Source organism: Cupriavidus sp. FW216-B1, from assembly GCF_058789195.1.
In genome coordinates this window covers 1-56025 of sequence record NZ_JBYTEL010000006.1, presented here as the reverse complement: position 1 = coordinate 56025, position 56025 = coordinate 1, and the positions used below count along the sequence as shown (strand labels likewise).

Below are 56025 nucleotides of genomic sequence, written 5' to 3'. Positions count from 1 at the left end.
GCGGCGGCGGCACCGGCGTGACCACCTACGCCGAGAACATGGGCGTGATGGCGGTGACGCGGATCTACTCCACGCTGATCTTCGTGGTGGCCGCGGTGGTGGCGCTCATCCTGGGCTTCTCGCCCAAGTTCGGCGCGCTGATCCTGACCATCCCGGGGCCGGTGATCGGCGGCCTGACCATCGTCGTGTTCGGCCTGATCTCGGCCACCGCGGGGCGCATCTGGGTCGAGAACAAGGTGGACTTCTCCAGTTCGCGCAACCTCATCACGGTAGGCGCCACGCTGACCGTGGCCGCCGGCGACCTGACCCTCAAGCTCGGCGGCATGACGCTGGGCGGCATCGGCACCGCCACCTTCGGCGCCATCCTGCTGTACCACCTGCTGGGCGAGCGCAAGGGCGGCGAGGCCGAGGCCTGACGCTTGCTGTCCCGCCGGCCTTGCCATGAGGCGGGCTGTCGCAGCCGCGGCGGCCCGGCGCGCCTGCCGGCGCGAGTATTACGGCTGGATTACAATGTCCGCCGACATTCGGAATCCCGCTCATCATGGCCTACAAGACGATCGAAGACACCATCGGCAATACGCCGCTGGTGCAACTGCAGCGCATCCCCGGCGCCGCCGGCGCCCCGCGTGGCAACGTAATTCTCGGCAAGCTCGAGGGCAACAACCCGGCGGGCTCGGTCAAGGACCGGCCGGCGGTGTCGATGATCGCCCGTGCCGAGGCGCGCGGCCGCATCAAGCCGGGCGACACGCTGATCGAGGCCACCTCGGGCAACACCGGCATCGCGCTGGCGATGGCCGCCGCCATCCGCGGCTACAAGATGGTGCTGATCATGCCCGAGGACCTGAGCATGGAGCGCCGCCAGAGCATGGCCGCGTATGGCGCCGAGATCATCCTCACGCCGGTCAAGGGCGGCATGGAGTACGCGCGCGACCTCGCCGACTCGATGGAGCGCGACGGCCGCGGCGTGATCCTCGACCAGTTCGCCAACCCGGACAACCCGCTGGCCCACTACGAGACCACCGGCCCCGAGATCTGGCGCGAGACCGAAGGGCGCATCACTCACTTCGTCTCGGCGATGGGCACCACCGGCACCATCACCGGCGTGTCGCGCTACCTCAAGGAGCAGAGTGCCGCGGTGCAGGTGGTCGGCGCGCAGCCGGCCGAAGGCTCGCGCATTCCCGGCATCCGCAAGTGGCCGGAGGCGTACATGCCGAAGATCTACGATCCTAAGTACATCGACCGCACCGAGCTGGTCAGCCAGGGCGACGCCGAGCACATGGCGCGCCGCATGGCGCGCGAGGAAGGCATCTTCTGCGGCATCTCCGCCGCCGGCGCGCTATGCGTGGCGCTGCGCATCGCCGAGGAAGTGGAGAACGCCACCATCGTCTTCGTGGTGTGCGACCGCGGCGACCGCTATCTGTCCACCGGGGTGTTCCCGGCCTGAGGCCCTCGCCACAGGCATCGCGCGCATCGCGCGCGCCAGCAAAAAGCCCCGCTCATGGCAGCGGGGCTTTTTGTTTGCCGGCGGCGGCGACTGGCGTCAGGCCATCGCCGCCTTGACCGCTTCGCCGAGCTGGTACACCGCCAGCGCGTAGAAGAAGCTGCGGTTGTAGCGCGTGAGCACGTAGAAATTGCGCAGGCCCAGCATGTAGTCGGTGGTCTCGCCCGGCGTGGGCAGGTCCACCACCAGCACGCCGGTCTCGCCTTCGCGCGCGAGGTCGATCGGCTCGTCCACGCGCAGGCCGGCCTTGAGCAACTGGCTCAGCGTGCGGGTCGGCCAGGGCTCGCCGTCGGCCGCGGCCGTGGCAATGCCGCGGCTGCCTTCGTCGGGCGCGATGCGCCACGCCACCGGGCGGCCCTGTTCCCAGCCGTGCAGCTGCAGGAAGCGGCCCACGCTGCCGATGGCGTCGGTGGGGCTGTTGCGCAGGTCGATGTGGCCGTCGCCGTCGTAGTCGATGGCGTACTCGCGCAGGCTGGTGGGCATGAACTGCGGGATGCCGATCGCGCCGGCGTAGGAGCCCAGCACCGAGAACACGTCGGTGCCGGTGTCGCGGCACCACAGCAGGTAGTCGGAGAGCTGGTTGCGGAACAGCGTGGTGCGGGCCTCGCGGTTGGGCGTGTCGGGGTAGTCGAAGGCCAGCGTGGAGAGCGAGTCGATCACGCGGAACGTGCCCATGTCGCGCCCGTAGATGGTCTCCACGCCGATGATGCCGACGATCACCGAGGCCGGCACGCCGAACTCGGCCTCGGCGCGGCGCAGCGTGTCGCGGTTCTGCTGCCAGAAGCGCACGCCGGCGTTGATGCGGATCGGCTCGATGAAGCGCGAGCGGTAGGCGCGCCAGCTTTTGCGCCCCGGCGTGGCCGGCGGCATGATCAGGCGCGCCACCGTGGACGAATAGACGGTCTGGCCGAACCAGTCTTCGAGCGTGGCGCGCGGGAAGCCGTGGCGCGCCACCATGTCGTCGATGAACGCGCGGCTCCTGGGATTGTCGCGGTAGCGGCCCGGCTCGATCTCTTCTTCGCGCACGCTCACGCGGCGCTTGCCGGCCGCAAGCAGGGCGGGGGAGACGCCGCACAAGCTCAATGCGGCAGCGGAAAGCGCGGCGCCCAGCAAGGGGCGGCGCAAGGAGCGCTGGATGTCGGTCATGGTGTCCTTTGCAAGTCGCTGCGAGTATAGCGGATGGTGCGCGCGCGGCGCCCCGCTGGGTGGCCGCGCCGGCATGTGCTAACGTAGCGATTGGAGACAACCATAAAGCAAGAAGACATGCCGACAGGCTTCTACACGCATCCCGAATTCCTGCTGCATGAGATGGGGCATTTTCATCCGGAATGCCCGGAGCGCCTGCAGGCCATCGAGGACCAGTTGATCTCGCACGGCATGGATGGCCTGCTGGACCGGCGCGAAGCCCCGCCCGCTACGGCCGAGCAGATCGGGCGCGTGCACCGGCCGGAATACGTCGCCAGCCTGGCCGCCGCCAGCCCCGCCAGCGGCTATCACCCGATCGACCCCGACACGCTGATGAACAGTCACACGCTGGCCGCCGCCGGGCTGGCCGCCGGCGCCGCCGTGGCCGCCACCGACGCGGTGATCGCCGGCGAGATCGAGAACGCCTTCTGCTGTGTGCGCCCGCCCGGCCACCACGCCGAGCCGGACCGCGCGATGGGCTTCTGCTTCTACAACAACGTGGCGGTGGCGGCGCGCCACGCGCTGGCCGCGCACGGGCTGGAGCGGGTGGCCATCGTCGATTTCGACGTGCACCACGGCAACGGCACCGAGGCGGCGTTCCGCTGCGACCAGCGGGTGCTGATGTGCAGCTTCTTCCAGCACCCGTTCTATCCCTACAGCGGCACCGAGCACATCGCCGCCAACATGTCGAACATCCCGCTGCCGGCCTATACCAACGGGCTGGCGGTGCGCGAGGTGGTGGAGACGATCTGGCTGCCGCGCCTGCACGACTTCAAGCCGCAGATGCTGTTCATCTCGGCGGGCTTCGACGCCCACCGCGAGGACGACCTCGGGCAGATGGGCCTGGTCGAGCAGGACTACGCCTGGATCACCGCGCAACTGATGGAAGTGGCCCGCGCCCACGCCAGCGGGCGCATCGTCAGTTGCCTGGAGGGCGGCTACAACCTCAGCGCGCTCGGGCGCAGCGTGCTGGCGCACCTCAAGGTGCTGCTCGAACAATAGGAAACAGCAAATACAGGAGACCGCCGGCATGGCAGAAACCGACAACCGCGCGGCCACGCCGCTGCTGGCCGAGAGCCTGGACGCCGCGGGCGTGCTGCGGCTGACCATGAACCGCCCCGAGGCCTTCAACGCCTTGTCCGAGGGCCTGCTCGACGCGCTCGCCGCCGCGTTCTCCCGCATCGCCGCCGATCCCGCCGTGCGCGTGGTGGTGCTGGCCGGGGCCGGGCGCGCCTTCTGCGCCGGCCACGACCTGCGCGAGATGCGCGCCAGCCCGTCGCATGCCTACTACCGCGCGCTGTTCGACCGCTGCACGCGCATGATGATGGCGATCCACAAGATGCCGCAGCCGGTGATCGCGCGCGTGCAGGGCATCGCCACCGCCGCCGGCTGCCAGCTGGTGGCGATGTGCGACCTGGCGGTGGCGGCCGACGACGCCCGCTTCGCGGTGTCCGGCGTCAACCTCGGCCTGTTCTGCTCGACGCCGGGCGTGGCGCTGTCGCGCGACGTCTCGCGCAAGCAGGCGCTGGAGATGCTGCTGACCGGCGACATGATCGATGCGGCACAGGCGCGCGAGCGCGGCCTGGTCAACCGCGTGGTGCCGGCCGACGCGCTCGACGCCGAGGTCGCGCGCCTGGCCGCCAGCATCTGCGCCAAGCCGGCCGCGGCGGTGGCCGCCGGCAAGGGGCTGTTCTACCGCCAGCTGGAGATGGGCATCGAGGCGGCCTACCAGCTGGCCGGCCAGACGATGGCCTGCAACATGATGGACGACGCGGCACTGGAAGGCGTGCAGGCCTTCCTGGACAAGCGGCCCCCTTCGTGGCGGGGCGCCTAAGCAGCTTTTTGCCGTTCTATATGCCGTGAACATATAAAGACATCGGCAAAAAGTCGTTTCTGGTATGAAGCGGATCGCTTAAAATGCGAGCTTCGCCAAAAAAACAAGATGCGGCAACAGCGCTTGAGACATTTCTCGCCTGTTGCCGTTTTCATTTCACATGATCGAACTGCAAGGTCTATCGCAGCGCTTTCCCGGCGGGTCGGGCGAAGTGCATGCATTGCGGGATGTCAGCCTGTCCATCGCCCCCGGCGAGGTCTTCGGCATCATCGGCCGCAGCGGCGCCGGCAAGAGCACGCTGGTGCGCGCCATCAACCTGCTCAACCGGCCCAGCGCCGGCCGCGTGATCGTCGCCGGCCAGGACCTGACCGCGCTCGGCAGCGGCGCGCTGCGCCAGGCCCGCCGCGACATCGGCATGATCTTCCAGCATTTCAACCTGCTGTCGTCGCGCACCGTGTACGACAACGTGGCGCTGCCGCTGGAGCTGGCCGGCAAGTCCCGGAGCGAGATCTCCGCGACGGTGCTGCCGCTGCTGGATCTGGTCGGCCTGTCGGCGCTGAAGGACCGCTATCCCGCCCAGATCAGCGGCGGGCAGAAGCAGCGCGTGGGCATCGCCCGCGCGCTGGCGAGCAAGCCCAAGGTGCTGCTGTCCGACGAGGCCACCTCGGCGCTCGATCCGGAAACCACGCGCGCCATCCTGGAGCTGCTGCGCCAGATCAACCGCGACCTGGGCCTGACCATCGTCATGATCACGCACCAGATGGAAGTGATCAAACAGGTGTGCGACCGCGTGGCCGTGCTCGAAGCCGGGCAGGTGGTGGAAAGCGGCCGCGTGATCGACGTCTTCCTGCGCCCGCAGCACGAGGTCACGCGCGCCATGATCGGCGACGTGATCGCGCAGGAGCTGCCGGCGAGCGTGCTCAAGCGCGTGGAAAGCCGGCTCGGCAACGGCCGCGACCACGTCTACCGCCTCGCCTTCACCGGCGCCGGCGTGGACCAGCCGGTGCTGGCCCAGGCCATCCGCCGCCACGGGCTGGACTTCAACATCCTGCACGGGCACATCGACGAGATCCAGGGGCAGGCCTTCGGCTCGCTGGCCATCATGGCCACCGGCGAGCCGGCCGACGTCAAGGCCGCGATGGCCTTCCTGCAGGAGCAAGGCGTGGTAGTGGAGGAGATCGAGCATGTGGTCTGAAATGTTTGACCTGTTCCTGACCTCGTTCAACGAGACCCTGCTGATGGTGGGCATCTCGGGCGTGGTCGGGGCGCTGTTCGGCGTGCCGCTGGGCGTGCTGCTGCACCTGACCAACCGCGGCGGCGTGCTGTCGCACCCGCTGTTCAACCGCACCATCGGCGTGGTGGTCAACGCGGTGCGCTCGATTCCGTTCATCATCCTGCTGGTGGTGGTGATCCCGTTTACGCGCTTCATCGTCGGCTCGTCGATCGGCACCACGGCGGCCGTGGTGCCGCTGACCATCGCCGCGATCCCGTTCATCGCGCGGCTGGTGGAAAGCGCGCTGCGCGAGGTCGACAAGGGCCTGGTGGAAGCGGCCCAGTCGATGGGCGCGACCACCGGCCAGATCGTCATGAAGGTGCTGCTGCCCGAGGCCATGCCCGGCATCGTGGCGGGCCTGACCATCACCTTCGTCAGCCTGGTGGGCTACTCGGCGATGGCCGGCGCCATCGGCGGCGGCGGGCTGGGCGACCTCGGCATCCGCTACGGCTACCAGCGCTACATCACCGAGGTGATGGTGGCGGTGGTGCTGATCCTGATCGTCTTCGTGCAGGCGGTGCAGAGCTTCGGCGACTGGCTGGTGCGGCGCATCAGCCATAAATAAGTAAGCGATAGGCAAGCGATAAGTCAGCGCCGGGACATGCGGAAGAAAACCGGCAATCAGAGCATTCGGGAAACAAGGAAGCCAGTCATGCAACGTCGCAACGTGCTGCAATGGATCGCCGGCGCCGCCATCGGCGCCGCCTTCGCCACCGGCGCCATCGCGCAGGAAAAGCCGATCAAGGTCGGCGTCACGGGCGGCCCGCACGCCCAGATCATGGAGCAGGTGAAGAAGGTCGCGGCCAGGGACGGCCTCAACATCCAGCTGGTGGAGTTCAGCGACTACATCCAGCCCAACGCCGCGCTGGCCGCGGGCGACCTCGACGCCAACAGCTACCAGCACCTGCCGTACCTGGAAGCGCAGATCAAGGACCGCGGCTACAAGTTCACCCACGTCGGCTTCACCGTGACCTTCCCGATGGGCGTGTACTCGAAGAAGCTCAAGTCGCTCGACCAGCTCAAGGACGGCGCGCGCGTGGGCGTGCCCAACGACCCCACCAACGGCGGCCGCGGCCTGCTGCTGCTGCAGAGCAAGGGCATCATCAAGCTGCGCCCGGATGCCGGCCTGAAGGCCACGCCGCTGGACATCGTGTCCAACCCGAAGAAGATCAGGATCGTGGAACTGGACGCGGCGCAGTTGCCGCGCTCGCTGGACGACCTCGACGCCGCCGCCATCAACGGCAACTATGCCGAGTCCGCCGGCCTGTCGCCGACCAAGGACGCGATCGCGATGGAAGGCCCGAAGGGCCCCTACGCCAACCTGATCGCCATCCGCGAGGCCGACCGGAACAAGCCGTGGGTGGCCAAGCTGGTGAAGGCCTACCACTCGCCCGAGGTCAAGCAGTACGTGCTGAGCACGTACAAGGATTCGGTGATTACCGCCTGGTAAGTTGGAGAAAAACCCGCAGACCGGCGTGCCGCTGGGCAGTCCGCGGCACAATGGCGCGAGGTTTTCACGCTGCCGGGCTATGCCCGGCAATTCTTTGCCGATAAAATAGTACGACCGTTCGAAAAACAAGAAGGCCGCCGACCCGGTGGTTATAATGGCGGGCGAACCAAATTTCTGACTATCGACTATCAGTGGAGTGAGCGCATGAAAGTACTCGTCGCAGTCAAGCGCGTGGTGGATTACAACGTCAAGGTCCGGGTCAAGTCGGACGGCACGGGCGTGGATCTGGCCAACGTCAAGATGAGCATGAATCCGTTTGACGAAATCGCCGTGGAAGAAGCGGTGCGCCTGAAGGAAGCCGGCGTGGCGACCGAGGTGATCGCCGTGTCGTGCGGCGTGGCGCAATGCCAGGAAACCCTGCGCACCGCGATGGCGATCGGCGCCGACCGCGGCATCCTGGTCGAGTCGAACGAAGACCTGCAGCCGCTGGCCGTGGCCAAGCTGCTCAAGGCACTGGTCGAGAAGGAACAGCCGCAGCTGGTGATCCTGGGCAAGCAGGCCATCGACGACGACTCCAACCAGACCGGCCAGATGCTGGCCGCGCTGGCGGGCCTGCCGCAAGCCACCTTCGCCTCCAAGGTGACGGTCGCCGATGGCCGGGCCTCGGTGACGCGCGAAGTGGACGGCGGCCTGGAAACGCTGTCGCTCAAGCTGCCGGCGGTGGTCACCACCGACCTGCGCCTGAACGAGCCGCGCTACGTCACGCTGCCCAACATCATGAAGGCCAAGAAGAAGCCGCTCGAGACCGTCAAGCCCGAGGACCTCGGCGTCGACGTCGCGCCGCGCCTGAAGACCGTCAAGGTCGTCGAGCCGCCCAAGCGCAGCGCGGGTGTGATGGTGCCGGACGTCGCGACGCTGGTGCAGAAGCTGAAGAACGAAGCCAAGGTCATCTGAGCGCCAGGAGATAAAACATGACTGCACTCGTCATTGCTGAACACGACAACCAATCCATCAAGTCGGCCACGCTGAACACCGTGACCGCGGCCGTCCAGTGCGGCGGCGACGTCCACGTGCTGGTTGCCGGCGCCAATGCCAAGGCCGCCGCCGAGGCCGCCGCCAAGATCGCCGGCGTGGCCAAGGTGCTGCTGGCCGACGCGCCGTACTTCGGCGACGGCCTGGCCGAGAACATCGCCGAGCAGGTGCTGGCCATCGCCAGCGACTACAGCCACATCCTGGCGCCCGCCACCGCCTACGGCAAGAACATCCTGCCGCGCGTGGCCGCCAAGCTGGACGTGGCCCAACTGTCGGACATCACCAAGGTCGACGGCCCGGACACCTTCGAGCGCCCGATCTACGCCGGCAACGCGATCTCGATCGTGCAGTCGTCGGACAAGGTCAAGGTCATCACCGTGCGCGGCACCGGCTTCGACGCCGCCGCCGCCGAAGGCGGCTCGGTCGCCGTGGAGAACCTGCCGGCCGTGGCCGACACGGGCATCTCGCAATTCGTCTCGCGCGAAGTCACCAAGAGCGACCGCCCGGAACTGACCGCCGCCAAGATCATCGTGTCCGGCGGCCGCGGCGTGGGCTCGGGCGAGAACTACACCAAGGTGCTGACGCCGCTGGCCGACAAGCTGAACGCCGCGATGGGCGCCTCGCGCGCCGCGGTGGACGCCGGCTTCGTGCCGAACGACTACCAGGTCGGGCAGACCGGCAAGATCGTCGCGCCGCAGTTGTACATCGCCGTCGGCATCTCGGGCGCGATCCAGCATCTGGCCGGCATGAAGGACTCCAAGGTGATCGTGGCGATCAACAAGGACGCCGAGGCGCCGATCTTCTCGGTGGCCGACTACGGCCTGGTCGGCGACCTGAACACCGTCGTGCCGGAACTGGTGGCGGCGCTGGGCTGATCGCGCGGGCCCGCAGGGCCCGGCCAGAAAGTGCAAGCCGTTCCGGGTCCGCCCGCGAACGGCTTTTTCATACATACCCGGAGACATCGATGACCTATCGTGCCCCGCTCAAGGACATGCTGTTCGTGATGAACGAACTGGCTGGCCTCGACGCAGTCAGCAAGCTGCCCGGTTTCGAGGACGCCACGCCGGAGACGGCGCAGGCGGTGCTCGACGAGGCGGCCAAGTTCAACGAGCAGGTGGTGGCGCCGCTCAACCGCATCGGCGACACCGCCCCCAGCAGCTGGAAGGACGGCGTGGTGACGACCACGGCCGGCTTCAAGGAAGCCTTCCGCCAGTTCGCCGAAGGCGGCTGGCAGGGCGTGCTGCATTCGCCGGACTTCGGCGGCCAGGGCCTGCCCAAGCTGATCGCCACCGCCTGCAACGAGATGCTCAACAGCGCCAACCTGTCGTTCGCGCTGTGCCCGCTGCTGACCGACGGCGCCATCGAGGCGCTGCTCACCGCCGGCAGCGACGCGCAGAAGGCCGTCTTCCTGCCCAGGCTGATCTCGGGCGAGTGGACCGGTACCATGAACCTGACCGAGCCGCAGGCCGGCTCGGACCTGGCCGCGGTGCGCACGCGCGCCGAGCCGCAGGGCGACGGCACCTACAAGGTGTTCGGCACCAAGATCTTCATCACCTACGGCGAGCACGACATGGCACAGAACATCGTCCATCTCGTGCTGGCGCGCACGCCCGATGCGCCCGAGGGCGTGAAGGGCATCTCGCTGTTCATCGTGCCCAAGTTCCTGGTCAACGAAGACGGCTCCACCGGCGCGCGCAACGACGTGCACTGCGTGTCGATCGAGCACAAGCTCGGCATCAAGGCCAGCCCCACCGCCGTGCTGCAGTTCGGCGACCACGGCGGCGCCATCGGCACGCTGGTGGGCGAGGAGAACCGCGGCCTCGAGTACATGTTCATCATGATGAACTCGGCGCGCTTCTCGGTCGGCATGCAGGGCGTGGCGGTGTCCGAGCGCGCCTACCAGCAGGCCGTGGCCTTTGCCCGCGAGCGCGTGCAGAGCCGCCCGGTCGACGGCTCCGCGCGCGAGGCGGTCACCATCATCCACCACCCCGACGTCAAGCGCATGCTGATGACCATGCGCGCGCTGACCGAAGGCGCGCGCGCGGTGGCCTACGTGGCCGCGGGCGCGTGCGACACCGCGCACCGGCACCCGGACGAGGCCGTGCGCCGGCAGTCCCAGGCCTTCTACGAGTTCCTGGTGCCCGTCGTCAAGGGCTGGAGCACCGAGCTGTCGATCGAAGTCACCAGCCTCGGCGTGCAGGTGCACGGCGGCATGGGCTTCATCGAGGAGACCGGCGCCGCGCAGCACTACCGCGACGCGCGCATCCTGCCGATCTACGAAGGCACCACCGCCATCCAGGCCAACGACCTGGTCGGGCGCAAGACCGCGCGCGACGGCGGCGCGACCGCGCGCGCGATCTGCGCGCAGATCGCCGAGACCGAGGCCGCGCTGGGTAAGCAGGGCGGCGCGGCCTTCGTGGCGGTGCAGGCGCAACTGGCGCGGGGCCGCGCGGCGCTCGAAGCCGCAGTGGCGTTCGTGGCCGGCCATGCCAAGACGGACCCCAACGCGGTGTTCGCCGGCAGCGTGCCTTACCTGAAGCTGTGCGGCATCGTGTTCTCGGGCTGGCAGCTCGCCCGCGCGATGCTGGCCGCGCAGGCGAAGCACGGCGAGGACGCGGCGTTCCACGGCGCCAAGATCGCCACGGCGCATTTCTTCGCCGAGCACATCCTGTCGCAGGCATCGGGTTTGCGCGATGCCATCGTGGCCGGCGCGGCACCGGTCAATGCCTTGAGCGAAGCGCAGTTCTGACGGTAGTGAAGCAGAGGCAAGAAGGGCGGCCCCGAAAGGGTCGCCCTTTTTGCTGATAAAGCGCCGTTTAACGCGCCGCGTGCCGAGGGGTTGCTCCCCTTTCCCGCATGCGGCGTGCAGACCGGAGAAGGAAGACCGCAAGCCGGTCTGGCCGGCCGCTCAGGCCACCGCGGGGCGGTGCGCGGCGCGCGCGCCCGGCTGCTTGAGGTAGCGCGTCACCGACAGGTCGTCGGCGCGGATGGCCGGCGAGGTGCCGGACACCAGGTCCGACAGCAGCTTGCCCGAGCCGCAGGCCATGGTCCAGCCCAGCGTGCCGTGGCCGGTATTGAGCCACAGGCCCTTGAGCGGCGTGGGGCCGACGATGGGCGTGCCGTCCGGCGTCATCGGGCGCAGGCCGGTCCAGAAGGTGGCGCGGCTGACGTCGCCGGCGCCCGGGAACAGGTCGGTCACCACGTGCTCGAGCGTGCGGCGCTTGGACGGGTCCAGCGAACGGTCGTAGCCGACGATCTGGGCCATGCCGCCCACGCGGATGCGGTCGTCGAAGCGCGTGATGGCGACCTTGTAGGTCTCGTCGAGCACGGTCGACACCGGGCTGCGCTCCGCGTCGGTCATCGGCACGGTGATGGAGAAACCCTTGAGCGGGTAGACCGGCAGGTTCGAGAGGCCCGGCAGGATGTTCTTCAGGAACGGCGTCGACCAGCTTCCCAGCGCCACCACCACGAGGTCGGCCGTCACCGGCTGGCCGCCGATCATCGCGCCGGTGACGGTGTCGCCGCGGGTCAGCAGCCCGTCGATGGTGCGGTCGTAGTGGAACTTCACGCCGAGGCCCTCGGCCATCGCCGCGAGCTGGGTGGTGAACAACTGGCAGTCGCCGGTCTCGTCGTTGGGCAGCCGCAGGCCGCCGCTCAGCTTGTGGCTGACCGCGGCCAGCGCCGGTTCGCTCGCGGCGAGATCCCCGCGCGACAGCAACTGGTAGGGCACGCCGGCCTGCTCGAGCACGGCGATGTCCTTGGCGGCGCCGTCGAGCTGCTCCTGCGTGCGGAAGACCTGCAGCGTGCCTTGCTGGCGGCCTTCGTAGGCGATGCCGGTATCGGCGCGCAGCGCGCGGATGCAGTCGCGGCTGTACTCGGCCAGCCGCACCATGCGTTCCTTGTTGGTGGCGTAGCGCTCGGCCGAGCAGTTCATCAGCATCTGCCACATCCACTGCAGCTGGAACAGCGTGCCGTCCGGGCGCACCGACAGCGGCGCGTGTTCCTGGAACATCCACTTGATGGCCTTGAGCGGCACCCCGGGCGCGGCCCACGGCGATGCGTAGCCGGGCGAGATCTGCCCGGCGTTGGCGAAACTGGTGCCGAGCGCGGGCGCGGCCTCGCGGTCGATCACGGTGACTTCGTGGCCGGCGCGGGCCAGATACCAGGCGCTTGTCACGCCGATTACACCGCTGCCAAGGACGAGAACTCGCATAGTCGGGGGCTCGAAACCAAAAAAGAGGGTGGATAAAGTAATTCTCTCTATACTATTTAAATATATGCAGTCATAGTTATCGTAATTTTCAAGGAAACAGGAACTACTCATGAGAACGAGCCGGCAACCGGTGCGCAGCCTCGACCGGCTGGACCGCAAGATCCTGGCGCTGCTCCAGGCCGACGGGCGGATGTCGATGAAAGAGCTGGCCGAGGCCGTCGGGCTGACCATCACGCCCTGCATCGAGCGGGTCAAGCGCATGGAGCGCGACGGCGTGATCATGGGCTACTACGCGCGGCTCAATCCGGCCCTGCTGGGCAGCGGCCTGCTGGTGTTCGTGGAGATCTCGCTGGGCAACAAGTCGGGCAACATGTTCGAGCAGTTCCGCCGCGAGGTCTCGCGCATCCCGGAAGTGCTCGAATGCCATCTGGTGTCCGGCGATTTCGACTACCTCATCAAGGCGCGCATCCGCGAGATCGGCGAGTACCGCCGCCTGCTCGGCGACATCCTGCTGCAGCTGCCCGGCGCCGCGCAGTCCAAGAGCTACGTGGTGATGGAGGAAATCAAGGAGACGCTGGCGATCGCCGTCGACGAAAAGGCGCCGCTCGCCTGAGGGCGGCCCGCCAGCCCGCGGCGCTTTCCCGCGCGCCGCCACGCCCCCGGAAAACCTGCATGCGGCGCCTCGATACTGTATATTTATACAGTACATCGTAACGCGCAGCAGGAGTTGTCATGGCGTCACTCAAGACCGGTTTCCAGCGCGGCCGCGGGGCGCTTTCCAACGTCGAATCCCGCTTCGACGGCTGGTCGCGCGAGCCCGACGACGACGGCCTCGCGGCGGTCCTGGAAGCCCACGGCGAACTGCCCCCGCGCAAGACCATCGTGGTCCTCGAAGCGGCGAAATCGATCATCACGCGCAACCAGTCGCCCGACATCCCGTTCGACCAGTCGATCAACGTCTACCGCGGCTGCGAGCACGGCTGCTCGTACTGCTTCGCGCGCCCGACCCACGCCTACCTCGGGCTGTCGCCGGGGCTGGACTTCGAGACGCAGCTGTTCGCCAAGCCGAACGCGGCCGAGCTGCTGCGGCGGGAACTGAGCAAGAAGCACTACGTGCCCTCGGTGATCGCGCTCGGCACCAATACCGACCCTTACCAGCCGATCGAGCGGGAGCACCGGCTGACGCGCGCCATCCTGGAGGTGCTGGAGGAATTCAACCATCCGGTGGCCATCACGACCAAATCGTCGCTGGTCACGCGCGACGCCGACATCCTCGCCCGCATGGCGGCCAAGGGCCTGGCCCGGGTCTACGTCTCGATCGGCACGCTCGACGCGGACATCGCCCGGCGGCTCGAGCCGCGCGCCAATACGCCGGCCAGGCGCATGGAGGGCGTGCGGCGCCTGGCCGGGCAGGGCATTCCCACCGGCGTCATCGTGGCGCCGATCATTCCGGCGCTGACGGACTTCGACATCGAGCGCGTGCTCGAGACCGCCGCCGGGGCCGGCGCCGGGGCGGCCGGCTACGTCATGCTGCGCCTGCCTCTGGAGGTGCGGGACCTCTTCGTCGAATGGCTGGAGCAGCACTACCCGGGGCGGCGCCGCCACGTCATGAGCCTGATCGAGCAGATCCGCGACGGCAAGCACAACCAGTCCGAATTCGGCCAGCGCATGCGCGGCACCGGCATCTTCGCCGAGCTGGTCGGCAAGCGCTTCGCGCAGGCCTGCCGCCGCTTCGGGCTCAACCAGCAGCGCCCGCCCTTGCGGGCCGACCTGTTCCGCGTGCCGGAGCCGCCGTCCGCGCAGCAGTCGCTGTTCTGACGCGCCGCGCGCGGTGTCCGCCCTCGCTGGCCTACACCGCCGCGCGCCGCAGGCGCAGCGCATTGGAGACCACCGACACCGAGCTCAGGCTCATGGCCAGCGCGGCGAACATCGGCGACAGCAGCATCCCGGTCGCGCCATACAGGACGCCGGCCGCCAGCGGCACGCCCAGCGCGTTGTAGACGAAGGCAAAGCCGAGGTTCTGCTTCATGTTGCGGATGGTCGCCTCGGACAGCTTGCGGGCGCGGGCGATGCCGCGCAGGTCGCCCTTCACCAGCGTGACCTGGGCGCTGTTCATGGCCACGTCCGTGCCGGTGCCCATCGCGATGCCGACGTCGGCCTTGGCCAGCGCCGGCGCATCGTTGATGCCGTCCCCGGCCATCGCCACCACGCGGCCTTCCTGCTGGAGCCGGGCGACCAGCGCCAGCTTGTCCGCCGGCCTGACCTCGCCGTGGTATTCGCCGATCCCCAGCTTGCCGGCCACGGCCCGGGCCGTGGCCACGCCGTCGCCGGTGGCCATCACCACGCGGATGCCCTGCGCCTGCAGGCTGCGCAGCGCTTCCGGCGTGGTCGCCTTGATCGGGTCCGACACCGCCAGCAGGCCGGCCAGCGTGCCGTCGACGGCCAGGTACATGACGCTCGCGCCCTGCGCGCGCAGGCCGTCGCCGGCCTCGCTCAGGGCGGCGGCGGAGACGCCCGCGGCCTCCATCAGCACGGTATTGCCGAGCGCGAGTTTGCGGCCCGCCACGGTGCCCCGCACGCCGATGCCGGTGCCCGACTCGAAATCCGCGGCCGTGTCGAGCAGCAGGTTCTGCCGGCGCGCCGCCTCGACCAGCGCGGCCGCCAGCGGATGCTCGCTGCCCTGGTCGAGGCTGGCCGCCAGGCGCAGCACTTCCTGGTCGGAGAATCCGTTGATGCCGAGGCCGCGCTCGAAGGCCGGGCGGCCTTCCGTGAGCGTCCCGGTCTTGTCGACGATCAGCGTGTCGACCTTGCGCAGGTTCTCGATGGCCGACGCATCGCGGAACAGCACGCCGTTCGACGCGCCCTTGCCGCTGGCGACCATGATGGACATCGGGGTCGCCAGCCCGAGCGCGCACGGGCAGGCGATGATCAGCACCGCGACGGCGTTGATGAGGCCGTACACCCAGCCTGGCTGCGGGCCCCACAATCCCCACGCCAGGAACGTGAGCACGGCGACGGCGATGACCACGGCCACGAACACGCCGGCCACCTTGTCCGCCATGCGCTGCATCGGCGCCTTCGAGCGCTGCGCCTGCGCCACCATCTGCACGATCTGCGACAGCACGGTCTGGGAGCCGATTTTCTCGGACACGATGACCAGGCTGCCGGTGGCGTTCATGGTCGCGCCGATGACGTGGTCGCCGGCGCGCTTGGTCACGGGCATCGGCTCCCCGGTAATCATCGACTCGTCGACCGAGCTGCCGCCTTCGGCCACCACGCCGTCGACCGGCACCTTCTCGCCCGGCCGCACGCGCAGGCGGTCGCCCACGTGCACGTGGGCCAGCGGCACATCCTCCTCGCTGCCGTCGGCGTTGAGGCGGCGTGCCGTCTTCGGCGCGAGGCCGAGCAGCGAGCGGATCGCCGCCGAAGTCTGCGAGCGGGCCTTGAGCTCCAGCAGCTGGCCGACCAGCGTCAGCGAGATGATGACCGCGGCGGCCTCGAAATACACGCCGATGCGGCCATGCATGGCGAAGTCCTGCGGGAACAGCCCCGGCGCCACCGTGGCGACGACGCTGTAGACGTAGGCCGCGCCGGTGCCGAGGCCGATCAGCGTCCACATGTTGGGGCTGCGCTGCGCGAACGAGCGCACGCAGCGCGCCAGGAACGGATACCCCGCCCACAGCACGACCGGCGTGGACAGCGCCAGCTCGACCCAGCTTTGCGTCGCGGCCGCCATCCAGCCGAGCTGGTGCCCGAACATGGCCAGCACGAACACCACGGCGGTCAGCGGCAGGGTCCACCAGAAGCGCCGCTGGAAGTCCGCCAGCTCGGGGTTCTCCTCCGCTTCCAGTTCCGGCATCAGCGGCTCGAGCGTCATGCCGCATTTCGGGCAGTTGCCGGGATGATCCTGCCGGATCTCCGGATGCATGGGGCAGGTGTAGATGGTGCCTTCCTGCGCCGGCGCGGCGTCCGGGGATTGGCGGGGGCCGGGCGCCGGCGCGTGGGCGTGATGGTGGTGATGGTCGTGGTCGTGGTCGTGCGGATGGCCGCCGGCGCCCATGCCGCCGTCCTGGGGCGGATGGACGTGCTGATGGGTTTCGCCCTGCGCGGGTTCGTGACGGTCCATTCGGCGGCGCTCCTTTCGGTTGGGCCACGCGCGCGCCTGTCGCGCGCCGGCGTTGGCATCATAGGCGCATCGCGCGGCGGCTTGCTGATGTGGCGCAAACCGTGGCGAACCGACGGCATGGCGGCGTCATGGCGGCGGCGGGCCGCCGCGTGGCTGGCTGGAACGGGAAGGCGCGGCGCATGGCCGCGTTGGGCGGCGGGCCGCGTGGCCGCGGTTACTGCGAGAGCGCCCGCGCCGCCTCGACCTGGGATTCGAAGAAGGTCTGGAAGCTGATGGCGAGGCCGGCCATCAGCAGGCCGGTGCCGATCAGCAGCGACAGGATGACCAGGATCACCACCGGCCAGCCCGAGCGGGTGGGCTGGCCGTGCGGGTTGAAGCGCGCGTCCCATTTGTCGTCGGCGCGCAGCCCGTACACGATGGCGGTGAGGAAGGCGGCGATCAGCGAGGTGCCGCCGGCCACCGCGAAGGTCCAGTTCAGCGCGGGCGAGCCGGCCCCGGTCTGCATCGACGCCACGCCGATGGCGCCGGCCAGCGTGGCCAGCAGGTGGGCCCAGCCGAATTTGTCGCGCAGCCCGCCCAGGTAGAAGCGGTGCAGCCCGAGGCTGCCGCACAGGAAGGCCAGGGCGACCGTGGCCAGCTTGGATTTGCCGGTGGCGGCGGTCTTGGCGGCGGCGGGGACTTGGGTGGCGACGGGCATGGGCGGCGACGAAGTGAGGGCCGGCGGAACCTGCCGGCGGGGGCGGTCACGGGCCAGCCGTGCTGGCGCCGGCGCTCATTGTACGCCGCCGCATGATGCCGGCAATGCGCACGATGCCGCACGGGCGCGCCGCCGCCGCGGCGCGCGCGGGGCGGATCGGCAATCGGGGGGAAGGGCGTAAAAGCGGGAAAATCCGGGCGCGGCGCCCGATCCGGCGATCCGGCTAGCGGCCGCCGTCGCGTCCGCGCGCCTGCCAGCCGGGGCCGACGCCGGAGTTGCGCTGCTCGCCGCGCACCGGGTCCGCCTGCGCGCTGCGCTCGGACGGGCGGGCGCGCTCGTCCTCGCGTTCCTGGGGCGGCAGCGCGCGGCCGCTGAGGCGGTCGTCGGCGCGCGCGCGCGCTTCCATGCGTTCGATCTGGGCGCGTACATGATCCTGCCGTTCGGCGCGCACGCTGGCCATTTCCCAGCCGCCCTGGCCCGCCTGCGCGCGGGCATTGGCCAGGCTCCGGCCGTCGGGCCGGCTATGTTGCCAGAACGCGACCTGGGCATGGCCGGCGCCGCTGAGACCGAGCAGAAGCACGGCCAGCAGGATGCCCGCCACCGGGTCGCGCAGGAGAGTGCGGGGGAACATGCGGAATCCCAGTTTCCTGTCGCGCGGCGATGTTGTCGGAAGATGGAATCATGGTACGCACGCGCATCCGGCGCGCCTATGCAAAAGCCGTTACCGGTGTAACGGATTGTTTCGCCCCCGCCGCCGCGTCATGACGCAGCGGTGAAACCCCGGCGTGCTTCATTTGGCGGCGCTTATTTCGCGGCGCCCATTTCATGGCGCATAGCGGATGCGGTAGATCGCGCCCGCCATGTCGTCGCTGACCAGCAGCGAGCCGTCGGGCGCCACCTGCACGTCGACCGGCCGGCCCCACGGCCGGCCGTCCTGCAGCCAGCCCTGCGCGAACACCTCGCTGCGCACGGCCTGGCCGCGCCCGTCGAGCACCACCCGGACCACGCGGTAGCCGACCGGCTGGCTGCGGTTCCAGCTGCCATGTTCGGCAATAAAGATATTGTTGCGATATTCGGCAGGAAATTGCGATCCGGCATAGAAGCGCATGCCGAGCGCGGCAACGTGGGCGCCGAGCCTGGCCGCCGGCGGCGCGAACTCGGCGCAGGCGCGCTGCTTGCCGAATTCCGGGTCGGCGATGTCACCGGCATGGCAGTACGGATAACCGAAGTGCTGGCCGGCGCGGACGAGGTGGTTGAGCTCGTCGTCGGGCACGTCGTCGCCGAGGTTGTCGCGGCCGTTGTCGGTGAACCAGAGCTCGCGCGTGCCGGGCTGCCAGTCGAAGCCGACCGTATTGCGCACGCCGCGCGCCACCACCTGCAGGTCGCTGCCGTCGGGCTTCATCTTCATGATGTTGGCGTAGCGGTTCTCGTCCGGCTTGCAGATATTGCACGGCGCGCCGACCGGCACGTAGAGATAGCCGTCCGGGCCGAACGCGATGAACTTCCAGCCGTGGTGCGTTTCGCCGGGAAAGCGGTCGCTCACCACGACGGGCGCGGGCGGATTGTCCAGGCGGGCTTCCACGCCGTCGATGCGCACGATGCGCGAGGTCGAGGACGCATAGAGCGCGCCATCGCGGAACGCCACGCCGACCGGCATGGTCAGCCCGGTGGCGACGGTGCGCACCTGCGGGTTGCCGGCGAGCGGCGCGGCGATGGCGTACACCTTGCCTTCGCCGCGCGTGCCCACGAACAGCGTGCCGGCCGGCGACATGGTCATGCCGCGCGCCTCGGGCACCGCCTGGCTCAGCACTTCGATGCGAAAGCCGGGCGGCAGCTTGATGCGGTCCAGCGGCAAGGCCTCGGCGGCGCCGGCGGCGGCCGCATGCCCGAGCCAGGCGCCGGCGGCAAGCCAGCCCGCCAGCAGGGCGCGGCGGGCACGAATGTGAAGGTAGGAACGCATGCGATGCTCTCCTGTCGGGGTTTTCGCCACGATGCCCGTGGCGGGGTGTCGCGTCAATCGCTCTAAGTGTTTGTTTGGCCTCGGGATTTGGGCTATACTCTTGTGTTTCGTGTTCGAACATCAAGTTTTCTGAGGAATCACACCCATGGTCGTAATCCGTCTGGCTCGCGGTGGCAGCAAGAAGCGCCCGTTCTTCAACATCGTCGCCGCTGACTCGCGCAACCGTCGCGATGGCCGTTTCATCGAGCGTATCGGTTTCTACAATCCCCTGGCCGGCGCCAGCGAAGAAGGCCTGCGCCTGGTGCAGGACCGCCTGACCTACTGGACCGGCGTTGGCGCCCAGATGTCGCCGACCGTGGCCCGCCTGGTCAAGCAGAACGCCGCCAAGGCCGCTGCCTGATTGCTGTGACGCGCGTTTCGCGACGCGTGGCAGACGACACGTGACCGAACGCAAGCAAGGCGCCCCGGCGCGGCGGCCGCTGAATGTGCCGCTGGAACCCGCGGCCCGTCCGCAGTCCGCCGGCCAGAAGCCGGCGCCCAGGCCGCAGGCCGGATTGCCGGCCACGCTGGCGTACACCGGCGCGTTGCCGGACGACCTGATCGAGGTCGGCTACGTCGGCGCCGCATACGGAATCCGGGGCTGGATCAAGATCCAGCCGCACGCCGACGATGCCAGCGCGCTGCTGCACGCGCGCCGCTGGTGGCTGCTCAAGCCGCCGGCCGGCGTGCTGGGCGCGGCGGGTGCGGTGAGCGCCGAAGCCCTGTGCGTGAAGATCGCGCAGTCCCGCGAGCATAGCGGCACGGTGGTGGCGCAGGCGGTCGGCGTGTCCGACCGCAGCCACTCCGAAGCGCTCAAGGGCCGTCGTGTATGGATCCGCCGCGAGGATTTCCCCGCGCCGGACGAGAACGAGTTTTACTGGGTCGATCTGATCGGCTGCGCCGTGTCCAACGAACAGGGCGAGCTGCTGGGCGAAGTGTCCGGCCTGATCGACAACGGGGCTCACCAGATCCTGCAGGTGGCGCATGCCTTGCCCGACGGCAAGACCGGCGAGCGCCTGATCCCGTTTGTCGATGCCTTCCTGCGCTCGGTCGATATCAAGGCCCGGCAGGTGGTGGTCGACTGGGGGCTGGATTACTGAGCGCCTGGTGACAGGCGCCGGGCCGGGCCCGGTGGGCAAGCCAAGGGAGAGGCGGATGCAGTTCGATGTGATCACGCTGTTTCCCGAGATGTTCCGCGCGCTGACCGACTGGGGCATTACCAGCCGGGCGGCGAAGCAGCAGCGCTACGCGCTGCGCACCTGGAATCCGCGCGATTTCACCACCGACAACTACCGTACCATCGACGACCGCCCGTATGGCGGCGGCCCTGGCATGGTGATGCTGGCCAGGCCGCTCGAGGACGCCATCGACGCGGCCTGCGCGGCCCAGCAGGCGGCGCGGGCCGATGCCCAGGTGGATGCGGCGGATACGGTGAAGCCGCACGTGGTGCTGATGTCGCCGCAGGGCGCGCCGCTGACGCACGCGAAGGTGATGTCGCTGGCGCAGCGCCCCGGGCTGGTGCTGCTGTGCGGGCGCTACGAGGCCATCGACCAGCGCCTGATCGAGCGGCGCGTGGACGAGGAAATCAGCCTCGGCGATTTCGTGCTGTCGGGCGGCGAGCTGCCGGCGATGGCGGTGATCGACGCGGTGGTCAGGCATCTGCCCGGCGTGCTCGGCGATGCGCAGTCGGCGGTGCAGGACAGCTTCGTCAACGGCCTGCTGGATTGCCCGCACTACACGCGGCCGGAAGAATACGAAGGCATGCGGGTGCCCGAGATACTGCTCGGGGGCCATCATGCCGAGATCGAGAAGTGGCGGCGCCAGCAGGCGCTCGCCAACACTGCGAGGAAGCGCCCCGACCTGATCGGGGCCGCCCGCAGCGCAGGTTTGCTCAGCCGCGCCGACGAGAAATTCCTGTCGGCGTGGCTGGCGAATGAAGGGCGGGAGTTCGCTCCCGTCAAGTGAAACCCCATCCTCTGCCGGGGCCCGGGCAACGCCCGGGGCATACAACGCCGGCATGATGGACAAGGAGAAGAAACGATGAACCTCATCGAGCTGATCGAGAAAGACGAAATCGCGCGCCTGACCGCGAACAAGACCATCCCCGCATTCGCACCCGGCGACACCGTGATCGTCAGCGTGAACGTGGTGGAAGGTAACCGCAAGCGCGTGCAGGCCTACGAAGGCGTCGTGATTGCCAAGCGCAACCGCGGCCTGAACTCGTCCTTCATCGTGCGCAAGATTTCCTCGGGTGAAGGCGTGGAACGCACGTTCCAGCTGTACTCGCCGCTGATCGCCGGTATCGAAGTGAAGCGCCGCGGCGACGTCCGCCGCGCCAAGCTGTACTACCTGCGTGAGCGTTCGGGCAAGTCCGCGCGTATCAAGGAAAAGCTGGCATACAAGGCAGCGCCCGCCAAGGCGGCAGCAGCCGAGTAAGCCGGTTGCCGTGGCCGGTCCGCCGGCCGTGGCTGCGCAAGAAGGGCACCTCCGGGTGCCCTTTTTGCATGGGTCCGCGCAAGCCGTCCGGCAAAGCGTCCTGTTGCATCGCGCAAAGACGGTTTTGCCCGTCATCTGTCATACTGCGAGGCGATATGCGTCCCGCCTTCGATCCCGAAACCCTACCCATCGTCTCCACCGATAGCAGCCATCCGGCCCTGCCCGAGGTGCGCCTGCGGCCGGACTTCGTGCGCCACCGGCTCAAGTCGCCGCCGGCGTGGGCGCCCGAGCTGACCGACGAATCGCGCATCTACGACCGCAGCGTGGCGCTGCGCGACGCCGCCGTGCTGGTGCCGCTGGTGGAGCGCGAGCACGGCCTGACGGTGCTGCTCACGCAGCGCAACGCCAACCTCAGCGCCCACGCGGGGCAGATCAGCTTTCCGGGCGGGCGCCACGAGCCGTCGGATGTCGACCGGGTGGACACCGCGCTGCGCGAGACCGAAGAAGAAGTGGGGCTGGTGCGGGACTACGTGGAGGTGCTGGGCGCGCTGCCCGACTACATCACGGGCACCGGATTCCACGTCAGCCCCGTGGTCGGGCTGGTCCGTAGCGGCTTCACGCTGCGCCCCGACGCGCGCGAGGTGGCGGACGTGTTCGAGGTGCCGCTCGGCTTCCTGATGGACCCATCCCATCACCAGCGGCGCCTGTTCCGCTGGGTCGACGGCGAACGGCTGTTCTACGCCATGCCGTTCCCGCGCGAGAACGGCGGCTACCGCTTCATCTGGGGCGCCACCGCCGGCATGCTGCGCAATCTCTACCACCTGCTGGCGGCCTGAAGCCGCCCGCGTTCGGTTCAGGCCGCCGCCTGCCGCTGCGCGATGCAGTGGGGGCAGCTCTTGCCCACCACGTAGTGCGGGCTCTGCTGTTCCTCGGGCGTGACCACGGCGCGGCAGGCGAAGCACTGCTTGGGGCCGGCCGGCTCCAGGCTGGGATTCAGCGCGGTGCGGTAGTCGAACACGAAGCAGTCGCCCCGGTAGTGGCTGCCGCCCACTTCCTCGAAATATTTCAGGATGCCGCCCTCGAGCTGGTAGACATGCTCGATGCCGGCTTCCTGCATGTGGATGGCGGCCTTCTCGCAGCGGATGCCGCCGGTGCAGAACGACACCACGGTCTTGCCCTCGAATTCCGCCTTGTGCGCGGCGATGGCGGGCGGGAAGTCGCTGAACTTGGCGATGTCGTAGTCCACCGCGTGGGCGAAGGTGCCGACCGCCACCTCGAAATCGTTGCGGGTGTCGAGCATCACCACGGGGCGGCCGGCATCGTCGTGGCCCTGGTCGAGCCAGCGCTTCAGGTCCACCGGCCGCACCGCCGGCGCGCGCCCGGCTTCGGGGCGGATCAGCGGCATCTTCATGGTGATGATTTCCTTCTTCTCGCGCACCAGCATGCGCTTGAAGGGCTGGCTCTCCGACAGGCTCTCCTTGGGCGCGATGTCGGCGAAGCGCGGATCGGCGTGCAGCCAGCCCATGAAGCCGTCGATGGCCGCGCGGCTGCCGGCCAGGAACATGTTGATGCCCTCCGGCGCGAGCAGGATGGTGCCCTTCAGGCCCAGGGCCTCGCAGCGCGCGCGCATGTCCGGGCGCAGGGCCGGAATATCGTCCAGCGTGACGAATTTATAAGCGGAGATGTTGACGATCTGCATAGCGGAGGCGTGCCCGGCCGCGCGCCTTGCGGCCGCGCGGTAACTGCCTGATTGGAAAGGCGAAATTATAGCGCCTCGGAGGCCGCGCGGCGGCCTTGCCCGAGCGCCCCGCTCGGGCATGCCGGCGCGGCGCGCCTGCAAAGAAGGCAGGCGCGGCCATGCCGAGCCGGTACAATCACGTCCATGTCTGCACCTCGCTTCGTTCATCTCCGCCTCCATTCCGAATACTCCGTCGTCGACGGGATCGTGCGCCTCGATGCCGCCGTCGAGGCCGCCGCGGCCGACGGCATGGGCGCGCTCGCCCTGACCGACCTCGCCAACGCCTTCGGCCTGATCCGCTTCTACAAGGAAGCGCGCGGCGGCGGCGTCAAGCCGGTGGTCGGCGCGGACGTCTGGCTCACCAACGCCGAAGACCGCGACAAGCCGGCGCGCCTGCTGCTGCTGGTGCAGGACCGGCGCGGCTACCTCAACCTGTGCATGCTGCTGTCGCGCGCGTGGCTGTCCAACCAGCACCGCGGCCGCGCCGAGATCGAGCCCGGCTGGTTCGACGAGCCCGGCGAGGAGGGCCTGCCGCTGGCCACCGGACTGATCGCGCTGTCCGGCGCCATGAGCGGCGACATCGGCATGGCGCTGGCCAACGGCAACGACGCCGCGGCCGAGCGCGCCGCCGCGCACTGGGCCCGGGTGTTCCCGCAGCGCTTCTACGTCGAGCTGCAGCGCGCCGGCCATCCCGGCACCGACGCCTACGTGCAGCAGGCCGTGCAGCTGGCGGCCAAGCTGCGCCTGCCGGTGGTGGCGACGCACCCGGTGCAGTTCATGACCGCCGACGACTTCACCGCGCACGAGGCCCGCACCTGCATCGCCGAGGGCGAGCTGCTGGCCAACCCGCGGCGCACGCGGCGCTTCACCACCGACCAGTATTTCAAGACGCAGGACGAGATGTGCGCGCTGTTCGCCGACATCCCGTCCGCGCTCGAGAACGCGGTGCAGATCGCGCGCCGCTGCAACCTCACGCTCGAGCTGGGCAAGCCGCGCCTGCCGCTGTTCCCCACGCCGGACGGCATGTCGCTCGACGACTACCTCGTCCACCTCGCCAAGGAAGGCCTGGAAAAGCGCATGGCCGTGCTGTTCCCGGACGAGGCCGAGCGCGAGTCCCGGCGCGCCGAGTACTACGCGCGGCTGGAATTCGAGACCGGCACCATCATCAAGATGGGCTTCCCCGGCTACTTCCTGATCGTGGCGGACTTCATCAACTGGGCCAAGAACAACGGCGTGCCGGTGGGCCCGGGGCGGGGCTCCGGCGCCGGCTCGCTGGTGGCCTACGCGCTCGGCATCACCGATCTCGACCCGCTCAAGTACGCGCTGCTGTTCGAGCGTTTCCTGAACCCGGAACGGGTCTCGATGCCCGACTTCGACATCGACTTCTGCCAGCACGGGCGCGACCGCGTCATCACCTACGTGAAGGAGAAGTACGGCAAGGACGCGGTCTCGCAGATCGCCACCTTCGGCACGATGGCGGCCAAGGCCGCCGTGCGCGACGTGGGCCGCGTGCTTGACCTCGGCTACGGCTTCGTCGACAGCATCGCCAAGCTGATCCCGTTCAAGCCCGGCAAGCTGGTCACCATCGAGGAGGCCAAGAAGGAAGAGCCGCTGCTGACCGAGCGAGAGAACAACGAGGAGGAAGTGCGCCAACTGCTGGAGCTGGCGCAGCGCGTCGAGGGCATGACCCGCAACGTCGGCATGCACGCCGGCGGCGTGCTGATCGCGCCCGGCAAGCTCACCGACTTCTGCCCGCTCTACACCCAGGGCGGACAGAACGACGGCATGAGCGGCGTGGTCAGCCAGTACGACAAGGACGACGTGGAAGCGGCCGGCCTGGTCAAGTTCGACTTCTTGGGCCTGACCACGCTGACCATCCTCGACTGGGCCGAGCGCTACATCCGCCGGCTCGACCCGTCCAGGGCGGACTGGAACTGCAGCCACATCCCGCTCGACGACGGCCCCGCCTTCGACATCCTCAAGACCGCCAACACGGTGGCCGTGTTCCAGCTGGAAAGCCGCGGCATGCAGGGCATGCTGAAAGACGCCAAGCCCGACCGCTTCGAGGACATCATCGCGCTGGTGGCGCTCTACCGCCCGGGCCCGATGGACCTGATCCCCAGCTTCTGCGCGCGCAAGCACGGCCGCGAGAAGGTGGAGTACCCGGACCCGCGCGTCGAGCCGGTGCTCAAGGAGACCTACGGCATCATGGTCTACCAGGAGCAGGTGATGCAGATGGCGCAGATCATCGGCGGCTACTCGCTCGGCGGCGCCGACCTGCTGCGCCGCGCGATGGGCAAGAAGAAGCCCGAGGAAATGGCGCAGCACCGCGTCATGTTCCGCGAGGGCGCCGACAAGAACGGGCTGACCGCCGGGCAGGCCGACGACATCTTCGACCTGATGGAGAAGTTCGCCGGCTACGGCTTCAACAAGTCGCACGCGGCCGCCTATGCGCTGCTGGCCTACTACACGGCGTGGCTCAAGGCGCACCATCCGGCCGAATTCATGGCAGCCAACATGTCGCTGGCGATGGACGACACCGACAAGGTCAAGATCCTCTACGAGGACTGCAAGCTCAATGGCCTCAAGGTGCTGCCGCCCGACGTCAACGCCAGCGAATACCGCTTCGCGCCGACCGACGCCAGGACCATCCGCTACGGCCTCGGCGGCATCAAGGGCTCGGGCCAGGGCGCCATCGAGGACATCCTGCGCGCGCGCGAGGAAAAGCCGTTCGCCGACCTGTTTGATTTCTGCGAGCGCGTCGACCGCCGCCAGGTCAACCGCCGCACCATCGAGGCGCTGATCCGCGCCGGCGCGTTCGACAGCCTCAACGACAACCGCGGCCAGTTGCTGGCCTCGGTGTCGCGCGCGATGGAAGCGGCCGAGCAGAAGGCAGAGTCGGCCAACCAGGTCTCGCTGTTCGACCTGATGGCCGACGCCGGCGCGTCGCACCGCCCCGAACTGGTCGACGAGCCGCGCTGGCCGCCCAAGCGCACGCTGCAGGAGGAGAAGCAGGCGCTCGGCTACTACTTCTCGGGCCACCTGTTCGACGCCTACCGCGACGAGGTCGGGCGCTTCCTCAAGGGCACGCTGGCCGGGCTGGAAAAGGAAGTGCAGGGCAATGGCGGCGGCTACGGGCGCGACGTGCGCGGCAAGGTCATCGCCGGCGTCATCACCGGCATGCGCACGCAGATGACGCAGCGCGGCAAGATGCTGATCGTGATGCTCGACGACGGCACCGCGCAGATCGAGATGACGGTGTTCAACGAGCTGTTCGACGCCAACCGCCACATGTTCCGCGACGACGAGCTGGTGATCGTGCAGGGCAACGCGCGCCACGACACCTTCACCGGCGGCGTGCGCTTCACCGCCGAATCGGTGATGGACCTGGTGGCCGCGCGCGCCCGCTATGCCGAGGCCGTGGGGCTGGCCTTCAACGGCAACGCCTCGACCGAGCTGCTGCGCGAGCTGCTCACGCCGTATCTCGCCACCGTGGCCAACACGCCGGGCCTGCCCGTGCGCGTGAGCTACGCCACCAGCGGCGCGCGCTGCGAGGCCGAGCTCGGGCGGCAGTGGCTGGTCACGCCGTCGGACGACGCGCTCGCGAGCTTCCGCGCGGCGCTGTCCGGCGACAGCGTGCGCATGCTATACGGCTGATCCGCAGTTGCCGGCAGTCCGTCATCCCCTGGATCCACCACGCCCCCGCATGGCCAAGCAACGCATCCTCTTTCACCTGACCCACTTCCTGCGCGGCGGCATCGAGACCTCGCTGGTGTCGCTGCTGGCCTCGCTGGACCGGGAGCGCTTCGAGCTCGGCCTGACGCTGACCTATCCGACCGAGGCGCTGGAGACGCATTTCCGCGCCATGCTGCCGCCGGACGTGAAGATCCACATCCTGGCGCCGGAGCGCTGGCTGTCGCATTTCCGGCAGAAGAAGAAGGCCGGCAAGCTCGGCCCGCTGGGCAAGATCTACGAGGAAGTGTTGCTGCCGCCGGTGCGCAAGCCGCTGGTCAACCGGCGCTTTCGCGCGATCGCGCGCGGCTACGACCTTGCCATCGACTACGACATGTCGCTGTCGCGGCTGACCGGCCGCCTGCCGATACCGATGATCGGCTACCAGCACTTCAGCGTGGCGCACCTGGAGCGAGACAACCCGCGCAAGCTGCGCAAGCTGCGGCGCCAGTGCCGCGAGCACTACGACCGCATCGTGGTGCTCAACGACAGCATGCTGGCCGACGCGCGCGCGCTGATTCCCGAGGCCGCGGCCAAGTTCGTGCGCCTGTACAACGCCACCGACCTGGACCGCATCCGCGCGCTCGGCAACGCGCCGTTCACGCCGCCGGCCCATCCCTACATCGTTTCGGTGGGGCGCCTGGAAGAAAGCCAGAAGGATTTCACCACGCTGCTGCACGCCTACGCCGCGCTGGTGCGCGGCACCGGCCTGCGCGAGCGCCTGGTGCTGGTGGGCGACGGCGCCTCGCGCGCGCGGCTCGAGGCGCTGGCGCGCGAGCTGGGCGTCAGCGAGCGGGTGACGTTCGCCGGCTTCCAGGCCAATCCCTACGCATGGATCCGCCACGCGCGGCTGATGGCGTTCAGCTCGAAGATGGAAGGGCTGCCCAACGTGCTGCTCGAAGGCATGGCGCTCGGCCAGCTGGTGGTGAGCACCGACTGCCCGGTGGGCCCGCGCGAGATCCTGGCCGACGGCAAGGCCGGCCTGCTCACGCCGGTCGGCGACGTGCACGCGCTGGCCGAGGCGATCCGGCGCGGGCTGGAAGACGCGCCGCTGCGCGCGCGGCTGCTGGCCTTCGCCGCCACCCACATCGAGCAGATGGGGTTCGGCCCGACCTCGGCCGCCTTCGCGGCCTGCGTGGACGACCTGCTGGGCACGCCGCCGGCCGCGGCGCCCGGGGCTAGCCCCGCGGCTCCTGCGGCTGCGTCTTCTGCCGCAGGTACCACAGCTTGATGTACTTGTAATAGCTGGCCTGGCCGTTCATCAGCGCCACGCCCAGCCCCTGCGCGCCGTCGAGGAAGCCGCGGCGCATCAGGTAGGTGCGCAGGAAGGCCCAGGCGCCATGCAGCACGGCGCCGGCGGGTGAGGCCGACTTGCCGCGCGCGAAGCCCTGCTGCGCGCCCAGCGTGGAGTACTGGTCGACCTTGCGCAGCACCTGCGAGAAGTCGTCGTAGGTGTAGTGCAGCAGCGGCGAGGCCAGCTTGCCGACCGGGCCGTCGGCGACCACGCGCTCGTGCACGAGGTCGTCGGTAAAGCGGGCATGGCCGCGCCTGAACAGCCGTGTGACGTAGTCGGGATACCAGCCGCCGTGGCGGATGAAGCGGCCGCAGAAGCGCGACAGGCGCGGCATCTCGTAGGCGTCGGCCTGGCCGGACGCGACCGCCGCCAGGATCTCGTCGCGCAGCTCGGGCGTGACGCGCTCGTCGGCGTCGAGCGAGAAGACCCACTCGGTGTCGGCCTTGGACACGGCCAGGTTCTTCTGGGCGCCGAAGCCCGGCCAGTGCTCGGTTTCGAACACCTCGGCGCCGAGGCTGCGGGCCAACTCGACCGTGCCGTCCCGGCTACCCGAATCCACTATAATCGCGCGGTCGCACCAGGACACGCTTTCCAGGCAGGCCCGGATGTTGTGTGCCTCGTTTTTCGTAATCAGTACGACTGAGATTTTCATAGGGCTTGTTTATGGTGTTTCGTGCAGGGAAAGTGACTTCCATCGCCAACGCGCTGGTCCTGGCATTCCCGATCCTGCTGCTTTGCGTGCCCAAGGGCGCCGGCATCTTTCTCGCCGGCATCCTGGCGCTGGCGCTGCTGGCCCACCGGGGCATGGGCGACACGTGGGTGCGCTACCGTGCCACGCTCTGTCCGCTCGGGCTCGCTATTCTAGCCGCCGTGGTCGTGTTCATGACGTCGAAGCTCTATTTCGGCGTGCCGTGGAACGTGATGGACAATCCGTCCCGGATCCTGCTGCTGTTGCTTACCTGCCTGGTCGTGCTGAGGACCGCGCCCGATCCGCAGCGCATCTGGGGCGGGATCACCGTGGCGCTGGCGCTCAGTCTCGTGGCGGTGTTGTTCCAGCGCTGGATTCTCAACGATCCGCGGCCTTCCGCGTGGACGCAGGCCATCGCTTTCGGCAACATGGTTGCCGCGCTGGGGCTGATCGGCTTCGTGCATCCGGGCAAAAGCCGCAAGGCGCACCTGATCGCGTGGGCCAACCTGGCGCTGGCGGCAGCGGTGCTGATCGTCAACGGCACGCGCGGCGCCTGGCTGGCGCTGGCGGTCACGATGCTGCCGTTGCTGTTCGTGCGCTACCCCAGCATGAGGCCCGGCAAGTTCATCGGTGCGGTGTCGCTCATCGTCGCGCTTGCCGCCGGACTCTATCTGGTGCCGGATAGCCCCGTGGCCCAGCGGGTCGATTTGGTGCGCGGCCAGTTGGAGCAGTTCCAGGAGGGCAACACGGAAACGTCGGTCGGCGCGCGCCTGAAGACCTGGCAACTGGCACTGGACTCGATTCGCCTGCATCCGTGGCTGGGTGTCGGCATTGGCCAGTTCGCGCGGATTCCCCGCGCCTCGGCCTTTTGCCAGCAACACAGCGAGTCCGATGTCTGCATCCTCCAGCATGCCCACAACGACGTGCTCGAGGCCGCCGCCACCACCGGCATGCCGGGCCTGCTGGCGCTGCTGGGCCTGTTTCTGGTGCCCGGCGTCTTGTTCTGGCAGCTGCTGCGCGCTTGCTGCCGCTCGGACAACCGCATCGGCGTCTGCCTGAGCGCCGGCGGCCTCGGCGTGGTGCTGGCCAGCCTGATCTGCGGGTTGACCCAGGTGACGATGGCACACCAGGCCAATATCGTTTTTTATGCCAGCATCGTCGGGCTGCTGCTCGGCCTGGCTGCCCTACAAGCAAGACATCCCCGCGCCGGCGGGGTGGAGAACCTGTGAACGTTCGAGAACAACACGCCCCCCACGGCCGCGAGGCCGATACCCTGAAGCGCGTCTGGGCCTACCTGCGCCCGGAGATGCGCGTCTTCGTCGTCGCCATCATCGCGATGGCGGTGGTGGCGGGCGCGGAAGGCCTGATCCCCAAGGTCGTCAACGACCTGCTCGACAAGGGGTTCGGCGGCGCCTACGTCGGCAAGCTCTGGCACGTGCCGGCGCTGCTGACCGGCGTGGCGCTGATCCGCGGCGTGGCGCAGTTCGCCTCCGGCTACCTGCTGAGCCTGATCTCCAACCGCGTGCTGCTGAAGATGCGCATGCAGATGTTCGAGCGCATGCTGCACGCGCCGGCGCTGTTCTTCCACCGCAATACCGCGGCGTCGCTCATCAACGCGGTGATCTTCGAGGTCAACCAGGTCATGCAGATCCTGACCGGCGTGCTGATCACGCTGGTGCGCGATTCGCTGACGGTGCTGGCGCTGCTGGTCTACCTGTTCTACACCAACTGGCGGCTGACGCTGGTGGTGGCGGTGATCCTGCCGGTGATCGGCTTCGTGATGTCCAAGGTCAACCGGCGCCTGCGCCGCCTGAACCGCGACCACCAGGCGCTGACCAACAGCGCGGCCTACGTGGTCGAGGAAGCGGTGGGCGGCTACAAGGTGGTCAAGCTGCACGGCGGCGAACAGTACGAGACCCGGCGCTTCGCCGCGATGGCCGAGCGCCTGCGCGGCTATTCGATGCGCATGGCGGTGGCGGGCGGGCTGAACCAGCCGGTCACGGCCTTCCTGGCCTCGCTGGCGCTGTCGGTGATCCTGACCATCGCCATGATCCAGTCGCAGTCCAACCAGACCACGGTGGGCAGCTTCACCGGCTTCGTGATGGCGATGCTGCTGCTGATCTCGCCGCTCAAGCACCTGACCGACCTCAACCAGCCGCTGCAACGCGGCCTGACCGCGGCCGAGATGATCTTCGGCCTGATCGACGAGCCGGTCGAGCGCCAGGAGGGCGGCCTGCCGCTGGCGCGCGCGCGCGGCGACCTGGTGTTCGACAAGGTGAGCTTCCGCTACGGCGACGCCGGCCGGCCGGCGCTGGACAAGGTCAGCTTCCACGCCAGCGCGGGCGAGGTGGTGGCGCTGGTGGGGCCGTCGGGCAGCGGCAAGACCACGCTGGTCAACCTGGTGCCGCGCTTCTTCGACCCGACCGAGGGCCGCATCCTGCTCGACGGCCAGCCGATCGACGTGTTCACGCTCAAGGACCTGCGCACCCAGATCGCCTTCGTCAGCCAGGACGTGGTGCTGTTCAACGGCACCGTGGCGGCCAACGTTGCCTACGGCGTGCACGACGCGCAGGACATCGACATCGCGCGCGTCGAGCGCGCGCTGGCGGCGGCCTACCTGACCGACATGGTCAAGGGCCTGCCGCAGGGCCTCGAGACCAATATCGGCGACAACGGCATGAAGCTGTCGGGCGGCCAGCGCCAGCGGCTGGCGATCGCGCGCGCGATCTACAAGGACGCGCCGATCCTGATCCTCGACGAGGCCACCTCGGCGCTGGATTCGGAGTCGGAGCGCCAGGTCCAGGCCGCGCTGGAGGCGCTGATGGTCGGCCGCACCACGCTGGTGATCGCGCACCGCCTGTCCACCATCGAGAACGCCGACCGCATCGTGGTGCTGGACCACGGGCGCGTGGCCGAGCACGGCAGCCATGAGGAGCTGCTGTCGGCCGAGGGGCTCTACGCCGGGCTGCACAAGATCCAGTTCGCCACGCACTGAGCGCGGCGCCGGCGCCGCGGGCAGGCGGCGCCACATCCTCCCGCCGGGGTTTGCCGGTGCCGCCGGCCGACTTGGCTAGAATGGCAGGCAAACCACAGCCGAGAGGATGACATGAGCCAGCCCGTTTCCCCGATCAGCCGCTATCCCGTGCCCGCGCTCGCCAATCTGCCCGACGACATCCGCGCGCGCATCCTGGAGGTCCAGGACAAGGCCGGCTTCGTTCCCAACGTGTTCCTCACGCTGGCGCACCGGCCCGACGAGTTCCGCGCGTTCTTCGCCTACCACGACGCGCTCATGCTCAAGGAGGGCGGCCTGACCAAGGGCGAGCGCGAGATGATCGTGGTGGCGACCTCGGGCGCCAACCAGTGCCTGTACTGCGTGGTGGCGCACGGCGCCATCCTGCGCATCTACGAGAAGCAGCCGGCGCTGGCCGACCAGGTCGCGGTCAACTACCGCAAGGCCGACATCACGCCGCGCCAGCGCGCCATGCTCGATTTCGCGCTCAAGGTCTGCCAGGCCTCGCACGAGGTCGACGAAGCCGATTTCGCCGCGCTGCGCGCGCATGGCTTCAGCGACGAGGATGCCTGGGACATCGCCGCCATCACGGCGTTCTTCGGCCTGTCCAACCGCATGGCCAACACTATCGGCATGCGCCCGAACGACGAGTTCTACCTGATGGGGCGCGTGCCCAAGGCAAAATAGCGCGCTCGTTCGCTGATTCGCTGATTCGCCCGCTGCCGGGGCCGCGCGTGGCGCGGTCCCCGGCTCCCGCTGCCTCGATCCACCAACTTCTGTTCGTCCTGCCCGACCGGCACGGCGCCTTCCATCTTGAATCCTGTCTCGCTCTTCTTCGCCCAGGCCTGCCTGGTGGTGGGCACGCCCTTCGTCCTGTGGCGCGGACTGCGCATCGGCAGCATCGTGCCGCTGGTCGCCATGCAGATCGTGGGCGGCATCCTGCTCGGGCCGTCGCTGCTGGGCACCTTGTGGCCGCGGGGCTGGCAGGCGCTGTTCGGCGCCGCGCAGCTGTCGGCGCTGTCGGGCCTGCAATGGCTGGCGGTGGTGCTGTTCGCTTTCCTCTCGGGCCTGCACATCGGCGGCGCCGGGCAGCCGGGCATGCGGCGCATCGCCACGGCGGCGGCGCTGGGCTGCGTGCTGGCGCCGTTCGCGCTCGGCACCGCGGCCGGCGCGTGGCTGGCGCATGCGGCGCCGGCGGTGGTCGGGCCGGCGGCCTCGGCCTGGCAGTTCGCCTTTGCCGTGGGCGTGTCGATGGCAGTGACCGCGCTGCCGGTGCTGGGCGCCATCCTGCGCGAGATGAAGCTGTCCGACTCGGTGCCCGGCCAGCTCGCGCTGGGCTGCTCCGCGTTCAGCGACGCGGCGATCTGGCTGGTGCTCTCGGTCATCCTCGCCAGCGCGGGCCGCTCGTCGGCCGGCGACTTCCTGCGCCTGGCGCTGTGCGGCGCGCTCTACGTCGGCGCCATGCTGTGGCTGGTGCGCCCGGCGCTGGCGCGCCTGCTGCCGCGCATGCAGGGCAACGACGCGCGGCTGGCGCTGGTCGCGGTGCTGATCTTCGGCTCCGCGCTGGTCTCCGAATCGATCGGGCTGCACTACATCCTGGGCGGCTTCCTGGCCGGCGTGGCGCTGCCGCGCGAGGCGGCGGCCGACCTGCGGCGCCAGCTCGAGCCGACCACGGTGGTGGTGCTGATGCCGTTCTTCTTCCTGATGACCGGGCTGCGCACCGACATCGCCATCGGCGGGTACGACACGCTGCTCGTGTTCGCGCTCAGCACGCTGGTGGCGGTTGCCGGCAAGGTGGCCGGCACCGCGCTGCCCGCGCGCCTGGCCGGCCTGCCGCGGCGCGAGGCGTGGATGCTGGGCGCGCTGGTGCAGACCAAGGGGCTGATGGAAGTGGTGGTGCTGGGCATCCTGTTCGAGGCCGGGCTGATCGGCCAGACGGCGTTCTCGGGGCTGCTGCTGATGGCGCTGGCCACCACGGTGCTGGCCAAGCCGCTGACGCGCGCCGCTTCCGGGCTGCGCGGCGCCGCCTGAGCCGGGCGCGCTAGCGCACCTCCGCGCACGCGCCGCTGCGCGGGTCGAACAGGACCGGCCACGCCTGCTCGTAGATCCCCGGCGTGCAATGCTTCTCGCAGTGGGCATGGGCCAGCGTCACGCGGCGCGGGTCCTGCCACACCATCAGCGTGCAGCCGCTGTCGTCGAGCGCGCGCAGTTCGATGTGCGGGGTCTTGCGGGTCTGGCGGAACTCGGCCAGGTCGAAATGGCAGGAGCCGCGCCGGCCGACCCACAGGGTCCAGGTGAGGCTGCGCACGTCGTTGCTCGCCACGCGCATGTGCGCGTCCTCGCGGAAACCATCGTCTTCGGTGCGCTGGCAGCTGCCGGCGAGGTCGATGTCGCGCGGCGGTATCGGCGTGGCGCGCTCGCGCGCGGCGCCGGCGGCCGAGGGGCGCGGCTCGGGCGCGCGCGCGGCGGGCGGGGAGGGCGGCGGCAAGGTCACGGTACAGGCCGTCAGCGCGGCAACCGACAGCGCGGCGACCGGCACCCACGCAGGCAAGCGCGTGTTCTTCATGGCTACTCCTTGCGCCCGGTGCCCGCGCGGCCGTCGGGCTGGCCGCGCCCACCTCTACCTGTAGTTATAGCGGATGCGCAAAGGAAGGCGAGGGGAAAGCACGGCGCCTGCGTGCGGCAGGCATCGGAGGCCGCCGCCGGCGTTGCCGCGCCGCGCAACGAAAAGCAAAAACCCCGCGCCGTTGCCGGCGCGGGGTTTCTCGTTTGCGGGCCTGCGCGCGCCCGGCGCCGCATCTGGCGACGCGGTGCCGGGCGTGGGCTTACTTGGCCGCGGAGAAGTCGAGCGCGTTGCTCAGGTCGCCCATCGCCTTGCCCTTGTTGGCCAGCAGCGCATCGTCGCGCTGTTTCAGGCCCGGCAGCGTCGGCAGGGCGTAGCGGTGCGTGATGAAGCGCAGGATGGAGGCGGTGTCGTACTGGGTATGGTCGACGAAGCCCTTCTTGGCGAACGGCGACACGATGATCGCCGGGATGCGCGTGCCCGGGCCCCACACGTCGCCCTTCGGCACCGCGGCGTGGTCGAAGAAGCCGCCGTTTTCGTCGTAGGTCACGACGATCAGCATGTTCTTCCACTGCGGGCTTTGCTGGAGCTGGCTGATCACGCTGGCGATGTGGGCATCGCCGTCGGCCACGTTGGCGTAGCCGGCGTGCTGGTTCAGGTTGCCCTGCGGCTTGTAGAACGTGACGGCGGGCAGCTTGCCGGCGGCGGCGTCCTGCAGGAACTGCGAGTCGAAGTCCTTCAGGTGCGCGCCGCGGTAGCTGGCGTTGGCGACCGGGTCCAGCTTGGCGTAGAAGTTGAACGGCTGGTGGTGCGTCTGGAAGTTGGGCACGGCCTGGCCGTTGTTGATCAGCGTGCGGTCGGCCGTCACCTTGGACCAGGCGCCTGCATACCAGGCCCAGTTGACGCCGCGCGCGTCGAGCAGGTCGCCGATGGTGGCCTGCGTCTGCGGCGGCAGCGTGGTGGCCTTGCTCGGGTCGGCATAGGCCGCGTTGCCGCTGGCCGCCGGCGCGTTGCCGCTCGGCTGGTAGGCCGGCTGCATGGTGTTGACGGCGTAGTACATGCCCGTCTTGTCCTTCGGCGTCAGCGTGCTGTCGTTCTTGTAGGTGGCAGCACCGGTCAGGACGCTGGCCGGCGCCGCGGCGGCCGGCGTGAGGCGCACGAAATTGCCGTTGGCATCGGTGTCGATGGCGGAGATCGAGCCGCTGGCCGGCGAGGTGTCCGCGTTCGGGTATTGCGGCGCGCAGGCGCAGACCAGGTACTGGTGGTTCAGGAACGAGCCGCCGAACGCACCCATGTAGAAGTTGTCGGCCAGCGTGTAGTTCTGGGCGACCTTCCACAGGGCCATCTTGCTGCCGTCGTAGTAGCCCATCGACAGGCCGCCGGCGTCGGAGTAGGCCGCGAACTTGTCGTTCTTGCCGCCGTTGATCTGCATCTGGTTGTTGTAGAAGCGGTGCACCAGGTCGCGCGTGATGACGGTCTGGTCCACCACCGTGCTGGTGTTCTGCACGCCGGCCGGGTCGTCGATGCGGAACGGCTTGTTGGCCCAGCCGACCGTGTTGGCTTGCGGGATCGTGACGGTCTGGCCGGTGGCGGTGAAGCCGCCCCAGGTCGGCGGCAGCGAGGACAGCGCGCTGTTGTCGAAGTCCTTCTGCGGCTCGATCTTGCCGTCCGACGTCGGGTTCGCGCCGGGGATGCCGTTGGCGCCCGGGAACAGGCCGTACAGGGTGTCGAAGCCACGGTTTTCCGCGTAGATCACCACCACGGTCTGGATGTTGTTCAGCGCCAGGCGCTTGGCCACGCCGTCGCCGATGGCCTTGCCGATGTCGCCACCAGCGGCCACGGCGTCGGCGATCAGGTCGATGGTCTGGTCGATCTCGGCCTGCAGCGTGGTCTTGATCTTGCTGTCGGTTTCCTTGTTGTGGTCTTCCAGCAGCTTGTCCGCGGCCACGCCGAGGCGGGTGGCCAGTTGCGTCTTGGCCGCGTTGAGGTCGCCGCCGTTGCCGTCCATCAGCGCGGCCAGCTCGGTCGAGATGGCGCTGAGCACGCCGTTGGCCGCCGCCGGTGCGCGGAAGACCAGCGGGCGGGTCACTGCGTTGTGCGCGCTGCCGTCGTTGCGGAAGGCGTCGGTGCCGATCTCGGCCACCACGGCGCCGCTGCCGGTGAGCGTGTAGGCGCCTTGCGCGTCGGTGAAGGTGCTGGCTTCGCCGCTGTCGCACTTGGCGTTGTTGTTGGCGTCGATGCAGACCTTGGCGTGCTCGAAGTAGCTGCCGGTCACTACGCCGGAGGTGGTGGCGGCCGGCGTGGCCGGCGTCGGGCTGACGGAGTCGCTGCCGCCGCAGGCGGTCATGGCGGCAGCGGCTAGTGCTGCCAGCGGAAAGAGTCGAAATGCGCGACGCATGGGTTTTCCTCTTCTATGCGTTTGAGGGGACAAGAAATGGCTGCCGAGGCAAAAAAGGCCGGTGTTTTCCATGAGGCGGGAGTGTGGCGCGCGTCCGTGTCAAATTGATGATGGTGCTGCACAGCGGGGAACTTCGCGTGCCGGCGGCGGTCAGCGCCGCACAAGTCGGTCTGGTGACTGACACGCGGCTGTCATCCGCGTGCGCTAGTGTGGCAAGCCTTCCGGGCGCGAATGCCGACGCCTCGCGCCTGCGCCGCCCCCCTCACGACTTTCACGATTTCGCGCTTCGCCTCCATGCTGCCGCCGCCCTTGCCGTTGAATATCTCGTTGCCTTCACCGCAGGCGTGGAGGCGTGCTGCGGGTGGCGGGGCGCTGGTGCTGGCGGTGGCCTTGCTGGGCGCGTGCGGCGGGCAGGACGCGCCGCCGGCGGTGGCGGCCAGCGCGGCCAGCATGCCGGTGGCGGCCAGCGCGCCGGCCCCGGCTTCCAAGGCCGCACCCAAGGCGTTCTACGCGATGATGGCCGAGCGCCATCCGTCGATTCCGGCGCTGGGCGCGCTCGGCAGGGCGCTGTTCTTCGATCCGGCGCTGTCGGCATCGGGCCAGCAGGCCTGCGCGAGCTGCCACAGCCCCACGCATGCCTACGGGCCGCCCAACGACCTGTCCGTGCAACTGGGCGGCACCGACATGCGGCACCCGGGCACGCGCGCCGCGCCGTCGCTGCGCTATGTGCAGAACGTGCCGCCGTTCGCCGAGCACTTCCACGAGAACGACGGCGACGACTCGGTCGACCAGGGGCCGACCGGCGGCCACGACTGGGACGGCCGCGCCGCGTCGACGCACGAGCAGGCCGGCGCGCCGCTGCTGTCCGCGCACGAGATGGCCAACGGCACGCCAGGCGCGGTGGTCGCGCGCATCCGCTCGGGCCCGCATGCGGACACCTTCCGCCAGGTGTTCGGCAAGGACATCCTCGACGACGAAGGCACCGCCTACCAGGCCATCGTGATGGCGCTCGAGGTCTTCCAGGAAACGCCGGCCGAGTTCTATCCGTACACCAGCAAGTACGACGCCGTGCTGCGCGGCCAGGCGACGCTGACCCCGCAGGAAACGCGCGGGCTGCGCGTGTTTAACGATCCGGACAAGGGCAATTGCGCCGCCTGCCACCCGGGCAGCATCCGCGAAGGCGCGTTCCCGGCGTTCACGGACTTCGGCTTCATCGCGCTGGGCGTGCCGCGCAACCGCAAGCTCGCGAGCAACGCGGACCCGGCCTTTTTCGACATGGGCCTGTGCGGCCCCGACCGTACCGACCTCAAGGAGCGCGGCGAATACTGCGGGCTGTTCCGCACGCCGTCGCTGCGCAACGTGGCGCTGCGCCGCACGTTCTTCCACAACGGCATGTTCCATTCGCTGGAAGCGGTGCTGCACTTCTACGCGGAGCGCGACACCAACCCGGGTCGCTGGTATCCGCGCAAGCCCGGCGGCGGCGTCGACAAGTTCGACGACCTGCCCGCGCAGTACCACGACAACGTCAACATGGAAGCGCCGTTCGGCGGCAAGGCCGGCGGCAAGCCGGCGATGAGCGACGCCGAGATCCGCGACGTGATCGCGTTCCTGAAGACGCTGACGGATGGTTACGCGGTGCCGGCGCCGGCCAAGGTGGCGGCGGCGCGTTGAGGCAGGCTATCTGGGCTGCGCACCGAGGCGGCGCAAGGGCTGCGCATGACGCGGCCGCGGCCGGGCCGCGCATGGCAATCGAGGTTGATGCCCGCCGGCCGCATGGCGCGGTCCGGCGGCTGGTCGGCTGGCGGCGCCTCGTCCCGGCGCAGGCCCCGCCCGCCGACCCGTGGCGATGCGGCGCTCAGTGGCCGATGAGGGTCTGGAGCACCACGCCGGTGGCCACGCCGATCAGGAAGTAGTCGCCGCCCACGCCGACCCACTGGTAGCCGCGCGGCGGCGCGGACAGGCGATGCTCGCGCCAGTTGTCGACCACGTACTGGCGGTCGCGGTATTCCATCGGAATCCGCTCGCCCTTGTGCCAGCCGCCCGGCGGCGGGCGATACCCCTCGGGGCCACGGTCGGGACCGCGGTCCGGGCCGCGGCCATGCGCGGGCCCGTGGCCGTGATCGTGATCGTACCGGCCCGGCGGCGGGCCCCTGCGGTCGTCATGGCCCTGGGCGAACCCGGCGACCGAAGTCATCGCGAAAGCGGCCAGCAGCATGCTGGCGACCACCTTGGTCTTTTTCATCGTTTCTTCTCCGAAGAGCCCTGTTCAGGAAGGGCTTGCGGATCAGTCTAGCGTGGATCGCCCGGCACAACTGTTACCAATTCTTCCATTCCGGGAGGCAGGCGCCGCACGCCGGGCTCACATCAGGATGATGTCGTACTGCTCCTGGTGGAACGTCGATTCCACCTGCAGCGAGATCGGCTTGCCGATGAAGTCGCCGAGCATGGCGAGGTGCTGGCTTTCTTCCTCGAGAAACAGGTCGATCACGTGCTGCGAGCCGAGGATGCGGAATTCGCGCGGGTTGAACTGGCGCGACTCGCGCATGATCTCGCGCAGGATGTCGTAGCACACCGTGCGCGGCGTCTTGACCTGGCCCTTGCCCTGGCACACCGGGCACTGCTCGCACAGCACGTGCGCGAGCGATTCGCGCGTGCGCTTGCGGGTCATCTCGACCAGCCCGAGCTGGGAGAAGCTGTTGACGGTGATGCGGGTGCGGTCGCGCGCGAGCGCGCGCTTGAGCTCGGACAGCACGGCGTCGCGGTGCTCGGCGTTCTCCATGTCGATGAAATCGATGATGATGATGCCGCCCAGGTTGCGCAGCCGCAACTGGCGCGCGATGGTGTGCGCCGCCTCCAGGTTGGTCTTGAAGATGGTGTCGTCGAAGTTGCGCGCGCCGACGTAGCCCCCGGTGTTGACGTCGATGGTGGTCATGGCCTCCGTCTGGTCGATCATCAGGTAGCCGCCGGACTTGAGGTCGACGCGGCGCGACAGCGCCTTCTCGATCTCGGCGTCGATGTTGAACAGGTCGAAGACGGGGCGCTCGCCGGTGTAGTGCGACAGGCGCGGCAGCACCGCGGGCGTGTATTCCTGGGCGAACTCGACCAGCTTCTGGTAGTTCTCGCGCGAGTCCACCTGGATCACGTTGGTGGCGTCGCTGACGAAGTCGCGCAGCACGCGCTGGGCTAGGTTCAGGTCCTGGTAGAGCAGGCTGGGCGCGGGCAGGCTGGTGGCGTTCTGGCGGATCGAGGCCCAGATCTTGCGCAGGTAGGCGATGTCGTTGCCGAGCTCCTCGTCGCTCGATTCCTCGGCGATGGTGCGCACGATGAAGCCGCCGCGCTCGTCGGCCGGCACCAGGCCCTGCACGCGCGCGCGCAGCGCTTCGCGGTCGACCTCGCCTTCGATGCGCTGGGAGATGCCGATGTGCGGGTCCTGCGGCAGGTAGACCAGCGTGCGCCCGGCGATGCTGACCTGGGTCGACAGGCGCGCGCCCTTGGTGCCGATCGGGTCCTTGATCACCTGCACCATCAGCGCCTGGCCTTCGTACAGCGTTTTCTCGATCGCCAGCGGCGCGGCGTTGCCGTTCTTCTCGGGGTCGCGCGGGTGCCAGATGTCGGCGACGTGGAGGAAGGCCGCGCGCTCCAGGCCGATGTCGATGAAGGCGGACTGCATGCCCGGCAGCACGCGCACGACCTTGCCCAGGTAGATGTTGCCGACCAGCCCGCGCGAAAGCGTGCGCTCGACATGGAGCTCCTGCACGGCGGCCTGCTGCACGATGGCCACGCGCGTTTCCTGCGGTGTGATGTTGACTAGGATGTCTTCAGTCATGGTGGGTGAAACTCGTGCCGGCGCGCCGGCCAGATGGTTGTCCGCACTATGCCGCCACGCGCTCAGGGGGCGATGCCACGGCCGTGCATGCCGTGGGTTGACGAAAAGGTCGGTGGCGGGTTCTCAGAACCGTAGTCGGGCTTGTCTGAGCAGGGCAGCCGTCTCGAACAAGGGCAAGCCCATGATACCCGAATAGCTGCCGGCGATTCGCGCCACGAACTCCGCCGCGCGGCCCTGGATGCCGTACGCGCCGGCCTTGCCGGCCGGCTCGCCGCTGGCCACGTAGGCGGCGATCTCGGCCTCGGTCATGGCGCGGAAGGTGACGTCGGAGACCGACAGCGCATGGCGCAGGCCGAGCGTGGAGGCCACCGTCACCGCGGTCAGCACGCGGTGGGTCCGGCCCGACAGCGCCGCCAGCATGCGCGCGGCGCCGGCGTCGCCGTCCGGCTTGCCGAGGATCTCGCCGTCCAGGCAGACCGTGGTGTCGGAGGTCAGGATGGGCGCGTCGGGCAGGGCGCGCCGCTCGCGGCGGCGCAGCGCGGCCTCGGCCTTGAGCGCGCACACGCGCTGCACGTAGTCGTCGGGGCTTTCGCCGGGCAGCACCGCTTCGAGCGCTTCGGCGTCTTCATCGTCGCCGGCCAGCAGCAGTTCGTAGGCCACGCCGAGCTGGGTCAGCAGCTCGCGCCGGCGCGGGCTCTGGGAGGCAAGGTAGAGAAAGGGATGGATCACGGCGGTCGGGTAGTCCTGGTGGGAGAAGATCCGGCAGGCGCCATGCGCCGCTTGGGCCGCATTGTACCCTTGTGCTGCATCGCCGCAGATGCGGCCGGGGGGGCGGTGCGCGGGACCGGCGCGCAGGTCAGGCGCGGTGATACGGATGGTTCTGCGTGACCGACCACGCGCGGTACAGCTGCTCGGCCAGCAGCACGCGCACCATGCCGTGCGGCAGGGTCAGGCTGGACAGCCGCAGCAGGGTCTGCGCGCGTGCCTTGAGGGCCGGGTCGAGGCCGTCGGCGCCGCCGATCAGGAAGGCCACGTCGCCGCCCTCGCGCTGCCAGTCGGTCAACTGGCCGGCGAGCTGCACCGTGGTGAGGTCGCGGCCGCGCTCGTCCAGCGCCACGATGCGGCATTGCCGCGGCAGCGCCGCCTCGATGCGGGCCGCCTCGCGCTGCATCACGGTGGCGGCGTTATTGCTGGAGGAGCGCGCCTCGGGCTTGATCTCGCGCAGCTCGATGCGCAGTTCGGGCGGCATGCGCTTGGCGTACTCGGCGAAGCCGGTCTCGATCCAGCCGGGCATCTTGTGGCCGACGGCCACGATCAGCAACTGCATGGCGGGATGGCGCCGCGCCGGCTCAGGCCGGGCGGGTGGCGCGCTTGCGCGCCGGCGCCTTGGCGGCGGCGGTCCTGGCCGGCGCCTTGGCCGCGGTCTTGGTGGCGGTCTTGACCGGCGTCTTCGCCGCGGTCTTGCGCGCCGCGCCGGTGCCGGCGGCGCTCTTGCGCGGCGCGGCGGACTTGGCCGGCGCGCTGCGCGCGGGAGCCGAGCCCAGGCTGCTGGTCAGGCGTTTCTTGACGGCCGGCGCGCGGTTGACGGCGATGGCGTCGGCGTCGGTGTCCTCGTGGCCGAGCGGCGGCGAGGGCTCTTTCATGCCTTCGGGCAGGCGTGCCAGCGCGGGGCGCAGGTTGCTGGCGCGGCGCACGGTGCGGACCACCGGCGCGTCTTCATCCTCGTCCTCGTCGACCGGCTCGCTGGCCTTGGCCAGGCCCTTCTTGGCGGCGGCCAGCTTCAGGCGCACCGGCTTATCGCCCCAGATTTCCTCGAGGTTGTAGTACATGCGCAACTGCGGCTGCATGATGTGGACCACGGCGTCGCCGCAGTCGACCAGCACCCATTCGCCCGTTTCCAGCCCTTCCACCGCGACGATGTGGCCGCCCGCGCCCTTGACGGTATCGCGCACCGAGGCGGCCAGCGCCTTGGTCTGGCGGTTCGAGGTCCCGCTGGCGATCACCACCCGGTCGAACAGCTCGGTCAGGTGGGTGGTGTCGTACACCTTGATGTCCTGCGCCTTGACATCTTCGAGGCCGTCGACGATGGCGCGTTGCAGTTTGCGAATATCCATGGTGCGTTCTTGTTCAGCTGAGATCGGTTTGTGGGCGGGCCGCGCCGGGCAGATCCGACGGGGCAGGCCGGTAAAGGCCGCGGCTCGCGATGTAGTGTGCCACGCCGGGCGGCAGTTGGTCATCTGCCGGCTGTCCGGCGGCCAGGCGTTGGCGAAGGGCGGTGGAGGAGAGGTCGACGGCGAGCGTCTGGTCGATCCACATGTGGCCGGAGGGCGTGGATTGTATCAGGTGGGTGGGCGCGCGGCGCGCGGCGAGCTCCTGGCGCACCGGACCGTCGAGTTCGGAGAGGTCGAAACCGGGCCGCGTGGCCACGCACAGATGCACGTCCGCGAACAGCGCCTGCCAGCCGTGCCAGGTATGCAGGCGCAGCAACTGGTCGGCGCCCATCAGCCACGCCAGCGAGGCGTGCGGGCCGTAGCGCTGGCGCAGTTCGTGCACGGTGTCGACGGTGTAGCTGGGGCCGGCGCGGTCCACTTCCATGCGGCTGGCGTGCACGCGCGCGCGCGTGTCGGCCAGCGCCGCCGCGGCCAGCTCGGTCATGGCGAGGCGGTCGGCGGCGGGCGTGACGTCGTCGCCTTTCTGCCAGGACTGGCCGGTCGGGATCCACACCAGCTCGTCCAGTTCGAGCCGCTCGATGCAGAGCCGCGCGAGCGCGACGTGGCCGCTGTGCGGCGGGTCGAAGGTGCCGCCGAGGATGCCGAGGCGGTAGGGGCGCTGGCCATCGCCGGTGCTGCCTGGTCGGGTCTTGTCGTGTTCCATACGCTCGCCGTCAGGCCCAGTCGCGCACGGGCAGGAAGTCGGTGTACAGCGCCGCTTCGGCGCTGCCCGGCTCCGGCTGCCAGTCGTAGCGCCAGGTGGCCTGCGGCGGCATCGACATCAGGATGGATTCGCTGCGCCCGCCCGACTGCAGGCCGAAATGCGTGCCGCGGTCGAACACGAGGTTGAACTCCACGTAGCGTCCGCGCCGGTAGGCCTGGAAGTCGCGCTCGCGCGCGCCGTAGGGCTGGTCCTTGCGCGCGCGCAGGATCGGCAGGTAGGCATCGAGGAAGGCGTCGCCGACCGATCGCGTCATGGCGAAGCTGCGCTCGAAGCCGAGCGCGGAGAAGTCGTCGAAGAAGATGCCGCCGATGCCGCGCGGCTCGCCGCGGTGCTTGAGGAAGAAATACTCGTCGCACCACTGCTTGAAGCGCGGATGGAGATCCGCGCCGTAGGGCGCCAGCGCGTCGCGGCAGGCGCGGTGGAAGTGCGCGCAGTCGCCGGCGTCGCCGTAGTACGGCGTCAGGTCCATGCCGCCGCCGAACCACCACACCGGCTCGGCGCCGTCCTTGACCGCCAGCAGGCAGCGCACATTCATGTGCACGGTCGGCACGTAGGGGTTGCGCGGATGGAACACCAGCGACACGCCCAGCGCCTCGAAGCCGCGCCCGGCCAGCTCCGGCCGGCTGGCGGTGGCCGACGGCGGCAGCGCGTCGCCGCGCACGTGCGAAAAGCCCACGCCGGCGCGCTCCATCACAGCGCCGCCTTCCAGGATGCGGGTGCGCCCGCTGCCGCGCAGGCGCTCGGTGGGCGGCTTCTCCCAGGCATCGGTGGCGAACGGCTGGCCGTCGATGGCGGCGACAGCGTCGGTGATACGGTCTTGCAGACCGAGCAGATAGGCACGGACTGCCTGGGAATCGATCATGGTGTGCGGGCGGATGGGCCGGTGCGGCGACGGCCGGGCAGGCGGTTCGCCTGTCCGGCCGTCATGGCGGTGTCATGATTGTACTGGCTGGCGCCGGGAATGCCCGGAATAGGGGCTTTGCGGATGTTTGGCGCGAGGCATGCCGAAACGCTGAAACGCCGGTCCGGACGTCCCGTTAAAGGCGGAGAAATCGTAGCGAGCGGCGCATGGCGGGTCCGAGGAGCGCAGCCGTACATCGGTACGGCGAGCACCACAGGGCCCGCCATGCGCCGCGCAGTAGATTTATCCGCCTTTAACGCTTCAGGGCGCGGTAGCCGATGTCGGTACGATATTGCATGCCGTCGAAATGGATCTGCCCGACCGCCGCGTAGGCCGCGCGCTGCGCCGCCTTGACCGTGTCGGCCAGCCCGACCACGCACAGCACGCGCCCGCCGGTGACCTGCAGCACGCCGTCCTTGAGCGCGGTGCCGGCGTGGAAGGTCATGCTGTCCTCGGCCTCGGGCGGGATGCCGGTGATGACGTCGCCCTTGCGCGGCGCGTCGGGGTAGCCGTGCGCGGCCATCACCACGCCCAGCGCGGTGCGGCGGTCCCAGTCCAGCTCGATCTCGTCGAGGCGGCCGGAGACCGCGTGCTCCATCACGTCGACCAGGTCGGTCTTCAGGCGCGCCAGGATCGGCTGGGTTTCCGGGTCGCCCATGCGGCAGTTGAATTCCAGCGTCTTGAGGCTGCCGTCGGCGCCGATCATCAGGCCGGCGTAGAGGAAGCCGGTGTAGACGATGCCGTCCTTCTCCATGCCGCGCACGGTCGGCAGGATGATCTCGCGCAGCGCGCGCGCGTGCAGCGCGGGCGTGACCACCGGGGCCGGCGAGTACGCGCCCATGCCGCCGGTGTTGGGGCCGGCGTCGTGGTCGAGCAGGCGCTTGTGGTCCTGGCTGGTGGCCAGCGCCAGCACGTTCTTGCCGTCCACCAGCACGATGAAGCTGGCTTCCTCGCCGGCCAGGAACTGCTCGATGACCACGCGCGCGCCGGCGTCGCCGAGGCGGTTGTCGGCCAGCATCATGTCGACCGCGGCGTGCGCTTCTTCCAGCGTGGTGGCGACCACCACGCCCTTGCCGGCGGCCAGGCCGTCGGCCTTGACGACGATCGGCGCGCCCTGCGCGTCGATGTAGGCATGCGCGGCGGCGGCGTCGTTGAAGGTCTGGTAGGCGGCGGTGGGGATGCCGTGGCGCTGCATGAAGGCCTTGGCGAAGTCCTTGGACGACTCCAGCTGCGCGGCGGCCTGGGTCGGCCCGAAGATGCGCAGGCCCTTGGCGCGGAAGATGTCGACGATGCCGGCCGCCAGCGGCGCCTCGGGGCCGACCACGGTGAAGCTCACGCCCTCGCGCTCGGCGAACGCCGCCAGCACTTCCGGATCGGTCAGCGGCACGTTCTGCAGACGCTTGTCGAGCGCGGTGCCGCCGTTGCCCGGCGCCACGTACACCACCTGTACCTTGGGCGACTGGGCCAGTTTCCAGGCCAGCGCGTGTTCACGACCACCCGAGCCGACAACCAATACTTTCATGATCCACTGCCAGAAAAAATTCGCATGCGAAAAAGCGGCAGCGAGGGTCCGCCAGGAACCGCGCTGCCGCCGTGGGACGGGCCTCCTGCCGGACGCCCGCTTATTCCTCGATCACCGCGTTGGTGAACACTTCCTGCACATCGTCCAGGTTTTCCAGGACGTCGAGCAGCTTCTGCATCTTGGCGGCGTCGTCGCCGGTGAAGCTGACTTCGTTCTGCGGCTTCATGGTGACGTCCGCCAGCTCGGCCTTGAAGCCCGCGGCTTCCAGCGCGGCCTTGACCGTGCCGAAATCGTTGGGCGGGCACAGCACCTCGATCGAGCCGTCGTCGTTGGTGACCACGTCGTCGGCGCCGGCTTCCAGCGCGGCTTCCATCAGCTTGTCCTCGGGCGTGCCGGGGGCGAACAGGAACTGGCCGCAGTGGGTGAACATGAAGGCCACCGAGCCTTCCGTGCCCATGTTGCCGCCGTGCTTGGAAAACGCATGGCGCACTTCGGCCACGGTGCGGGTGCGGTTGTCGGTCAGGCAGTCGACGATGATGGCCGCGCCCGCCAGGCCGTAGCCCTCGTAGCGGATTTCTTCGTAGTTCACGCCTTCCAGGCCGCCCACGCCGCGCTGGATGGCGCGCTGCATGTTGTCCTTGGGCATGTTCGCGTCCATCGCCTTGTCCATCGACAGGCGCAGGCGCGGGTTGGAATCGGGGTCGCCGCCGCCGAGCTTGGCGGCCACCGTGATTTCCTTGATCAGGCGGGTCCAGACCTTGCCGCGCTTGGCGTCAGCGGCGGCCTTCTTGTGTTTGATATTGGCCCATTTTGAGTGACCGGCCATGATTCTCTCCGAAGCGGAATGCGTATTGATGCGCGCGCCTTGGCCGGCGCGCGCCGCCCGCGCCGGGCGGGCCAAGCTGGCCCGGCGGCGCCGGCGGAAGGTGTCGTATGCCTGTGAGCCGGCCTGGGGGCTGGCTATAATCAGCCCAGCATTTTATCACGCGGCCCTGCCGCCGCCGGCCCCCGATGGCGGGAGCCGCCGGCGCGCGGGGAACGACAAGCGGCGGCGCCCCGGGCGCCGCCTGCCAACCAGAGAAATCATGGCCGATCCCATCCTCATTGCCAAGAACGCAGAACTCGAACTCGCCCTGCTGCCCGAGATGGGCAACCGGCACGGGCTGATCACCGGCGCCACCGGCACCGGCAAGACCGTGACGCTGCAAAGCCTGGCGCAGGGATTCTCGCGGCTGGGCGTGCCGGTATTCCTGGCCGACGTCAAAGGTGACCTGACCGGCATCTCCCAGCCGGGCGCGCTGTCCGACAAGCTCAAGGCGCGCCTGCACGACCTGGGCCTGCCCGAGCCGGTGTGGGGCGGCTGCCCCACCACGCTGTGGGACGTGTTCGGGCAGAAGGGCCATCCGGTGCGCGCCACGGTCTCGCACATGGGCCCGCTGCTGCTGTCGCGCCTGCTGGAGCTCAACGACACCCAGCAGGGCGTGCTCAACCTGGTGTTCCGCATCGCCGACGCCAACGGCCTGCTGCTGCTCGACGCCAAGGACCTGCGCGCCATGCTGCAGTACGTGGGCGACAACGCCGGCCAGTTCACCACCGAGTACGGCAACATCTCCACGGCCTCGGTCGGCGCCATCCAGCGCGGCCTGATGGCGCTGGAGTCGCAGGGCGCGGACGTCTTCTTCGGCGAGCCCATGCTCAACCTGGACGACTTCATCCAGACCGAGAACGGGCAGGGCGTGGTCAACATCCTGGCCGCCGACAAGCTGCTCAGCTCGCCCAAGCTCTACGCCACCTTCCTGCTGTGGCTGCTGTCCGAGCTGTTCGAGAAGCTGCCCGAGGCCGGCGACCTCGACAAGCCCAAGCTGGTGTTCTTCTTCGATGAGGCGCACCTGCTGTTCAACGACGCGCCCAAGGCGCTGCTCGACAAGATCGAGCAGGTGGTGCGCCTGATCCGCTCCAAGGGCGTGGGCGTGTACTTCGTCACGCAGAACCCGGTGGACATTCCCGACACCGTGCTAGGCCAGCTCGGCAACCGCGTGCAGCACGCGCTGCGCGCGTTCACGCCGCGCGACCAGAAGGCGGTCAAGGTGGCGGCCACCACCATGCGCGCCAACCCGGCGCTGGACCTGGAAAAGGTGATCGGCGAGCTCGGCGTGGGCGAGGCGCTGGTGTCGCTGCTCGACGCCAAGGGCATCCCCGGCGTCACCCAGCGCGCCTGGGTGATGGCGCCGGGCAGCCGCATCGGCCCGGTCAGCGACGACGAGCGCAAGCAACTGCTGGCCGCGTCGCTGGTGGCCGGCACCTACGAGCAGGCCATCGACCGCGAATCGGCCTACGAGAAGCTCAAGGGCCGCGCGGCGGGAACGGGAACGGCCGGCAATGGCGCGCCCGCCGGCACGCCCGCCGGGGGCCAGGACGCGCCGGCGCAGGGCGGCGGCTGGCTCGACCAGGCCGGCGAGATCTTCGGCGGCCTGACCAAGGGCACCGGCAAGAGCGGGCGCGGCGACTCCATCCTGGAGTCGATGGCCAAGTCGGCCGCGCGCACGGTCGGCTCGCAGGTCGGCCGCGAACTGATCCGCGGCGTGCTGGGCAGCCTGCTGGGAGGGGGCAAGAAGAAATAGGCCGCCGCCCGCGCCGGGGCGGCGCGCCGGCTCAGCGCTTGCGCGCGGCCTCGGCATCCTCGCGCATCTTGCGCAGGAACAGGCGCGTGAAAAACCACCCCATGCCGATGATGAAGGCGATCACGGCCAGGCTCATCAGCCCGGTATCGGTGGTGAACAGGATATTGAAGGCTTCCATCTGAGTCTCCCTGGTCTGGCGCGGCACGTCGGTCGACGTGCCGCTGCCCAGTCTAGGCAGACCCCCGGCCGCGGGCGTTGAGGCGGATCAATCCGGGTGCAGACTGTGCCGCCCGCCCGCGCCCATCCCGCACCCTTCCCGCGCTCAGTTCTTGGTGCCGAACAGGCGGTCGCCGGCGTCGCCGAGGCCCGGCACGATGTAGGCGTGCGAATCGAGATGGCTGTCCAGCGAGGCCACGAACAGCCTCACGTTCGGGTGCGCCTTCTGGAACACTTCCACGCCTTCGGGCGCCGCCACCAGCGCGACGAAGGTGATGGCCTCGTCCTTCACGCCGCGGCGCTTGAGCACGTCGACCGCGTGCGCGGCCGAATAGCCGGTCGCCACCATCGGGTCGCACAGGATGAAGCTGCGGTCTTCCACGTCGGGCAGGCGCACCAGGTATTCCACCGGGCGGTGCTGGTCGTCGCGGTACACGCCGATGTGGCCGATGCGCGCCGACGGAATCAGCTCGACCAGGCCGTCGCTCATGCCCACGCCGGCGCGCAGCACCGGCACGATGGTCAGCTTCTTGCCGGCGATCACGGGCGCGTCCAGCTCGACCAGCGGCGTCTCGATGCGGCGCGTGGTGAGCGGCAGGCTGCGCGTGATCTCGTAGCCCATCAGCAGCGTGATCTCGCGCAGCAGTTCGCGGAACGTGCGCGTGGAGGTGTCCTTGTCGCGCATATGGGAGAGCTTGTGCTGGATCAGCGGGTGATCGAGGATGTACAGGTTGGGAAAGCGGGGGTCTTGCTTCATGGCGGATCGGCGGCAGAAAAGGCGCGGAAGGTACGCGCGGGTGTGCGCGGGTGCGCTGGACACGGGAAGGGGCGCGAGGCCCGGTGCAGCCGGATTGTAATGGATGCCGGGCCGCCCACCGCCACCGTGGCGGGCCGGCCTGCCCGCGTCAGTCCAGCGAGATGCTGGCGCTCCTGGCCACCTTGCCGAACTTCTCGTACTCGGACAGCGTCAGCGACTGCAGCTCCGCCGCGCTCGAGCCCTTCGGGTTGAAGCCGGCCTGCACCAGCTTGTCCTTCACCTCGGCATTGCCGAGCGCCTCGACCAGCGCGGCGTTGAGCGCCTGCACCACCGGCGCCGGCATGCCGGCCGGGCCGTACACGCCGAACCACGGCTCCACGGCGTAGCCGGCCAGGCCGGCCTCGGCCAGCGTCGGCACGTTGGGCAGCGACGGCGAGCGGGTCTTGCCCGCCACCGCCAGCGCGCGCAGCTTGCCGGCCTGGATGTGCGGCAGCGAGGCCGGCAGGTTGTCGAACATCACCTGCACGTGGCCGCCCAGCATGTCGTTGATGGCCGGGCTGCTGCCCTTGTACGGCACGTGGACCAGGCCGGTCTGCGTCATCTGCGAGAACATCGCGCCGGCCAGGTGCATCGAGGTGCCGGCGCCCGCCGTGGCGTAGGTCAGGCCGGGATGCGCCTTGGCATAACCGACCAGCTCGGCCACCGTCTTCACCGGCAGGTCGTTGCTGACTTCCAGCACGATGGTGGAGGTGCCCAGCAGGCTCACCGCGGTGAAGTCCTTGCGCGGGTCGAACGGCACGTGCTTGTAGATGTGCGGATTGAGCGCGTTGGTGGAGATCGCGCCGAAGCCGATGGTGTAGCCGTCCGGCGCGGCCTTGGCCACCGCCTCCATGCCGATGTTGCCGCCGGCGCCCGGGCGGTTTTCCACCACCACCGGCTGGCCCAGCTTCTCGCCGATGCGCTGGCCGACCGTGCGCGCCACCAGGTCGGTGGTGCCGCCGGCAGCGTAGGGCACGACGAAGCGGATCGGCCTGGACGGGTAGTCGCCGGCCGCGCCGGCCACGCCTGGCAGCCAGCTTCCGGCCAGCGCGGCGGCGATGGCGGCCGCGCCCAGCAGGCGCCGGCCGGCCGCCGGCCCGCGCGCGGCGGTGGGCGAAAGGGAGGGAAAGAGGGATGCTGCCGTCATGTGTGCTCCTTGGTTTTTCTTATGCGGCACGCGGGCGGGCGTGCCGACCGGCGAGCTTACGGCAGTTTGGCGAAGGCTGCCAGCGCCGCCTCGGCCGGGCCCGCGCCCGTGCCGCCGCGGCCGCTGCCGCCCGCCGCGGCCCGGCGCGGGCGGCGTCCGCAGCCTTTGCCTCTTTTCGCATACAATGGCTCGCGTCCTGCCCGAGCCGCCTCCGGCGGCGCGCGGCGTGTCCCATCCAGTCCGCCCCCGTGCCCGCATCCCCACTTTCCCGCATCGCGGCTCCCGCGCAGCCCGCTTCCCAGCCACCCTCCCAGCGCAGCGGCCTCGCCGTGGCCGCCATCGGCGCCGTGCTGTTTTCCTGCAAGGCCATCGTCGCCAAGCTGATGTACCGCTACGACGTCGATGCGGTCATGGTCATCACGCTGCGCATGCTGTTCGCCGTGCCGCTGTTCATGGCGATCGGCTGGTGGCAGTCGCGCCGGCTGCCGGCGCTGTCCTGGGCCGACCGCGGCCGCATCGTCTTCCTCGGCTTCATCGGCTACTACCTGTCGAGCTTCCTCGATTTCCTCGGCCTGCAGTACATCACCGCCGGGCTGGAGCGGCTGATCCTGTTCCTCACGCCGTCGTTCGTGCTGCTGACCAGCGCCGTGGTGTTCAAGCGCAGCATCAGCCCCAGGCAATGGCTGTCGCTGCTGCTCGCGTATATAGGCATCGTGCTGGTTTTCGCGCATGATCTGGACGTGAGCGGCAGCGGGGTCTGGCTGGGCGCGGCGCTGGTGCTGAGCAGCGCGCTGACCTACGGCATCTACCTGATCCTGTCCGGCGAGCTGGTGCAGCGCATCGGCTCGCTGCGGCTGGTGGCGTATGCGATGTGCGTGTCCACCGCCTGCTGCATCGTGCAGTATGTCGTGCTGGGGCGCCCCGTGGCGGCGCTGCTGCAGCCGGCGCCCGTGATGTGGCTGTCGCTGGTGAACTCGGTGCTGTGCACGGTGATGCCGGTGTCGCTGACGATGATCGCGGTGGCGCGCATCGGCGCGCCGATGGCGTCGCAGGCCGGCATGCTGGGCCCGGTGTCGACGCTGTTCCTCGGTTTCTGGCTGCTGGGCGAGCCGATCACCGGCGTGCAACTGGCCGGCAGCGCGCTGGTCATGGGCGGGATATATTTGCTGTCGGCGCGCCGGCGCGAACCGGCGCGGGCAGGCTAGAAGACACAAGGCATGGCCAACAACAGGGGCGGGCAGCCGCCTCGATGACACAACAAGGAGTCGACGAGATGGATCTAGGATTGCGCGGCAAGCATGCGCTGGTGTGCGGCGCCAGCAAGGGCCTCGGTTTCGCCTGCGCGGACGCGCTGGCCGCCGAAGGCGTGGACGTGGTGATCGTGGCGCGCGGCGCCGAGGCGCTGGAGAAGGCGGCGGCGGACCTGCGCGCGCGCCACGGCCGGCGCGTGGTGGCGGTGGCCACCGACATCACCACCCCGGAAGGACGCAAGCTGGCGCTGGATGCCGTCGCCAGGCTCGGCGACCTGGACATCCTCGTCAACAACGCCGGCGGCCCGCCGCCGGGCAATTTCCGCGACTGGGACCGCGATGCGTGGCTGGCCGCGATCGACGCCAACATGCTGACCCCGATCGAGCTGATCAAGTCCACCGTGGACGGCATGATCGCGCGCAAGTGGGGCCGCATCATCAACATCACCAGCGGCGCGGTCAAGGCGCCGATCGACGTGCTCGGCCTGTCCAACGGCGCGCGCTCGGGCCTGACCGGCTTCGTCGCCGGGCTGGCGCGCGAAGTGGCGCAGCACGGCGTGACCGTCAACAACCTGCTGCCGGGGCCGTTCCATACCGACCGCCTGTTCAAGACGATGGAAGGCGGCGCGAAGAAGGCCGGCCTGACGGTGGAGGAAGTGGCCGAGCGCCGCGCCGCGCAGAACCCGACCCGCCGCTTCGGCGAGCCGGCCGAGTTCGGCGCCACCTGCGCCTTCCTGTGCAGCCGCCAGGCCGCCTACATGACCGGCCAGAACATCCTGCTGGACGGTGGCGCCTTCCCGGGCACGTTCTAGGCCGCTTTTCGCCGTTTGCCCCGTTTTGCCGTACCCCGCGCGTGGCCTTGCCGCGCACGGGGTGTTTCCCGCCGGGCCGCGCCGGCCCGGCCTTTCCCTGACTGGCCCGGATGACGCAGATGACTTGCCCCCGCATTGCGCTGATCGCGCACGACCACAAGAAAGACGACATCGTCGCCTTTGCCCAGCGCCACCGCGATTTCCTCGCGCGCTGCGAACTGCTGGCCACCGGCACCACCGGCGGGCGCCTGGCCGACGAGGTCGGCCTCACGGTGACGCGCATGCTCTCCGGCCCCTGGGGCGGCGACCTGCAGATCGGCGCGCAACTGGCCGAAGGCCGCGTGGGCGTGGTGATCTTCCTGCGCGACCCGATGACGCCGCAGCCGCACGAGCCCGACATCAATGCGCTGGTGCGCGCCTGCGACGTGCACAACGTGCCGTGCGCGACCAACGTGGCGACCGCCGAACTGCTGGTCGCCGAACTGCGCCGGCTCTACCCCGAGCCGGGCACGCAAGCCTGATCCCTCACAAGTAGCGGTTGCAAGAACGACAGGAGCACAACATGAGCAAGGCCATCCGTATTTTCGAGACCGGCGGACCGGAAGTGATGCAGTGGGTGGATGTCGAGGTCGGCGAGCCCGGCCCCGGCCAGATCCGCGTGCGGCACGAGGCCGTGGGCCTGAACTACATCGACGTGTATTTCCGCACCGGCCTGTACAAGCAGCCGCTGCCCGGCGGCATCGGCATGGAAGGCGCCGGCGTGGTGGAGGCGGTGGGCGAGGGCGTGACGCACCTCGGCGTGGGCGACCGCGTGGCCTACGCGGGCCGTCCCACGGGTGCCTACGCGCAGGTGCGCGTGATGCCGGCCGACATCGTGGTGCGCCTGCCGGACGCGATCTCGTTCGAGCAGGGCGCGGCGATGATGCTGCAGGGCCTGACCGTGCAATACCTGGTGCGCGACAGCTACCGCGCGCAGCCCGGCGACACCGTGCTGCTGCACGCGGCCGCGGGCGGCGTGGGCCTGATCGCCAGCCAGTGGCTCAAGGCGCTCGGCGTGACCGTGATCGGCACCGCCGGCAGCGACGAGAAGGCGGCGCTGGCGCGCGCGCACGGCTGCGACCACACCATCGTCTACACGCGCGAATCGTTCGTCGACCGGGTCAAGGAGATCACCGGCGGCAAGGGCGTCGCTGCGGTCTACGACTCGGTGGGCAAGGACACCTTCAACGGCTCGCTGGACTGTCTGGCGCCGCGCGGCACGATGGTGGTGTTCGGCAACGCCTCGGGCCCGGTGCCGCCCTTCGATCTTTCGGTGCTCGGCAACAAGGGCTCGCTGCGCCTCACGCGGCCCACGCTGATGACCTACGTGGTCCACCGCGAACTGCTGGAGCCGATGGCGGCCGACCTGTTCGAGATGGTCACCAGCGGCAAGGTCAAGATCGAGGTGCGCCAGCGCTACGCGCTGGCCGACGTGGCGCAGGCGCACCGCGAACTGGAAGGCCGCAAGACCACCGGCACCACCATCCTGCTGCCCTGAGCGCGGCGGCTAGCGCGCGCGCACGGTGGTGGCGCCAGCGCGCGCCTCGGCCTGCCGCAGCACATGCGGCGGCAGGGCCTTGAGCATGAAGTGCACCGCCAGCGGAATCAGCACCACGTCGTCGACGATGCCCAGCCCGAGGATGAAATCCGGGATCAGGTCGATCGGCGAGATCGCATAGAGCACCAGCCCGAAGCTGGCCGGGCGCAGCCAGCGCGGCGCGTCCGGATGGCGCAGCGCGAACCACAGCAGGCGGCCGTCGCGCCGCAGCAGGGTCCATAGCGCGGAGAATCGTTTCCACATGAGAGGGGCTCCTTTACTCAGCGAGATTCATTCGCCATAAAGCTGGAGGGCGGGTCTTGTCTTGCAAGTAGCTTGGGGTGGTTGGCGGGGGTTCAAGTTCCCCGGTGACGGGGATTGCTATTTGTGGTTTTGGCTTGGCTTGCGGGTTGGTGTGCTTGTGCTTCAACGTCAACTTCAGATTCAAATTCGACGTCAAAGTCAAAGTCAACTTCAAAGTCAAAGTCAAAGTCAAAGTCAAAGTCAAAGTCAAAGTCAAAGTCAAAGTCAAAGTCAAAGTCAAAGTCTTTCGCTCCCCCGGAGCGACCTACTTTCTTTTCCCCGAAAAGAAAGTAGGCAAAGAAAGCGGGCTGCCTGGCCGGCAGAGGCAGAAACGTTGGGATTGCTTGGGTTGCTGGTTTCGTCGTGGGGTCTGTGGTTCTGCTGGCATCCTGCCGTTACCGGTTCGGCTGGCCACGATCTGGCTGGCGGCAGTGGTTTCGGGGTCAGACCTATGATGGCGAGCGCATTGCTGGTTCGGCCATCTACCGTTACCGGTGCTGGCGGCCACGACATAGCACCCTCGTGTTTTCGTGGTGGGCGCGGTGGACCGGAGCGCGGGTGTCGGCGGGATTGTTTTGAACCGGATTACTTCTCAAGCCAAAACCGTTTGGCACTGAGATTAAATGGGGGCCACCGCGCCAAGATTGTTCGGCACTGCGCTCAAACAGTGGCCACCGCGCCCACCACGAAACTAGCACCGTCTCTATGACGAGCCCATCCGCCCCGGTCGCGGCAGCAACCTGAAGGGCCTGGGCCTACGCCATCATGCAGCGCCACCACGAATCGAACACCACCCGAGAGAGCGTGGCCACCAAAATCGGTACCGGCAGAATCCCAGCAGAACCACCGCCCCCACCACGAAACCACCAACAAGGGAAACCCCAACGTTTCTGCCCCTGCCGGCCAGGCAGCCCGCTTTCTTTGCCTACTTTCTTTTCGGGGAAAAGAAAGT

54 protein-coding genes (1 of these 54 only partly in view) are annotated in these 56025 nt (G+C 69.2%); 30 read left to right on the top strand and 24 right to left on the bottom strand.

Features of this window, described 5'->3' with window-relative positions:
* Positions 1–416: the 3' end of a solute carrier family 23 protein gene (locus AC3WXD_RS14730; protein WP_454731144.1), read on the top strand. 892 nt of this gene lie to the left of the window's left edge; only the last 416 of its 1308 coding nucleotides appear in the window; its start codon lies beyond the left edge, outside the window; its stop codon occupies positions 414–416.
* A gap of 125 nt (positions 417–541) precedes the next feature.
* On the top strand, positions 542–1444 hold the full coding sequence (gene cysM, locus AC3WXD_RS14725) for a cysteine synthase CysM (RefSeq protein WP_020200993.1): 903 nt from the start codon (positions 542–544) through the stop codon (positions 1442–1444).
* Positions 1445–1540: 96 nt separating this feature from the next.
* On the opposite strand, the gene mltB is transcribed toward cysM, so the two are convergent.
* A complete protein-coding gene (gene mltB / locus AC3WXD_RS14720) occupies positions 1541–2647 on the bottom strand; it encodes a lytic murein transglycosylase B (RefSeq protein WP_020200994.1) in 1107 nt (368 codons plus the stop codon).
* Between the two features lie 117 nt (positions 2648–2764).
* Between mltB and AC3WXD_RS14715 the strand changes: the two genes are divergently transcribed.
* The 8 genes from AC3WXD_RS14715 (at position 2765) to AC3WXD_RS14680 (ending at position 11024) form a co-directional block, all read left to right on the top strand.
* On the top strand, positions 2765–3688 hold the full coding sequence (locus AC3WXD_RS14715) for a histone deacetylase family protein (protein ID WP_020200995.1): 924 nt from the start codon (positions 2765–2767) through the stop codon (positions 3686–3688).
* 28 nt (positions 3689–3716) lie between these two features.
* Positions 3717–4520, top strand: a complete 804-nt coding sequence (locus AC3WXD_RS14710; RefSeq protein ID WP_020200996.1) for an enoyl-CoA hydratase — start codon at positions 3717–3719, stop codon at positions 4518–4520.
* A 160-nt stretch (positions 4521–4680) separates the two neighbouring features.
* Positions 4681–5715 carry a methionine ABC transporter ATP-binding protein gene (locus AC3WXD_RS14705; RefSeq protein ID WP_020200997.1) on the top strand — a complete coding sequence of 345 codons (1035 nt, stop codon included), beginning with the start codon at positions 4681–4683 and terminating at the stop codon, positions 5713–5715.
* Positions 5705–6358: a methionine ABC transporter permease gene (locus AC3WXD_RS14700; RefSeq protein WP_029043184.1), complete on the top strand. Its 654-nt coding sequence runs from the start codon at positions 5705–5707 to the stop codon at positions 6356–6358. Before AC3WXD_RS14705 ends, AC3WXD_RS14700 begins: the two co-directional genes overlap by 11 nt.
* A gap of 87 nt (positions 6359–6445) precedes the next feature.
* A complete protein-coding gene (locus AC3WXD_RS14695; RefSeq protein WP_020200999.1) occupies positions 6446–7243 on the top strand; it encodes a MetQ/NlpA family ABC transporter substrate-binding protein in 798 nt (265 codons plus the stop codon).
* 204 nt (positions 7244–7447) lie between these two features.
* The gene (locus tag AC3WXD_RS14690) at positions 7448–8197 is read left to right on the top strand and encodes an electron transfer flavoprotein subunit beta/FixA family protein (protein WP_020201000.1); all 750 of its coding nucleotides are present in this window, start codon (positions 7448–7450) and stop codon (positions 8195–8197) included.
* Positions 8198–8214: 17 nt separating this feature from the next.
* A complete protein-coding gene (locus AC3WXD_RS14685) occupies positions 8215–9150 on the top strand; it encodes an electron transfer flavoprotein subunit alpha/FixB family protein (protein ID WP_492324039.1) in 936 nt (311 codons plus the stop codon).
* An 89-nt stretch (positions 9151–9239) separates the two neighbouring features.
* Positions 9240–11024, top strand: coding sequence for an acyl-CoA dehydrogenase (locus AC3WXD_RS14680; protein WP_020201002.1), 1785 nt, complete (start codon positions 9240–9242; stop codon positions 11022–11024).
* Between the two features lie 159 nt (positions 11025–11183).
* On the opposite strand, the gene AC3WXD_RS14675 is transcribed toward AC3WXD_RS14680, so the two are convergent.
* Entirely contained in the window at positions 11184–12488 is a 1305-nt protein-coding gene (locus AC3WXD_RS14675) for a D-amino acid dehydrogenase (protein WP_492324038.1), read from the bottom strand.
* A gap of 109 nt (positions 12489–12597) precedes the next feature.
* Between AC3WXD_RS14675 and AC3WXD_RS14670 the strand changes: the two genes are divergently transcribed.
* On the top strand, positions 12598–13101 hold the full coding sequence (locus AC3WXD_RS14670) for an Lrp/AsnC ligand binding domain-containing protein (protein ID WP_029043186.1): 504 nt from the start codon (positions 12598–12600) through the stop codon (positions 13099–13101).
* A 119-nt stretch (positions 13102–13220) separates the two neighbouring features.
* Positions 13221–14306, top strand: a complete 1086-nt coding sequence (locus AC3WXD_RS14665; RefSeq protein WP_059410803.1) for a PA0069 family radical SAM protein — start codon at positions 13221–13223, stop codon at positions 14304–14306.
* A 31-nt stretch (positions 14307–14337) separates the two neighbouring features.
* On the opposite strand, the gene AC3WXD_RS14660 is transcribed toward AC3WXD_RS14665, so the two are convergent.
* The 4 genes from AC3WXD_RS14660 to AC3WXD_RS14645 all read right to left on the bottom strand — a co-directional run bounded on the left by AC3WXD_RS14660 (position 14338) and on the right by AC3WXD_RS14645 (position 19271).
* Positions 14338–16548 carry a copper-transporting P-type ATPase gene (locus AC3WXD_RS14660; RefSeq protein ID WP_492324190.1) on the bottom strand — a complete coding sequence of 737 codons (2211 nt, stop codon included), beginning with the start codon at positions 16546–16548 and terminating at the stop codon, positions 14338–14340.
* A 280-nt stretch (positions 16549–16828) separates the two neighbouring features.
* Complete coding sequence (locus AC3WXD_RS14655) at positions 16829–17311, bottom strand: TM2 domain-containing protein (protein WP_020201007.1); 483 nt, start codon at positions 17309–17311, stop codon at positions 16829–16831.
* A gap of 223 nt (positions 17312–17534) precedes the next feature.
* The gene (locus AC3WXD_RS14650; protein ID WP_020201008.1) at positions 17535–17942 is read right to left on the bottom strand and encodes a hypothetical protein; all 408 of its coding nucleotides are present in this window, start codon (positions 17940–17942) and stop codon (positions 17535–17537) included.
* A gap of 192 nt (positions 17943–18134) precedes the next feature.
* Positions 18135–19271 carry a PQQ-dependent sugar dehydrogenase gene (locus tag AC3WXD_RS14645; protein WP_492324037.1) on the bottom strand — a complete coding sequence of 379 codons (1137 nt, stop codon included), beginning with the start codon at positions 19269–19271 and terminating at the stop codon, positions 18135–18137.
* A 145-nt stretch (positions 19272–19416) separates the two neighbouring features.
* Between AC3WXD_RS14645 and rpsP the strand changes: the two genes are divergently transcribed.
* The 5 genes from rpsP to AC3WXD_RS14620 all read left to right on the top strand — a co-directional run bounded on the left by rpsP (position 19417) and on the right by AC3WXD_RS14620 (position 22582).
* Complete coding sequence (gene rpsP / locus AC3WXD_RS14640) at positions 19417–19671, top strand: 30S ribosomal protein S16 (RefSeq protein ID WP_020201010.1); 255 nt, start codon at positions 19417–19419, stop codon at positions 19669–19671.
* 40 nt (positions 19672–19711) lie between these two features.
* Positions 19712–20410 (top strand): ribosome maturation factor RimM, encoded by a 699-nt coding sequence (gene rimM / locus AC3WXD_RS14635; protein WP_492324036.1) that lies wholly within the window; start codon positions 19712–19714, stop codon positions 20408–20410.
* A 55-nt stretch (positions 20411–20465) separates the two neighbouring features.
* Positions 20466–21275 (top strand): tRNA (guanosine(37)-N1)-methyltransferase TrmD, encoded by an 810-nt coding sequence (trmD, locus tag AC3WXD_RS14630; protein ID WP_020201012.1) that lies wholly within the window; start codon positions 20466–20468, stop codon positions 21273–21275.
* 75 nt (positions 21276–21350) lie between these two features.
* Positions 21351–21746, top strand: a complete 396-nt coding sequence (rplS, locus tag AC3WXD_RS14625; protein ID WP_020201013.1) for a 50S ribosomal protein L19 — start codon at positions 21351–21353, stop codon at positions 21744–21746.
* A 155-nt stretch (positions 21747–21901) separates the two neighbouring features.
* Positions 21902–22582, top strand: a complete 681-nt coding sequence (locus AC3WXD_RS14620; RefSeq protein WP_492324035.1) for an NUDIX hydrolase — start codon at positions 21902–21904, stop codon at positions 22580–22582.
* Positions 22583–22599: 17 nt separating this feature from the next.
* On the opposite strand, the gene AC3WXD_RS14615 is transcribed toward AC3WXD_RS14620, so the two are convergent.
* A complete protein-coding gene (locus AC3WXD_RS14615; protein ID WP_492324034.1) occupies positions 22600–23445 on the bottom strand; it encodes a sulfurtransferase in 846 nt (281 codons plus the stop codon).
* Between the two features lie 183 nt (positions 23446–23628).
* Here AC3WXD_RS14615 and dnaE point away from each other — a divergent pair, with 183 nt between their 5' ends.
* The gene (dnaE, locus tag AC3WXD_RS14610) at positions 23629–27141 is read left to right on the top strand and encodes a DNA polymerase III subunit alpha (RefSeq protein ID WP_492324033.1); all 3513 of its coding nucleotides are present in this window, start codon (positions 23629–23631) and stop codon (positions 27139–27141) included.
* A 49-nt stretch (positions 27142–27190) separates the two neighbouring features.
* A complete protein-coding gene (locus AC3WXD_RS14605) occupies positions 27191–28447 on the top strand; it encodes a glycosyltransferase (protein ID WP_492324032.1) in 1257 nt (418 codons plus the stop codon).
* On the opposite strand, the gene AC3WXD_RS14600 is transcribed toward AC3WXD_RS14605, so the two are convergent.
* Positions 28395–29162: a glycosyltransferase family 2 protein gene (locus AC3WXD_RS14600; protein WP_492324031.1), complete on the bottom strand. Its 768-nt coding sequence runs from the start codon at positions 29160–29162 to the stop codon at positions 28395–28397. The two genes, AC3WXD_RS14605 and AC3WXD_RS14600, sit on opposite strands and share 53 nt — an antisense overlap.
* Positions 29163–29194: 32 nt before the next feature.
* Here AC3WXD_RS14600 and AC3WXD_RS14595 point away from each other — a divergent pair, with 32 nt between their 5' ends.
* The 4 genes from AC3WXD_RS14595 to AC3WXD_RS14580 all read left to right on the top strand — a co-directional run bounded on the left by AC3WXD_RS14595 (position 29195) and on the right by AC3WXD_RS14580 (position 34239).
* A complete protein-coding gene (locus AC3WXD_RS14595) occupies positions 29195–30427 on the top strand; it encodes an O-antigen ligase family protein (protein WP_020201019.1) in 1233 nt (410 codons plus the stop codon).
* Positions 30424–32193, top strand: a complete 1770-nt coding sequence (msbA, locus tag AC3WXD_RS14590) for a lipid A export permease/ATP-binding protein MsbA (protein WP_020423652.1) — start codon at positions 30424–30426, stop codon at positions 32191–32193. The genes AC3WXD_RS14595 and msbA overlap by 4 nt, the downstream gene beginning before the upstream one ends.
* A gap of 111 nt (positions 32194–32304) precedes the next feature.
* On the top strand, positions 32305–32895 hold the full coding sequence (locus tag AC3WXD_RS14585; RefSeq protein WP_492324030.1) for a peroxidase-related enzyme: 591 nt from the start codon (positions 32305–32307) through the stop codon (positions 32893–32895).
* 126 nt (positions 32896–33021) lie between these two features.
* Entirely contained in the window at positions 33022–34239 is a 1218-nt protein-coding gene (locus AC3WXD_RS14580; RefSeq protein ID WP_059410812.1) for a cation:proton antiporter, read from the top strand.
* 10 nt (positions 34240–34249) lie between these two features.
* On the opposite strand, the gene AC3WXD_RS14575 is transcribed toward AC3WXD_RS14580, so the two are convergent.
* Positions 34250–34774, bottom strand: coding sequence for a hypothetical protein (locus AC3WXD_RS14575; RefSeq protein ID WP_492324029.1), 525 nt, complete (start codon positions 34772–34774; stop codon positions 34250–34252).
* Positions 34775–35033: 259 nt separating this feature from the next.
* Complete coding sequence (acpA, locus tag AC3WXD_RS14570) at positions 35034–37169, bottom strand: acid phosphatase (protein WP_492324028.1); 2136 nt, start codon at positions 37167–37169, stop codon at positions 35034–35036.
* A gap of 321 nt (positions 37170–37490) precedes the next feature.
* Between acpA and AC3WXD_RS14565 the strand changes: the two genes are divergently transcribed.
* Positions 37491–38840 carry a cytochrome-c peroxidase gene (locus AC3WXD_RS14565; protein WP_492324189.1) on the top strand — a complete coding sequence of 450 codons (1350 nt, stop codon included), beginning with the start codon at positions 37491–37493 and terminating at the stop codon, positions 38838–38840.
* Positions 38841–39024: 184 nt separating this feature from the next.
* Here the strand turns inward: AC3WXD_RS14565 and AC3WXD_RS14560 are convergent, their stop codons facing one another.
* The 9 genes from AC3WXD_RS14560 to AC3WXD_RS14520 all read right to left on the bottom strand — a co-directional run bounded on the left by AC3WXD_RS14560 (position 39025) and on the right by AC3WXD_RS14520 (position 47178).
* On the bottom strand, positions 39025–39411 hold the full coding sequence (locus AC3WXD_RS14560; protein ID WP_020201026.1) for an RcnB family protein: 387 nt from the start codon (positions 39409–39411) through the stop codon (positions 39025–39027).
* 117 nt (positions 39412–39528) lie between these two features.
* Positions 39529–40995, bottom strand: a complete 1467-nt coding sequence (gene rng / locus AC3WXD_RS14555) for a ribonuclease G (RefSeq protein WP_029043189.1) — start codon at positions 40993–40995, stop codon at positions 39529–39531.
* Between the two features lie 123 nt (positions 40996–41118).
* Positions 41119–41721, bottom strand: coding sequence for a Maf family protein (locus AC3WXD_RS14550; RefSeq protein ID WP_492324188.1), 603 nt, complete (start codon positions 41719–41721; stop codon positions 41119–41121).
* A gap of 130 nt (positions 41722–41851) precedes the next feature.
* Positions 41852–42322, bottom strand: a complete 471-nt coding sequence (rlmH, locus tag AC3WXD_RS14545; protein ID WP_020201029.1) for a 23S rRNA (pseudouridine(1915)-N(3))-methyltransferase RlmH — start codon at positions 42320–42322, stop codon at positions 41852–41854.
* A 22-nt stretch (positions 42323–42344) separates the two neighbouring features.
* Positions 42345–43109, bottom strand: coding sequence for a ribosome silencing factor (rsfS, locus tag AC3WXD_RS14540; protein WP_059410816.1), 765 nt, complete (start codon positions 43107–43109; stop codon positions 42345–42347).
* A gap of 13 nt (positions 43110–43122) precedes the next feature.
* Positions 43123–43869, bottom strand: a complete 747-nt coding sequence (locus AC3WXD_RS14535; RefSeq protein ID WP_059410817.1) for a nicotinate-nucleotide adenylyltransferase — start codon at positions 43867–43869, stop codon at positions 43123–43125.
* Between the two features lie 10 nt (positions 43870–43879).
* Positions 43880–44791, bottom strand: coding sequence for an oxygen-dependent coproporphyrinogen oxidase (gene hemF, locus AC3WXD_RS14530; RefSeq protein WP_059410818.1), 912 nt, complete (start codon positions 44789–44791; stop codon positions 43880–43882).
* A 292-nt stretch (positions 44792–45083) separates the two neighbouring features.
* Positions 45084–46352, bottom strand: a complete 1269-nt coding sequence (gene purD / locus AC3WXD_RS14525) for a phosphoribosylamine--glycine ligase (protein WP_029043191.1) — start codon at positions 46350–46352, stop codon at positions 45084–45086.
* Positions 46353–46452: 100 nt separating this feature from the next.
* Positions 46453–47178, bottom strand: coding sequence for a YebC/PmpR family DNA-binding transcriptional regulator (locus tag AC3WXD_RS14520; RefSeq protein ID WP_020423653.1), 726 nt, complete (start codon positions 47176–47178; stop codon positions 46453–46455).
* A gap of 259 nt (positions 47179–47437) precedes the next feature.
* Here AC3WXD_RS14520 and AC3WXD_RS14515 point away from each other — a divergent pair, with 259 nt between their 5' ends.
* Positions 47438–48973: a helicase HerA-like C-terminal domain-containing protein gene (locus AC3WXD_RS14515; protein WP_020201035.1), complete on the top strand. Its 1536-nt coding sequence runs from the start codon at positions 47438–47440 to the stop codon at positions 48971–48973.
* Positions 48974–49004: 31 nt separating this feature from the next.
* Here the strand turns inward: AC3WXD_RS14515 and AC3WXD_RS14510 are convergent, their stop codons facing one another.
* The 3 genes from AC3WXD_RS14510 to AC3WXD_RS14500 form a co-directional block, all read right to left on the bottom strand.
* Positions 49005–49151, bottom strand: coding sequence for a DUF3149 domain-containing protein (locus AC3WXD_RS14510; RefSeq protein ID WP_492324027.1), 147 nt, complete (start codon positions 49149–49151; stop codon positions 49005–49007).
* A 144-nt stretch (positions 49152–49295) separates the two neighbouring features.
* Positions 49296–49946 (bottom strand): uracil phosphoribosyltransferase, encoded by a 651-nt coding sequence (gene upp / locus AC3WXD_RS14505; protein ID WP_492324026.1) that lies wholly within the window; start codon positions 49944–49946, stop codon positions 49296–49298.
* A gap of 148 nt (positions 49947–50094) precedes the next feature.
* Positions 50095–51132, bottom strand: coding sequence for a Bug family tripartite tricarboxylate transporter substrate binding protein (locus AC3WXD_RS14500; RefSeq protein WP_492324025.1), 1038 nt, complete (start codon positions 51130–51132; stop codon positions 50095–50097).
* Positions 51133–51380: 248 nt separating this feature from the next.
* On the opposite strand from AC3WXD_RS14500, the gene AC3WXD_RS14495 reads away from it, so the two are divergent.
* The 4 genes from AC3WXD_RS14495 to AC3WXD_RS14480 all read left to right on the top strand — a co-directional run bounded on the left by AC3WXD_RS14495 (position 51381) and on the right by AC3WXD_RS14480 (position 54731).
* Positions 51381–52337, top strand: coding sequence for a DMT family transporter (locus tag AC3WXD_RS14495; protein WP_081651636.1), 957 nt, complete (start codon positions 51381–51383; stop codon positions 52335–52337).
* Positions 52338–52405: 68 nt separating this feature from the next.
* On the top strand, positions 52406–53194 hold the full coding sequence (locus AC3WXD_RS14490; protein ID WP_059410821.1) for an SDR family oxidoreductase: 789 nt from the start codon (positions 52406–52408) through the stop codon (positions 53192–53194).
* Between the two features lie 119 nt (positions 53195–53313).
* Positions 53314–53715 (top strand): methylglyoxal synthase, encoded by a 402-nt coding sequence (locus AC3WXD_RS14485; RefSeq protein ID WP_020207063.1) that lies wholly within the window; start codon positions 53314–53316, stop codon positions 53713–53715.
* 41 nt (positions 53716–53756) lie between these two features.
* Positions 53757–54731, top strand: a complete 975-nt coding sequence (locus AC3WXD_RS14480) for a quinone oxidoreductase family protein (RefSeq protein WP_492324024.1) — start codon at positions 53757–53759, stop codon at positions 54729–54731.
* Positions 54732–54740: 9 nt separating this feature from the next.
* Here AC3WXD_RS14480 and AC3WXD_RS14475 read toward each other — a convergent pair whose 3' ends face one another.
* Entirely contained in the window at positions 54741–55034 is a 294-nt protein-coding gene (locus AC3WXD_RS14475; RefSeq protein WP_020207061.1) for a YkvA family protein, read from the bottom strand.
* A gap of 104 nt (positions 55035–55138) precedes the next feature.
* On the opposite strand from AC3WXD_RS14475, the gene AC3WXD_RS14470 reads away from it, so the two are divergent.
* On the top strand, positions 55139–55528 hold the full coding sequence (locus tag AC3WXD_RS14470) for a hypothetical protein (RefSeq protein ID WP_492324023.1): 390 nt from the start codon (positions 55139–55141) through the stop codon (positions 55526–55528).
* Positions 55529–55828: 300 nt separating this feature from the next.
* Here AC3WXD_RS14470 and AC3WXD_RS14465 read toward each other — a convergent pair.
* Positions 55829–56025, bottom strand: a 197-nt coding sequence (locus AC3WXD_RS14465) for a hypothetical protein (protein ID WP_492324022.1), incomplete at its 5' end; no start/stop codon positions are given.

Coding starts and splice junctions, on each gene's coding strand:
- AC3WXD_RS14560 (WP_020201026.1), bottom strand. CDS start 39,411: ATGAAAAAGACCAAGGTGGTCGCCAGCATGCTGCTGGCCGCTTTCGCG.
- purD (WP_029043191.1), bottom strand. CDS start 46,352: ATGAAAGTATTGGTTGTCGGCTCGGGTGGTCGTGAACACGCGCTGGCC.
- rpsP (WP_020201010.1), top strand. CDS start 19,417: ATGGTCGTAATCCGTCTGGCTCGCGGTGGCAGCAAGAAGCGCCCGTTC.
- AC3WXD_RS14615 (WP_492324034.1), bottom strand. CDS start 23,445: ATGCAGATCGTCAACATCTCCGCTTATAAATTCGTCACGCTGGACGAT.
- AC3WXD_RS14475 (WP_020207061.1), bottom strand. CDS start 55,034: ATGTGGAAACGATTCTCCGCGCTATGGACCCTGCTGCGGCGCGACGGC.
- AC3WXD_RS14660 (WP_492324190.1), bottom strand. CDS start 16,548: ATGGGCGCCGGCGGCCATCCGCACGACCACGACCACGACCATCACCAC.
- AC3WXD_RS14675 (WP_492324038.1), bottom strand. CDS start 12,488: ATGCGAGTTCTCGTCCTTGGCAGCGGTGTAATCGGCGTGACAAGCGCC.
- rplS (WP_020201013.1), top strand. CDS start 21,351: ATGAACCTCATCGAGCTGATCGAGAAAGACGAAATCGCGCGCCTGACC.
- AC3WXD_RS14510 (WP_492324027.1), bottom strand. CDS start 49,151: ATGGAAGCCTTCAATATCCTGTTCACCACCGATACCGGGCTGATGAGC.
- AC3WXD_RS14600 (WP_492324031.1), bottom strand. CDS start 29,162: ATGAAAATCTCAGTCGTACTGATTACGAAAAACGAGGCACACAACATC.
- dnaE (WP_492324033.1), top strand. CDS start 23,629: ATGTCTGCACCTCGCTTCGTTCATCTCCGCCTCCATTCCGAATACTCC.
- AC3WXD_RS14490 (WP_059410821.1), top strand. CDS start 52,406: ATGGATCTAGGATTGCGCGGCAAGCATGCGCTGGTGTGCGGCGCCAGC.
- AC3WXD_RS14715 (WP_020200995.1), top strand. CDS start 2,765: ATGCCGACAGGCTTCTACACGCATCCCGAATTCCTGCTGCATGAGATG.
- AC3WXD_RS14485 (WP_020207063.1), top strand. CDS start 53,314: ATGACTTGCCCCCGCATTGCGCTGATCGCGCACGACCACAAGAAAGAC.
- AC3WXD_RS14480 (WP_492324024.1), top strand. CDS start 53,757: ATGAGCAAGGCCATCCGTATTTTCGAGACCGGCGGACCGGAAGTGATG.
- AC3WXD_RS14705 (WP_020200997.1), top strand. CDS start 4,681: ATGATCGAACTGCAAGGTCTATCGCAGCGCTTTCCCGGCGGGTCGGGC.
- upp (WP_492324026.1), bottom strand. CDS start 49,946: ATGAAGCAAGACCCCCGCTTTCCCAACCTGTACATCCTCGATCACCCG.
- AC3WXD_RS14515 (WP_020201035.1), top strand. CDS start 47,438: ATGGCCGATCCCATCCTCATTGCCAAGAACGCAGAACTCGAACTCGCC.
- AC3WXD_RS14710 (WP_020200996.1), top strand. CDS start 3,717: ATGGCAGAAACCGACAACCGCGCGGCCACGCCGCTGCTGGCCGAGAGC.
- cysM (WP_020200993.1), top strand. CDS start 542: ATGGCCTACAAGACGATCGAAGACACCATCGGCAATACGCCGCTGGTG.
- AC3WXD_RS14685 (WP_492324039.1), top strand. CDS start 8,215: ATGACTGCACTCGTCATTGCTGAACACGACAACCAATCCATCAAGTCG.
- AC3WXD_RS14695 (WP_020200999.1), top strand. CDS start 6,446: ATGCAACGTCGCAACGTGCTGCAATGGATCGCCGGCGCCGCCATCGGC.
- AC3WXD_RS14665 (WP_059410803.1), top strand. CDS start 13,221: ATGGCGTCACTCAAGACCGGTTTCCAGCGCGGCCGCGGGGCGCTTTCC.
- AC3WXD_RS14690 (WP_020201000.1), top strand. CDS start 7,448: ATGAAAGTACTCGTCGCAGTCAAGCGCGTGGTGGATTACAACGTCAAG.
- AC3WXD_RS14535 (WP_059410817.1), bottom strand. CDS start 43,869: ATGGAACACGACAAGACCCGACCAGGCAGCACCGGCGATGGCCAGCGC.
- AC3WXD_RS14620 (WP_492324035.1), top strand. CDS start 21,902: ATGCGTCCCGCCTTCGATCCCGAAACCCTACCCATCGTCTCCACCGAT.
- AC3WXD_RS14650 (WP_020201008.1), bottom strand. CDS start 17,942: ATGTTCCCCCGCACTCTCCTGCGCGACCCGGTGGCGGGCATCCTGCTG.
- AC3WXD_RS14605 (WP_492324032.1), top strand. CDS start 27,191: ATGGCCAAGCAACGCATCCTCTTTCACCTGACCCACTTCCTGCGCGGC.
- AC3WXD_RS14575 (WP_492324029.1), bottom strand. CDS start 34,774: ATGAAGAACACGCGCTTGCCTGCGTGGGTGCCGGTCGCCGCGCTGTCG.
- AC3WXD_RS14700 (WP_029043184.1), top strand. CDS start 5,705: ATGTGGTCTGAAATGTTTGACCTGTTCCTGACCTCGTTCAACGAGACC.
- acpA (WP_492324028.1), bottom strand. CDS start 37,169: ATGCGTCGCGCATTTCGACTCTTTCCGCTGGCAGCACTAGCCGCTGCC.
- AC3WXD_RS14500 (WP_492324025.1), bottom strand. CDS start 51,132: ATGACGGCAGCATCCCTCTTTCCCTCCCTTTCGCCCACCGCCGCGCGC.
- rsfS (WP_059410816.1), bottom strand. CDS start 43,109: ATGGATATTCGCAAACTGCAACGCGCCATCGTCGACGGCCTCGAAGAT.
- AC3WXD_RS14670 (WP_029043186.1), top strand. CDS start 12,598: ATGAGAACGAGCCGGCAACCGGTGCGCAGCCTCGACCGGCTGGACCGC.
- AC3WXD_RS14520 (WP_020423653.1), bottom strand. CDS start 47,178: ATGGCCGGTCACTCAAAATGGGCCAATATCAAACACAAGAAGGCCGCC.
- AC3WXD_RS14655 (WP_020201007.1), bottom strand. CDS start 17,311: ATGCCCGTCGCCACCCAAGTCCCCGCCGCCGCCAAGACCGCCGCCACC.
- rng (WP_029043189.1), bottom strand. CDS start 40,995: ATGACTGAAGACATCCTAGTCAACATCACACCGCAGGAAACGCGCGTG.
- mltB (WP_020200994.1), bottom strand. CDS start 2,647: ATGACCGACATCCAGCGCTCCTTGCGCCGCCCCTTGCTGGGCGCCGCG.
- AC3WXD_RS14680 (WP_020201002.1), top strand. CDS start 9,240: ATGACCTATCGTGCCCCGCTCAAGGACATGCTGTTCGTGATGAACGAA.
- AC3WXD_RS14585 (WP_492324030.1), top strand. CDS start 32,305: ATGAGCCAGCCCGTTTCCCCGATCAGCCGCTATCCCGTGCCCGCGCTC.
- rlmH (WP_020201029.1), bottom strand. CDS start 42,322: ATGCAGTTGCTGATCGTGGCCGTCGGCCACAAGATGCCCGGCTGGATC.
- trmD (WP_020201012.1), top strand. CDS start 20,466: ATGCAGTTCGATGTGATCACGCTGTTTCCCGAGATGTTCCGCGCGCTG.
- AC3WXD_RS14645 (WP_492324037.1), bottom strand. CDS start 19,271: ATGCGTTCCTACCTTCACATTCGTGCCCGCCGCGCCCTGCTGGCGGGC.
- hemF (WP_059410818.1), bottom strand. CDS start 44,791: ATGATCGATTCCCAGGCAGTCCGTGCCTATCTGCTCGGTCTGCAAGAC.